Here is a 57192-nt window from a genome sequence, read left to right as displayed (position 1 = left end):
GGTGCTGACCCCCTCGATCGGCTTGTTGCTCGCCTGGGTTTCCTCGACATAGACGCCGGGTGCGAGATATTCGGGCATGTTGGTTCCTCTATGCGGTTGCGGGACGTGCGGTTGCGTGACGGAACAGGAGCGCGGCGTGCATGCGCGTCATTCGAAAGCCACCGCCAGCACCTGCTCGGCCAGCCCGTAGTCGGGCTCGATGGTCAGCAGCAGCGGTTGCGGCGGCGCGGGATGGGTGGCGCGCAGCCGGAACAGGGCCAGCCGCGCGATCCGCGGCAGGCGGAAATAGCCGTCGGCATCGGCGGTCGTGGCGTAGTGGTCGATGCGCTGGTATTCGGGCGGATTGACGCCGTCGTCGACCTGCACCAGCGACAGCGCGGCCCACGGCGCGGCCGCGGCCAGGAACGCGCAGGCATCGCCGGCGTGCGCCGCGCGCGACAGGTTGCGCGGGTCGTGCGTGGCGGGGATGCTGGCCGGCACCACCAGCGCCTGCCGCCGGTGCAGGTGCCGGAGCGGGTGGTCGAGTTCGATCCACGCCGGCTGGTCGGCGGACAGGCTGGTATCGACGGACTGGATGCCGATCACCTCGCCGCGCGCGCCATCGTCGGCGTCGATCCGCAGCGGCATGCCGGTGGCCAGCGTGTCGCGGTTGTCGAGCCGCAGCCGGCGCGTGCCGGGCGCCGCGGGCTGCAGCAGGCGCTTGGCCTGCGGCAGGTCGTCGACCACGTCGCAGCGCGACAGCGTGGCCGTGGCATGGCCGCGATAAAAGCCGGGCATCAGCGCCATCACGTCGGCCGGCGCCATCACCGCCGCGGGCATCACGTCGGGCGGCGGGAAGGTCGGCCAGAGGCCATCGATCTCGACCGTGGCACCGGCCAGCGGGAGGTTCTGCGGCGTGCCGCGCTGCACGACGCGGCCCTTGAGCGCCACGCCCGCGCGGTGCAGGAGCACGTCGCCGTGGTCCAGCGCGGTGAAATCCTCGGGAAAGCCGGCAAACGGGCCGAGCATGCCGTCGAGGTCGAGCGGCAGGTAGCCGCGCGCGGCCACATGCATCGGCATTGCCGCGCCGGCCAGTGCAAGCCCGGGGAACAGGCTCGCGGGCCGGCCGGCCAGCCCGGCCACCCCGTCGCGCCCGATGCGCGAAGCCACGTGCAGGGCCAGGCGCAGGTCGGGGGTCTCGACGACGTCCGCGACGACGGGCCGCAACGTGATCTCGTCCACCAGCCGCGCCTGCACCAGCGCGCGCAGGCGCGCGCCCGGGGCTTGCAGCAGGTCCGGGCACAGATGCCAGGTGGCGGCGCCGGCGTGTTCGGGGCGGCAGTCCATCACGCCGGCTCCCGCAGGCTGGCGATGCCGTGCTCGGACAGCACCGAGTCCACGGGCGTGACCTGCTCCGGATCGTGGCCCGATGCGATCGGCACGATGCTCATCTCGAACGACACGCACAGCTGGTAGGGCTTGTCGAGCGCGTCCCAGACCCGCGTGATCTCTTCCAGCGAGAGCGGCTCCAGCCGCAGGAAGAACTCCAGCCCGGAGCCGGCGAGCGTGCCGGCCAGGCGCGCGCCGCTGAGGCTGGGGTCGTCGTGGAACAGCTGCAGGATCTTGCCGAGGATCAGGTGCTCCAGGTCGGTCGCGTCCTCGCGCTCGTCGGCGACCTGCGGCGTGACCAGGAAATGCAGGCGCAGCGGCAGCGGACGCCGCTCGACCCGGTCGGCGGCGCTGCGGCGCGGCGGGCGGTTGAGCGTGAATTCCTCGCGCTGGACCAGGTAGAGCCACAGCGACAGGCCCTCGCGGTCGCGCTCTTCCAGTTCCTGGGGCGTGTCCAGCGAGACGATCATGGTGCCGATCGCATCCGGCATCGGGTCGGCCGGGTCGAAGTATGGCGACAGGTCGGGGTCGTCGCGCAGCGCCTGCTCGATATGGCGGCGCAGGCTCTGGCAGGCATCGCGTATCGCTGTCTTCATCGCTCAGTCCTCGTTGCGCGGCTCGCTGTCATGGCCCGGTCCGGCGGCGCTGTACAGGCATTCGCCCGACGGCAGGCGCCTGGCCTGCAGCACGCCGTCCCGCACCAGCGCCTCCAGGGCCCGCAGCACCACCGCGGGATCGGCCTGCGACCCTGGCGGCAGCCACCAGCGGGCGATGCCGATGCAGGTGTCGGCCGCCCTCGGGTAGCGGCGCACATACCCGGCGACCTGCATCGCCACGGCGGCTGCACGGGGGTCAAGGCCTGAGACCGAGGGATCGACCATAGCGGGAGCCGTCGCGGATAGGGCTGGGTTCCCGGGCTGTTGCGCAACATCCGGGCCAGGGCTGCCAGGCCTTGTGGCAGGCGGCAGTGCGCCGGGTGCAGGCGAGGGGTGGGGCGCGATGGCCCCGGTGCCGGCAACGGAAGACGGGGAAAATCAGGGACTTGCGCGTTGGCGCCGGATGGGGGGCGCCGGTCCCGGGTGCGGCAGCGTTGCCCCGGAGGGTGCGCTCAGCGCGCGAGCTGCAGCGTCAGGATGCCCGCCAGCACCAGCGCGGTGGCGGCCAGGCGGCGCCGGTCGAACGGTTCGCGCAGCAGGAAGTGGCCGAGCAGCGCGGCGAAGATCACGCTGGATTCGCGCAGCGCCGCCAGCTTGGCCACCGGCGCCAGCGTCATCGCCCACAGCATCAGCGCATACGACCCGACGCGGTTGATGCCGCCGATCCACGCGCGCTTCCATTCGGTGCGCAGCAGCGCCACCAGTGCGGTGCCGCGGCGGCTGAAGGCATAGCCGGGCATGAATACGTGCGACATCGCCTGCAGCCAGACGATGTAGGTGAAGACCTCGCCGTGGCGCTTGACCGCGGTGCCGTCGATCACGGTGCCGCCGGCCAGGCAGGCGCCGGCGAGCAGGGCAAAGCCGAGCAGGTCGGGTGACTGGCGGCGCCAGCGCACCAGGCTGGCCAGGCCGCAGCAGATCAGCGCAATGCCGGCGTAGCCGCCGGGGCCGAGCCGCTCGCTGCCGGCGAGCAGCAGCAGGATCGCGACCATCATCGGCGCCGAGCCGCGCATCAGCGGATAGGCCTGGCTGAAATCGCCGCGGTTGTAGGCGGCCACCAGCGACAGCTTGTAGACGACTTCCAATGCGACGGTGGCCAGCAGGAAGGGCCAGACCTGTGGCGCGGGCAGGGGTACAAAAAACAGGAAGGGGATCGCCACCAGCAGGCAGAAGGTGTCGATCAATGCCATCGACGACAGGCGGTCGCCGCCGATCTTGACGATGGCGTTCCAGGAGGCGTGCATCAGCGCGGACAGCATCACGGCGGCGAAGGCGAGGCCGTGGAAGTCTGGGGGGAGGGGCATGGGGGAGGATATGTCTGAACGCGTTTAGCGAGCCCGCTTGTTTGCTCCCCTCTCCCGCAAGCGGGAGAGGGGAGCCTCCTGCAAGAGCCGGTAGTCAATCGTGACTACGCCGCCTCCGCCAACTGCGCCTGCATCTTTACCCCCATCTCCTTCAGCACCTCACCCACCGCCGTCACCACATTGCGCATCTCGTTGTCATCGATCGCCCCGATGCACCCCACGCGGAACGTCTCCACCTGCGTCAGCTTGCCCGGATACAGGATGTACCCGCGCTCGCGCACCTTGCCGTAGAAGGTCTTGAAGTCATAGCGCGCATCCGCCGGCGCATGGAAGGTGACGATGATCGGCGCCTGCACCGCCGCCGGCAGGAACGGCCGGAAGCCGAGCTCGCCCATGCCCTTGACCAGCGCCTCGCAGTTCTTGCGATAGCGCGTCCCGCGCACCGGCTGCCCGCCTTCTTCCAGGAACTGGTCCAGCGCCGCGCGGAATGCCGCCACCACATGCGTGGGCGGCGTGAAGCGCCACTGCGTGGTCTTCTGCATATAGACGTACTGGTCGTACAGGTCGAGCGCCAGCGAATGGCTGTTGCCCTGGCTGGCTTCCAGCACGTCCTTCCTGACCAGCACGAAGCCCATGCCCGGCACGCCCTCGATGCACTTGCCGGTGGCGGCCACCAGTGCGTCGAACGGCATGGTGCGCGCATCGATCCCGATCGCGCCGAACGAACTCATCGCATCGACGATCAGTCCCTTGCCCAGCCGCTGGCACAGCGCGGCGATCTCCGGCAGCGGGTTCAGCACGCCGGCGCCGGTCTCGCAATGCACCTGCGCTACATGCGTGATCGCGGGGTCGCGCGCCAGCGCCTGCTCGATCAGCGCGGCCGTGGCCGGCTGGTCTTCGGGGATCGGCAATTCCACGCTGGCGCGTCCCAGCACCTTGCAGATCTTCAGGATGCGCTGGCAGTACGCGCCGTTCTGCGGCACCAGCACCTTGCCGTCGCGGGGCACCACGTTGGCGATGGCGGCTTCCACGGAAAAAGTGCCGCTGCCCTGCATCGGCACGCACACATGGGTGCCTTCGCCGTTGACGATGCGCACGAGGTCATCGCACAGGCTGCGCGTGATGCTGTTGAAGCTGGCATCCCAGGACCCCCAGTCGCGCAGCATGGCCTGCCTGGTCGCGAGCGAGGTGGTGAGAGGGCCGGGGGTCAGAAGGATCGGGTCATTGCCGCGGATCATGTTGAGCTCCTGATTGGGAAGGAGAAGGCGTATTGGGGAAACGTCAGTCACTCGACTGGCCCTGGCGCCATGCCTGGGTCTTGCAGTCGAGCACGCGTTGCAGCAGGTAATAGAGCAGGCAGGCCAGCGCGGAGGTCACCACCACCAGCGTGGCCATGGCCGCGGCCGGGCCGATGTCCCCGGACTCGTCCAGGTTGACGATCTCGACCGAGGCCAGCTTGGTGTCGGCGCCGTACAGGAACACCACTGCCGACACCGTGGTCATGGCGTTGATGAACAGGTAGCGCGAGATCTCCAGGATGGCGGGCAGGCAGGCCGGCACCGTGACCTTGAAGAAGGTCTTGTAGAAGGGCACCTTCAGCGACGCGGACACGGCCTCGAACTCGCTGTCGAGCTGCTTGAGCGCGGTCACCGCGGTCAGGTGGCACGACGCGTAGTAATGCACGATCGTCACCAGCACCAGGATGCCCAGCGTCTGGTACAGGCCATGCAGCGGGTTGGCCTGCGGCACGAAGAAGAAGATGTAGCCCAGGCCCAGCACCAGCCCGGGCACGCCCATCGGCAGCACCGCCATCAGCCGCACGAAGCCGCGCAGCCAGTCCAGCCCGCGCGTCTTTTCCAGCAGGTAGGCGGTGGCGAAGATGAACACCGGCCCGATCACCGCGGCCAGCGCGGCCATGCGCAGGCTGTTCAGGTAGGAATCGACCACGCCGCCCTCCACCAGCCCCACGCGGTAGTGGTTCAGCGACAGCGAGAAGTTGTACGGCCACAGCTTGACGAAGGACGCATAGATCGCCATGCCCATCACCGCCACCATCAGCGCCGCCATCAGCCAGCAGAACGACGCCATGGCAAGGTCGAAGCGGCGGCTGCGGCGCGGCACGTACGGCACCGAGCGCGCCGACATCAGCGCCATCTGGCGCTTCTGCACGCGCGCGTCGACGCAGTAGGTGACGGCCACCGGCACCAGCAGCATCAGCGACACCACCGCGCCCTGCGAGAAGTCCTGCATGCCGATCACCAGCTTGTAGATGTCGGTGGCCAGCATGTGGAAGTTGCCGCCGATCACCTTGGGGATGCCGAAGTCGGAGATCGCATAGGTGAACACCACCATCGCCGCGCTGACCAGGCCATAGCGCGCACCCGGCACGGTGATGGTGAAGAATTTGCGCATGGTGGAAGTGCCCAGCGCATCGGCCGCCTCGTACAGCCGCGCGTCGGTCAGCGACAGCGCCGTGACCAGGATCATCAGCGCATGCGGAAAGGTGGCGAACACCAGCGAGGCGACGATCCCAAGCGGCCCGTAGATCTGCGTGTCGCCCATCCACGGCTTGAACAGACCCTGGTTGCCGAACCAGAAGATAAAGGAAATGGCTGCCAGCAGCGACGGTGCCAGCAAGGGGATCAGCGCCAGGTTGCGCAGCAGCCCCTTGCAGGCGATGCGGCTGCGCGTGAGCGCGTAGGCAAAGGTAAAGGCCAGCGGCACGGTGATGCAGGTGGCCAGCGCCGAGACCCACAGGCTGTTCCATACCGAGCGCAGCAGCGCCGGCGATTCGAAGTAGGCGCGGAAATGTGCGATCCCCGCCAGCGTGCCGTCGCGGTTCTGCACGCTCTTGGCCAGGATCATCGCGATCGGGGCCAGCACGAAGCAGAGCAGGGCGACTGCGGCCAGTGCCAGCAGCAAGTGCGCGAGCCGGTCGGTCCAGTGCGCGCGCACCGTGGTGGCGACGAACGCGGGTGGCGCCGGCAGGGAAGGCTTCGCGCCGGGATTGGGAATCCCGGTCGGCACGGCGCCCGGGGCGGTATCGGTAGCCGGCACATTGGCCGGCGCCGTCGTGAGGCTCAGGCGCATGCGTGGCGGAAGATGCGGAGGCGGTCAGCGGGAATGGCCAGGCGCAGGCGGTCGCCGGTGTTCGGGCGCAGTTCGTGCAGGTCGTTGAGCGAGAGGTCGGCGCACAGCGTGCCCGATGCGGCATCGGGCAGCCGCAGCGTCAGGCGCGAGAACGCGCCCAGGAACTCGATCTTGTCCACGGTGGCTTCCAGCACATTGGGCCCGTGCTGCTCGATGCCGCGCACGCAGACGTCTTCCGGCCGGAAGAACACCTGCACCGCCTCGTCGGCGCAGCAGCCGGCCGGCGCGGTGCAGTCCATGCGCACGCCGCCGAGGTGCAGCGCCCCGTCGCCGCCGACGCGCGCGCCCAGCATATTGGTCTTGCCGACGAAGTCCGCGGCGAACGGCGTGGACGGGCGCTGGTAGACCTGCGCCGGCGTGCCCACCTGCTCGATCACGCCCTGGTTCATGACCACGATGCGGTCTGCCATCGACAGCGCCTCTTCCTGGTCGTGCGTGACCAGGATGGTGGTGATGTTCAGGCGCTGCTGCAGCGCGCGGATCTCGCTGCGCAGCCGCACCCGCACGCGTGCGTCGAGTGCGGACAGGGGCTCGTCCAGCAGCAGCAGGCCGGGCGAAGTCGCCAGCGCCCGCGCGATCGCGACGCGCTGCTGCTGGCCGCCGGAGAGCTGCGCGGGGTACTGGCTGCCGCGATCGGGCAGGCCCACCAGCGTCAGCAGTTCATCGACGCGCGCGCGGCGCTGGTCGCGCGGCATGCGCCGGTTGACCAGGCCGTAGGCGACGTTGTCCGCCACCGTCAGGTTGGGAAACAAGGCATACGACTGGAATACGATGCCGTAGTCGCGCTCCATCGGCGGCAGCGTGGAGATATCGCGCCCGCCCTGGTGGATGGTGCCGGCGTTCTGCGATTCCAGCCCGGCGATGATGCGCAGCAGCGTGGTCTTGCCGCAGCCCGACGGGCCGAGGAAGCACAGCAGCTCGCCCTGGCGCACGTCGAGGTCGATGTGATGCAGGGCGACGAACGGGCTGGCGCCGCCGCCGAAGCGCTTGTGGATGCCTTTCAGGCTGAGATAGGTCTCGGCCATGGAAGTGGGGGATGGCATGGCGTGGGGATCCTCGGCGGTATTGTTTCAGTCTCCACTGTCATTCCCGCGCAGGCGGGAATCCAGCGTCGTTTGAAGTCACTGGGTTCCCGCCTGCGCGGGAACGACGAGGGCTTACTGCTGCTTTTCCGACTTGCTGGCGTACCGCTTCTGCCATTCGGTCAGCACGCGCTCGCGGTTCTTGGCGATATAGCTGAAGTCGTTCTTGACCAGCATCTGCTCGTAGTTGGCCGGGATGGTCTCGACCTTCCGCGCCACGCCCGGATAGGTGACGATGGCCCAGTCCCTGGCGAACAGCTGCGCCGCTTCCTTGCTCGCCAGCCAGTCCAGGTAGCGCTGCGCGGCCTCCTGCTTCTTCGTCCCCTTGACGATGCCGGCAGCCTCGATGTCATAGCCCAGGCCTTCCTTGGGGAAGATCATCTCGATCGGCGCGCCCGAGGCCAGCGTCTTGTGCGCGCGCAGCTCGAACGAGATGCCGATCGGGAATTCGCCCGAGCCTGCCTGCTTGCACGGCTTGGAGCCGCTGTGCGTGTACTGGGCGATGTTCTCGTGCAGCGCGTCCATGTACTTCCAGCCTTCCTGCTCGCCGAACAGCTGCAGCCAGGCGGTCACGTCGAGAAAGCCGGTGCCGGACGAGGCCGGGTTGGGCATCACGATGGTGCCCTTGTAGACCGGCTTGGCCAGGTCCTTCCAGGTTTCCGGGCGCGGCAGGTTGCGCTTTTTCGCTTCGACGGTGTTGAAGCAGACGGTGGCGCCCCAGACATCCAGTCCCACCCATGACGGCGGCGTGGCCTTGTCGCTGTAGTCGCGCGTCAGTTTTTCGAAGCCCTTGGGGGTGTAGGGCGCCAGCATGCCTTCCTGCTTGAGCAGCTCGAGGCTCGATGCGGCCAGGCCGGCGATCACGTCCGCCTGCGGGTTGGCCTTTTCAGCGAGTGCCTTGGCGGTGATGACGCCGGTGGAGTCGCGCACGTACTTCAGCTCGATGTCGGGCGCGACCCTGGCGAAGCCCTCGGCGTATGGCTTCAGGGTTTCGATTTCCCACGCGGTGTAGACCGTCAGGGTGGTTTTCTGGGCCAGCGCGGCGCTGGCGGCGCCCAGTGCGAGCAGGGCGGCGGCGGTGTGCAGGGTGGATGTGAGGGACAGTTTCATGGGGGGCTCCTTTTCCGGCATTGTAGGTGGAGATATGTGTCAATTTGGTGAATATGTTGCAATGTGTGGCGATACGCTGCACAACACTGGATCACCTTGAAACCCTTCTGCTACAACACTTTCAAGACATGTTCCCGGTTTGTCATGGCCCTTGCATCACCCTGCCAGCGCCGCCGATGTCTTGATTGTTGACAATATACAAACCGCTTGCTTTAATCGCAACAAGGATTTTCGATATTGCTGAATCCGTCACAAACGGGAGTTTTCATGTCACGCCAAGCACCGCTGGCGAGCGAAATCACCATCCTGCAGAGCCAGTCACTGACCACGCTGGTCCAGCGCGAACTGGAGCTGCGGATCATGTCCGGCGAACTGCCGCCGGGCGCCAAGCTCAACGAGATCGAAGTCGCGGGCCAGCTCAACGTCTCGCGCGGCCCGGTACGCGAAGCGTTCCGCGCGCTGGAGCAGGCCGGCCTGCTGCGCACCGAAAAGAACCGCGGCGTGTTCGTGCGAGCCATCTCGGTGCAGGAAGCCGACGAGATCTACGAACTGCGCGCCGTGCTCGATGAATTCGTCGGCCGGCAACTGGCGGCCCGCATCACGGCGGAAGGCTTGCGCGAACTGCGCGCGCTGGTCGAGGCGCTGGGCACCGCCAGCGCCGCCCGCGACCTGGACGACTACACGCGCCTGAACTTCGCCTTCCACGACCGCATGGTCGAGCTGGCCGGCAACGGCAAGCTGCTCGACACCTACCGTCGCCTGGTCAAGGAACTGACGCTGTTCCGGCGCGAGGCGCTGTCCGGCAGCAACGCGGCCATGCCCGATTCCACCCGCGAGCACCGCGCCATCGTCTCGGCCATCGCCGCGCGCGACGGGGAGCTGGCGGCGCGGCTGATGCGCGAGCACGTCGAGCGCGGGCGCGCGCGCATGCATGCCGCGGTCGATCCCGATGCCGCCGGCACCGGCGCGGCCGCCTGACCACAACCACCGATTTCCCGAACAACGCAACCGGACCGCCACCATGCCCGATACCAAGGATCCCGCCCGCACCATTACCGTCAACCAGCGCAGCTACCGCTGGATGCAGCAGCCCGTCGTGGTGGTCTGTGTCGACGGCTGCGAGTTCGACTACCTCGAAGCCGCCGCCGCCAGCGGCAGTGCGCCTTACCTCAAGCAGTTGCTCGCCAGCGGCTCGTCGTTCCGCGGCGCGTGCGTGGTACCCACCTTCACCAACCCGAACAACCTGTCCATCGTCACCGGCGCGCCGCCGGCGGTGCACGGCATCTGCGGCAACTATTTCTTCGACCGCAGCGCCAACGAGGGCCGCGGCGAGGAAGTGATGATGAACGACCCCAGGTATCTGCGCGCGGGCACCATCCTGGCCGCCTTTGCCGACGCCGGCGCCAGCGTCGCGGTGGTGACCGCCAAGGACAAGCTGCGCCGCCTGCTCGGCCACGGCATGCGCGGCATCTGCTTCTCGTCCGAGAAGGCCGACCAGGCCACGGTGGCTGAGAACGGCATCGACGGCGTGCTGGAACTGGTCGGCATGCCGGTGCCCGATGTCTACAGCGCCGAGCTGTCCGAGTTTGTCTTCGCCGCCGGCGTGCGGCTGATGGAAACGCGCCGCCCCGACCTGATGTACCTGTCCACCACCGACTACATCCAGCACAAGTTCGCGCCCGGCTCGGACGGCGCCAACGCCTTCTACGCGATGATGGACAAGTACCTGGCGCGCCTGGACAAACTCGGCTGCGTGGTGGCGCTGACCGCCGACCACGGCATGAACGCCAAGCACGACGATGCCACCAAGGCGCCCAACGTGATCTACCTGCAGGACCACCTGGATGCATGGCTTGGCCGCGGCGTGGAAGCGGGCGGGGCGCGCGTGATCCTGCCGATCACCGATCCCTATGTGGTCCACCACGGCGCACTCGGCTCGTTCGCCACCATCTACCTGCCGGAAGACGCCGACCGCGGCGCGCTCAAGGCCCGGCTGTCCGGCCTGCCGGGCGTGGAGAGCGTGCTGGACAACGCCGAAGCCTGCGCGCGCTTCGAGCTGCCGTCCGACCGCGTGGGCGACCTGGTGGTGACCGGCGACAAGCACGTGGTGCTGGGCACCAGCCGCAGCCGCCATGACCTGTCCGGGCTCGATGCGCCGCTGCGCTCGCACGGCGGCGTCTCGGAGCAGACCGTGCCGCTGGTGTTCAACCGCCCGACCGCCGGCATCCCGGGCAAGCCGGTGATGCGCAATTTCGACATCTTCGACGTGGCGCTGAATCACTTGCACTGAACCCGTACCGCGGCCCCGCAGTGGGCCGTTGCACCCGTACCGACCGGAGAAATCCCATGAACGCCCCCCATTTCCCTGCAGGCACTGTCAGCCCGCATTTCCGCGCCGAGGCGCTGCGCATCGATGGCCAGAAGATCGTGCGCGAGCGCGTGATCGAGGTGCGCAACCCGTATGACGGCACGCTGGTGGGCACCGTGCCCAAGGCCACGCTCGACGACGTGCGCCGCGCCTTCGGCGTGGCGCAGGCGTACCGTTCCACGCTGACGCGCTACGAGCGCGCCGCCATCCTGAACCGCGCCGCCGCGCTGCTGCGCGAGCGCACCGAGGAAGCGTCGGACCTGATCACGCTGGAGTCCGGCCTGTCCAAGAAGGACTCGCTGTACGAGATCGGCCGCGTGGCCGACGTACTAGGCTTCGCCGCCACCGAGGCGCTGCGCGACGACGGCCTGCTGTTCTCCTGCGACCTGACCCCGCACGGCAAGAAGCGCCGCGTGCTGACGCAGCGCGAGCCGCTGCTGGGCGTGATCTGCGCCATCACGCCGTTCAACCACCCGATGAACCAGGTGGCGCACAAGGTGGCGCCGTCGATCGCCACCAACAACCGTATGGTGCTCAAGCCATCGGAGAAGGTGCCGCTGTCGGCGTACTACCTGGCCGACCTGCTGTACGAGGCCGGGCTGCCGCCGCAGATGCTGCAGGTCGTCACCGGCGACCCGCGCGAGATTGCCGACGAGCTGATCACCCATCCCGCCGTCGACCTCGTCACCTTCACCGGCGGCGTGGCGATCGGCAAGTACATCGCCAGCAAGGCCGGCTACAAGCGCGTGGTGCTGGAGCTGGGCGGCAACGACCCGCTGATCGTGCTGGCCGACGCCGACCTCGAGCGCGCCTCCGACCTCGCGGTGCAGGGCTCGTACAAGAACTCGGGCCAGCGCTGCACCGCGGTCAAGCGCATGCTGGTGCACCAGGCGGTCGCGGCGCGCTTCACCGAACTGGTGGTGGAGAAGACCCGCGCGTGGACGTACGGCAACCCGATGGACCGAGGCGTCGACATGGGCACGGTGATCGACGAAGAGGCCGCCAGGCTGTTCGAGGCGCGCGTCAACGAGGCGGTGGCGCAGGGCGCGCGGCTGCTGGCCGGCAACCAGCGCAACGGCGCCAGCTACGCGCCGACGGTGATCGACCGCGTCGACCCGGCGATGACAGTGGTGCGCGAGGAGACCTTCGGGCCGGTGTCGCCCATCATCACGTTCCGCGATGTCGAGGATGCGATCCGGATTTCCAACGGCACGGCGTTTGGCCTGTCGTCGGGGGTCTGCACCAACGACATCGAGGCGTTCACGAAGATCGCCAACTCGCTGCAGGTCGGCACGGTGAACCTGTGGGAAGTGCCGGGCTACCGCATCGAGCTGACGCCGTTCGGCGGCATCAAGGATTCGGGGCTGGGGTACAAGGAAGGCGTGCAGGAGGCGGCCAAGAGCTTTACCAATTTGAAGACGGTGACGCTGCCGTGGGCGTGAGATGAGGTGGAAATCCGCTGGGGGTTTGCTCCCCTCTCCCGCAAGCGGGAGAGGGAGCACACCAACGGTTGCTCACGGACCTCTGCGCTAGAATCGGCCAACCCCCCACGCTCCCGGAGTCCCCGTGCTCGCCGAACAACGGCAGAAATACATCCTAGACCAGCTCTCCGCCACCGGCGCACTCGCCATCAGCGAACTGGTGGCCGAGCTCGACGTCTCGCGCGAAACCATCCGGCGCGACCTCAACACGCTGGCGGCGCGCGGCCTGCTGGTGCTGACCCACGGTGGCGCGCTGGCGTCCGACCGCACCGAGCCCGACACCCAGGCCCGCGCCGCCGTCAATGCCGAAGGCAAGCGCGCCATCGGCGTGCGCGCCGCGGAACTGGTGCGCGACGGGGCATCGCTGATCCTGGATTACGGCACCACCACCCACGCGGTGGCGCAGGCGCTGCACGGCCACCACAACCTGCTGGTCTACACCAACGACCTTGCCATCGCCCAGCTGCTGGGCCGGCGCAACGGCAACCGCGTGATCGTGCTGGGCGGCGAGCTGCAGGACAACGAGGATGCGACCCACGGCTGGGACACCATCGAGCAGCTGTCGCGCTACCACACCGACTTCGCCTTTATCGGCATCGGCGGAGTCACCCCGCACGGCGAGATCTGCGACTTTTCGCGCGCAGCGGCCGAGCTGCGCAGCCGCATGCTGATGGCTGCCGATACCCCATGCGTGGTGGCCGACTACACCAAGTTCGGCCGCAACACCGGCGTGACCATCAAGCATTTCGAACTGGCCGCCTGGCTGATCACGGACATGGCACCCGAGCCGGAAATCGGGGCGGCGCTGAAGGAGCGCGGCGCCAGGCTGCTGATCGCCTAGACGCCCACCAAGTTGTTTTTCGATCGCATTTGTGCGCTGATCGAACGGAATACCCCGCTGTTCGCACCAAAATTAGGCTTTCACGCAGCAGTCAAAGGTGTTTTGACTGCCACATGCCCCATGCTGGTGCTACAGTTTCGGGTTGCCAGACAGGCGCGGCATGCCGCGGATGCCTGGGCAACCGGAGGCCACCCACCTTCCCCTCGGCGCAACGCCAGGCGGCTCCAGAGACCGGCACAGCCGGCAGGGCCGTCAGATCCAGACACAGCACCAGCACAGCAGAGACATCGTGAACGCTCCTTCCCTCGACGCATTCCTGGCGGGGGTCGCCCGCCGCGACCCCAATCAACCTGAATTCCTCCAGGCCGTGAAGGAAGTGATGATGACGCTCTGGCCGTTCGTCGAGCGCAATCCGCGCTACGCCGAGCAGGCCCTGCTCGAGCGCCTGGTCGAGCCCGAGCGCGTGATCCAGTTCCGCGTGGCCTGGACCGACGACCGCAACCAGGTGCAGGTCAACCGCGCCTTCCGCGTCCAGCACAGCTCGGCCATCGGCCCGTACAAGGGCGGCATGCGCTTTCACCCGACCGTGAATCTGTCGGTGCTGAAGTTCCTGGGCTTCGAGCAGACCTTCAAGAACGCGCTGACCACGCTGCCCATGGGCGGCGGCAAGGGCGGCTCCGACTTCGATCCCAAGGGCAAGTCCGACGCCGAAGTGATGCGCTTCTGCCAGGCGCTGGTGACCGAGCTGTACCGTCACCTGGGCCCGGACACCGATATCCCGGCCGGCGACATCGGCGTGGGCGCGCGTGAAGTGGGCTTCATGGCCGGCATGATGAAGAAGCTGTCGAACCAGTCCGCCTGCGTCTTTACCGGCAAGGGCCTGGCCTATGGCGGCAGCCTGATGCGACCGGAAGCCACCGGCTACGGCACCGTCTACTTCGCGCAGGAAATGCTGCACCGTCGCGGCCGCGCGTTCGACGGCCTGCGCGTGCTGATCTCCGGCTCGGGCAACGTGGCGCAATACGCTGCCGAGAAGGCGATCGAGCTGGGCGCCAAGGTGCTGACGCTGTCGGACTCCGGCGGCGTGCTGCACTACCCGCAAGGCATGACCACCGAGCAGCTGGCTGAAGTCATGGCCTTCAAGAACGAAGAGCGCGGCCGCCTGGTCGACTTTGCCGCCCGCACCGGCATGACCTTCGAAGCCGGCCGCACCCCGTGGCATGTGCCGGCCGACGTCGCGCTGCCGTGCGCAACGCAGAACGAGCTGGACGGCAATGATGCCGAGACGCTGCTCGGCAACGGCGTGATCTGCGTGGCCGAAGGCGCCAACATGCCATCGACGCTGGAAGCCGTCGACCGCTTCGTCGACGCGAAGATCCTCTACGCGCCGGGCAAGGCCAGCAACGCCGGCGGCGTGGCGACCTCCGGGCTGGAAATGTCGCAGAACGCGATGCGCCTGTCGTGGCACCACGCCGAGGTCGACGAGAAGCTGCACGCGATCATGAAGGACATCCACCAGAACTGCATCCACCACGGGCAGAAGGCGGGTGGGTATATCAACTACGTGGAAGGCGCCAATATCGCCGGCTTTGTCAAGGTGGCGGATGCCATGCTGGCGCAAGGGGTGATCTGACGACCTGACCCGCACGCGGCCGGTGCAATGCCGGCCGCCGGCACGATCCTCAGGCTGCTGGCCCTTGCGCCGTGGTATCCGTGCCCGTTGCCGGCGCGACATCCGCGTTGTGATGCCCCGCTTCGCAGGCTTGGTACGCCTCCAGCGCCGCCTGCTTGGATGGATAAAACCGGATCCCGGTACTCTCCGGCGCGATGCCGCGCTGGTTCAGCCATGCGGTCAGCTGCGCCATACGCCCGGCAATGACCAGCTGCGAGCCTCGCACCGCGAGCTGGGCCTGCAGGTCGCGCATCATGGTGGCACCGGTCAGGTCCACGTGTGCGATCGAGATGGCATCGATCACCACCCAGCGCGCGTGAGGCAGGGCTGCCAGCGCGAGCACGCGCTGGCGCACGAAATCCGCGTTGAAGAACGTCAGCGGCGACTCGAAGCGATAGATCAGCAGCCCCGGCACCGCCCTCGCCTCGGGGTAGTGGGCCAGTTCGTAGAAGCCATCGTGTCCACTCCAGCGGCCAAGCTGCTGCTCGCTGGGGCGCGCCATCTGCGCCAGGAAGCGCAGCAGGGCAATGGCAACCGCCAGCAGGATCCCCGACATCACGCCCAGCAGCACCACGCCCGCCACCGTGACCAGCGCAATGCCATGTTCGCTGCGGCTGTAGCGGCGCAGCGCCATCAGGCCGCCGAAGTCGAACAGGCTGAACGCCGACGCGATCAGGATGGCGCCGAGCGCCGCTGCGGGTAGCGCGGCCAGCAGGTCAGTGAGAAACAGCAATACCAGCAGCACGGTCAGTGCGCCGACCACCGACACCATGCGCGTGCGCCCGCCGGCGGCCTCGTTGATGGCGGTGCGCGAACTCGACCCGCTGACCGCGAAGCCGTGGCTGAGCGCGCTGGCGATGCTGGCCGCGCCGATGCCGATGAATTCCTGGCTGGCATCGACGCTGTAGCCGTTGCGCGCGGCGAAGCTGCGGCTGGTCAGCAGGCCGCTGCTGAGCGACACCAGCGCCAGCGCGGCAGCGGCCGGGACCAGCGTGCCGAACAACTCATGCGGCATCGATGGCGCGATCAGCGGCGGCAGGCCGGGCGGCACCGGGCCGACCACCTGGACCCCAAGCCCTTGCAGCCCCAGCATCCACGTGACAAAGGTCGCCACCGCGAGCGCGAACAATGCCCCCGGCGCGCGCGGCTGCCAGGCCCGGGCGCCGAAGTACACCGCCAGCGTCAGCGCGGCCAGCGCGGCGGTGGGCCAGTGGATGCCGCCGAGCTGCCGCAGCAGCGACTCCGCCTGGCCGATCACGTCGCGGCCGGCCAGCGCCAGTCCGGTGACCTTGCCGAGCTGGCTGAAGGCGATATTGATGGCCACGCCGTTGAGCAGGCCGGCCAGGATCGGCACCGACAGGAAATCGGCCAGGAAGCCGAGCCTGAATTTGCCGGCGAGCACGCAGAACACGCCGGTGAGCAAGGTCAGGGAAACCGACAGCGCGCGGTAGGCTTCGCTGTCGGGCAGCGCCAGCGGCGACAGGGTCGCCGCGATCATGGCGCAGGTGGCAGCGTCGGGCCCGACGATCATCTGGCGGGACGAACCGAACAGCGCATAAGCCAGCATCGGCAATACCACGCTGTACAGGCCCACCACCGGGCTGAAGCCGGCCAGCTGGGCATAGGCCACGCTGATCGGCAGGCTGACCGCGGCCACCGACACGCCGGCCTGCAGGTCCACGCCGAAATCGGCGCGGCGGTAGTGCAGCAGCTCGGCGGCGCCGGGCATCAGGCGCGCCAGCGTGGCGCGCAGCAGGTTTCGGGGTCGCTCCGGCAAGCCGTGCGATACCACGGCCGGCCGCTAGCTCTTTTTCCCCGGCTGCTGGAACAGCGCGCCCGCCTCCTTGACGTTCTGCTCGGCGCGCTTGCCGATCACTGTCAGCGCCTCGGCCTGTGCCCGCTGCGCGGTTTCGGCCAGCTCGCGCATGTTCTCGAACGCCTGGTGAAGTGCCTGCTGCACCAGCTCGCCGTGCTTGGCCATGGCCTCGGCCGGATTGCCCGCGGTGCCGTACTGCTGTGCCGCGGCCTGCAGTTGCTGCATGGTCTGCATGAAGATTTCCTGCTGCTTCTGCATCACGGCCTGCATGCCCTCGTAGGCCAGCTTGTTGGCCTCGGTCAGGGCCTCGATATCCTTGCGGCGCGCCTCGATCACGGCATTCATGTCGAGGCCCGGCACGCGGAACTGTTCCATCAGCTTGGTGAAGTCGGCAAAAGGATTGGGAGGCGTGGCCATGCTGGATCTCCTGGTGGGGAAGCGTGAGCGGGGGGGGCACGGGCCGGCGGGACCGCCCTGCGCCGGATTTCACTCCACTATAGCCGGTATCCGCACACTTCTAGCCGTCAATCGAGGAAGACCCTAAAGTTTCGGCCCCCCATGCCGTTGCCATCCATAGCCCGCGCCTGCGCTGGCCCATCGGGCCCGCCCGCGGACGACTAGAGCGGAGAACGCCGCGCCCACCGAGCGCCGGCACTTCGCCGTAACCAGTCCTAATCAGGTAGAAGACATGAAGAATCTAGGTATCGGGGTGCGCCTCGGCATCGGTTTTGGGGTGGTATTGCTGCTGTCGGCGCTCATGACGGCATTCGGCATGATGCGCCTGCAGCAGGTGGCAGAGCGCACGCATGCGATGATGCAGCAGCCGCTCACCAAGGAACGGCTGGTCAGCGACTGGTACCGGCTCATGCACACCAGCGTGCGCCGCACCACCGCGGTGGCGCGCAGCGCCGACCCGTCGCTGGGCCAGTTCTTTGCCGCCGAGACCAAGGCATCGATCGAAGGCATCGCGCAGCTGCGCGACAAGCTGCAGCCGATGCTCAGTTCCGAGCAGGAAAAGGCCGCGTTCCAGAAGATCCTGAGCGTGCGCGACCCATACAACAACGGCCGCGACAAGATCACGAAGCTCAAGCAGGAAGGCCTGACCGAAGAGGCCAACCAGGTGCTGGAGAAGGAGTTCGTTCCTGCCGGCGATGCCTACCTGGCCGAGATCCAGAAGCTGCTCGACATCCAGCGCACCAGCATCGACGCCACCGCGCGCGAGATCAACGATATCTACGCCAATGCGCGCAACAGCCTGATCGGGCTGGGCGTGGTGGTGCTGGGAATCGGCATTGCGTTCTCGGTCTGGCTGACCAGCGGCATCACGCGCCCGCTGCATCGCGCCGTGGCGGTGGCGCGCACCGTGGCTGCCGGCGACCTCACCAGCCGCATCGAGGTCGACAGCCGCGACGAGACCGGCCAGCTGCTGCAGGCGCTGGCTGACATGAACGCCAATATCCTGCGCATCGTGCGCCAGGTGCGCGCCGGCACCGAGTCGATCGTGTCGGGCACCAGCCAGATCGCGGCCGGCAATACCGACCTGTCGCAGCGCACCGAGGAACAGGCCTCGTCGCTGCAGCAGACCGCGGCCAGCATGGAAGAGCTGACCAGCATCGTGCGCCAGAACGCGGACAATGCGCGCCAGGCCAGCACGCTGGCGGTCAATGCCTCGGATATCGCCGAGAAGGGCGGCGCAGTCGCGGGCAAGGTGGCCGAGACCATGGAAGAGATCAACGGCGCGTCGAGGAAGGTGGTCGACATCATTGCCGTGATCGAGGGCATTGCCTTCCAGACCAATATCCTGGCGCTGAACGCCGCGGTGGAAGCCGCGCGTGCCGGCGAACAGGGCCGGGGCTTTGCCGTGGTGGCGGGCGAAGTGCGCAGCCTGGCGCAGCGCAGCGCGACCGCGGCCAAGGAGATCAAGGCGCTGATCGGGGATTCGGTGGATCGCGTCGAGCGGGGCTCGATGCTGGTGACGCAGTCGGGCCAGACCATGGAAGAGATCGTCGCGGCGGTCAAGCGCGTGACCGACATCATGGGCGAGATCAGCGCGGCGTCGGCCGAGCAGAGCTCGGGGATCGAGCAGGTGAACCAGGCGGTGACGCAGATGGACACGGTGACGCAGCAGAACGCGGCGCTGGTGGAAGAGGCGGCTGCGGCGGCGGGTTCGCTGGAAGAGCAGGCGCAGCGGCTGAAGGAGGCGGTGGCGACGTTCAGGCTGGCGGCCTGATCGCAAGCCGCTGGTTTTCTTCCCTCTCAGGGAGAGGGGCGGGGGAGAGGGCAGCGTTTCGACGAAGTGACGCCGCGTTGGACAGCTCTGTGATCCATGGGCCGCACCGAAAGGACGCGTCCGATTGGTGCCGCCTCGTCCCGAAATGCCAAATCAGGTGCCGAGGCGGCACCGTTCGGGTGCAACGGGCGAAACCAGGCGCCACAGGCCCGGCGCCGGGCAGATTTTTTCTACCCGATTGCCGCGCAAAACGCGCTGGTTTTCAGACTACTGAAAGCAAACTGAGGCAAAATTCTATCTTTCGCCTAGTTTGTTGCCCTGACCGTGACCCGGCAGGCAGAAGTCCCACCCACCGATAGAGGATCTGAGAGAAGCAATGAGTACCCAGCAACCCACCATCATCTACACGCTGACCGACGAAGCTCCGCTGCTGGCGACCAGTGCGTTCCTCCCGATTATCCAGACCTTCACCAAGCCGGCCGGCATCAACGTCACCACCAGCGACATCTCGGTGGCCGGCCGTATCCTGGGCGAGTTCCCCGAATTCCTGACCGAAGACCAGCGCGTGCCGGACAACCTGGCCGAGCTGGGCAAGCTGACGCAGCAGCCGGACACCAACATCATCAAGCTGCCCAACATCAGCGCCTCGGTGCACCAGCTGGTCAGCGCCATCCGCGAGCTGCAGGGCAAGGGCTACAAGGTGCCGGACTATCCGGAAGACCCCAAGACCGACGAAGAGAAGGCCATCCAGAAGCGCTATTCCAAGTGCCTGGGCTCGGCCGTGAACCCGGTCCTGCGCGAAGGCAACTCCGACCGCCGCGCCCCGGCCGCGGTCAAGAACTACGCGCGCAAGCACCCGCACAGCATGGGCGAGTGGAGCATGGCCTCGCGCACGCACGTGGCCCACATGAAGCATGGCGACTTCTACCACGGCGAAAAGTCGCTGACGCTGGACCGCGCCCGCGACGTCAAGATGGAGCTGGTCACCAAGAGCGGCAAGACCATCGTGCTCAAGCCCAAGGTCGCGCTGCTGGACGGCGAGATCATCGACAGCATGTTCATGAGCAAGAAGGCGCTGTGCGACTTCTATGAAGAGCAGTTCGAAGACGCGCGCAAGACCGGCGTGATGCTGTCGCTGCACGTCAAGGCGACCATGATGAAGGTGTCGCACCCGATCGTGTTCGGCCACGCCGTCAAGATCTTCTACAAGGAAGCCTTCGCCAAGCACGGCGCGCTGTTCGACGAACTGGGCGTCAACGTCAACAACGGCCTGGTCAACCTGTACGAGAAGATCGAGTCGCTGCCCAGCTCCAAGCGCGAAGAGATCATCCGCGACCTGCACGCCTGCCACGAGCACCGCCCGGAACTGGCGATGGTGGATTCGGCCAAGGGCATCTCGAACCTGCACGCGCCGAACGACGTGATCGTCGATGCCTCGATGCCGGCCATGATCCGCATCGGCGGCAAGATGTGGGGCGCCGACGGCCGTCCGAAGGACACCAAGGCCGTGATCCCGGAAAGCACCTTCGCCCGGATCTATCAGGAGATCATCAACTTCTGCAAGACCAACGGCAACTTCGACCCGACCACCATGGGCACGGTGCCGAACGTCGGCCTGATGGCGCAGAAGGCCGAAGAGTACGGCTCGCACGACAAGACGTTCGAGATCCAGGAAGACGGCGTCGCCAATATCGTCGACCTGGCCACCGGTGAAGTGCTGCTGACCCAGAACGTGGAGCAGGGCGACATCTGGCGCATGTGCCAGGTCAAGGACGCGCCGATCCGCGACTGGGTCAAGCTGGCCGTCACGCGCGCGCGCAACTCCGGCATGCCGGCCGTGTTCTGGCTGGACCCGTACCGTCCGCACGAGGCCGAGCTGATCAAGAAGGTCGAGACCTACCTGAAGGACTACGACACCACCGGCCTGGATATCCAGATCATGTCCCAGGTGCGCGCCATGCGCTACTCGCTGGAGCGCGTGATCCGCGGCCTGGACACCATCTCGGTGACCGGCAACATCCTGCGCGACTACCTGACCGACCTGTTCCCGATCATGGAACTGGGCACCAGCGCCAAGATGCTGTCGATCGTGCCGCTGATGGCAGGTGGCGGCATGTATGAAACCGGTGCGGGCGGCTCGGCCCCGAAGCACGTCAAGCAGCTGGTGGAAGAAAACCACCTGCGCTGGGATTCGCTGGGCGAGTTCCTGGCCCTGGCCGTGTCGCTGGAAGACGTCGGCATCAAGACCGGCAATGCCCGCGCCAAGATCCTGGCCAGGACGCTCGACGCCGCCACCGGCAAGCTGCTCGACAACAACAAGAGCCCGTCGCCGAAGACCGGCCAGCTGGACAACCGCGGCAGCCAGTTCTACCTGGCGATGTACTGGGCCCAGGAACTGGCCGCCCAGTCGGACGACGCGGAACTGGCCGCCAGGTTCGCGCCGCTGGCCAAGACGCTGACCGACAACGAGCAGAACATCGTGGCCGAGCTGGCCGCGGTGCAAGGCAAGCCGGTCGACATCGGCGGCTACTACCAGCCGGACGCGGCCAAGCTCAGCGCCGCGATGCGGCCGAGCCAGACGCTGAACGCCGCGCTGGCGTCGGTCGCAGCCTGATAGATGCCGGCCCGCATGCGGGCCGGTGACGTCAAAACCCCGGGTAATCCCCGTAATACCGTTCAGTTAACCACCGTCGTTCCCGCGCAGGCGGGAACCCAGTGACTTCAAAAGACGCTGGATTCCCGCCTGCGCGGGAATGACAGTAGTGTTTGATGCCTTAACTGAACGGCATTACGGGTAATCCCCGGGGTTTTTCTTTTCCGGGCCGGGCTAAGTGTCCTGCTGTACTTCCCAGCCTTGTTCCGGGCCCCGTTTCTGGTCCCGGTAGGTCCAGAGCGCGCCGCAGTCCTGGCACACAAAGGTGCTGATGGTCACCGCGGCTGACCCGGGCGGCTTGATGCGTTGGGTATCGGTAATGCGCAGCGCGGCGTGCCCGGGGGCGCCGCGGCGGTGGCGTTCGATGGCCTGGCAGGCAGTGCAGAGTGTCATCCGGTCTTGTCCGTTCGATGCGGCACTGTAGCACGCATGGACAGCGCGGCCCGCAGCCAGCGCATGCGGCGCTTATTGCCGCAATTTCCTGCCGAACTGCCGAAGTGCATTGACGCGGCGCAGGGGCACCTGTATAAAAGTGGATGCAGGATCTTTCAAGCAGCAATCTCGAAGTCCAGGTGCTTGCCCACACGGCGCCACTTTTTCTCCAAGTTACTTCCTTGATCGTCATGCCTTGCCGGCGTTTTTGCCAGGCAGGAAATACTTTTTTGAGGAATCCAACATGGAAACCGGTACCGTCAAGTGGTTCAACGATTCGAAGGGTTTTGGCTTCATTACCCCTGATGCAGGCGGCAACGATCTGTTCGCGCACTTCTCCGAAATCCAGGGCAGCGGTTTCAAGTCGCTGCAAGAAGGCCAGAAGGTTCGCTACGTCGCTGGCGTTGGCCAAAAGGGTCCGGCCGCGACCAAGATCGAGCCGATCTGAGTCTGACCGACTGGCATTGCACTGAGCGCCTCGGCGCCGGTTCAGTCAAAAAGCTCCGCCAGCGCGGAGCTTTTTTGTTTTGTGCGGCGCCATCGTCTGGCGGCATGAAATAAAGCCACTCCTGACGCTGCAACAGGCGTAGAGTGAGGGCAACACCACCAACCTGCGGAGGCCGACATGGATGTTTATCCAGCTGCGACTTACAAGGGATATGATGTCTATCCCCTGGTGTACAAGCATGCCGTTGCGCGTGTGTGGCCAGAGCCCCGGCCCGACCGCTCGTTCGATGCTGCCGTGGTGATCTGCCTGGCCGGCGAATCGCCCGAAAGCGCGCAGGCACGCACGTTCCGCCTGGATGCCGCACCCTGGGACAACGTAGGCGGCGCGCGCCGCGGCGCACTGCGCTATGCCGAAGACATCATCAACGGTACGGTGCCGGGAGTGTCGCTGGTCACGGCGCAATAGGCGCAATCGGAATACTCCTCCCCATCAACGCGGCACGATGCCGCCTGGCGCCAGCGTGCGCGACAGCATCCGTCAGCCAGCAGGGAATTCGTTCATGGACATGCGTTCGGGATCATCCGGTTTTCTGTGCACGTTGCCCGGCGAGGGCAAGGGCATCACCTACCACGTCGCCGTATGCTTCATCGATGCACAGCGGCCCACCGGCGTGCTTTTCACCAGCTTTGTCGGGGCCGGGCGGCGCGCATTCGCGGTGCTGGCCGAAGCCGATGCATTGCCGGACCAGCTGGCCGCCAGCGGCGAAGCGCTGTGCCGGCTGGCCATCGGCCAGGTGGTGCGCGACCATCTGCATGACAAGGCCCGCGAGGGCGACTATGTGCTGGACCTCGGCGCCGCGCCGTGGGACGGCGAACTGAGGCCGGTCGGCAGCGGCGTCCGGACGGGACGGCCGCATGTGCGCGTGGTGGGCTGAGGCGGCGCTCGGGGACGCTTAGGGGCGCTCAGGGGCGCTCACGCCGTTCGTGCCGGCACGCGGCAGGACTTCGGTATCAGATCTTGAACACCGGGGCGCCGTGGCGCTCCAGCAGTGCTTCGATCAGTGCCATATCGGTGATTTCGGGGGTGCGGTCTTCCACCGCGCGCGACGGGCCGCAATAGGTGGCCGTGACGTGGCGCCTGACGGTCAGCACGCCGGCCGCCGGCGGCTCGATCTTTACCTCCTGCCACGGGGTATGCCGGTAGGTGCCTGCCTGCCAGCCATCCGGCGTCAGGTGCAGCAATTCCCATTCTTCGATGGTCGACATGGTCGGTTCTCCTTTGCGGTGAGATGGATCATTGGGGGACGGCATGCCCCGCTGCGGCGCATGCCGTGGCGAAGCATGCCGGCTACGACTTGTGTCGGTAGTTGATACGGCCCTTGGTCAGGTCGTACGGCGACATTTCCAGCGTGACGCGGTCGCCCGCCAGCACGCGGATGCGGTTTTTCTTCAGGCGGCCGGACGAATAGGCCCAGACCTCGAACCCGTTTTCCAGGATTACGCGGAAACGGTTGTCCGGCAGCACTTCCGATACCTTGCCGCCAAATTCCACCAGTTCTTCTTTAGCCAAGGAGGCTCCTTGCGTGAGCGGCGCCGGCACGGCGCACGCTGTTGTGACGGCCCTGCGGCCGGGGAATAGGCGTTACTGCAGGCGCAGCCGCGCCGCGGCGCGCTCGCCGGCACGGCGGGCTGACTGGCGCGCGCGGGCTTCGGAGCGGTGCGTGTCGTGGCGCATGGCCACGTTGGCGACGATGCGCTCGGCCCCGTTGCGGTATTCGGCGATCATGTAGGTCGCGAACCAGAGGCCGGGCTCCTGCTGGATCGGGTAGACCGAAACGGTGTACGGGTTGTGGATGTGGCTGTTGTCCTGGCGTTGATGATGGTTGTGGTTGCTTTGCTTCAATGTGTGCCTGTTCATGAGGCGCGGCCGCGGGCGGCGCGGTGCATCGGTGCGATGCAGGCAGCGCGGGGTGGCGACCGTTCGCCGTTGCTGTAGGCCAGCGTCGGGGCTCGCGTTCGGCGCAAGCGGGAATCTGGCGGGATGTGGACCATGCCTGCGCAAGCCGGTGCGCTACAAGGGGCGCGGTGGTTGCGGAGCGGACGTGCCGCCGGTCGGGTAGGGTGATGGGCGATGCCGCCCAGGGAACTCCGGGATCAAGCCCGGGCCGCCGCCGATGTGCTTCTTGTGGGATTGTCTTGCGGCGGGCGCACTGGCGTCGGGCGTGGCCCGATCCATGCGTAAGAACCCGGATGATACCACTTCTGCGCCGGTCCTGCCCGCATGCCGGGCACAGCACCCCGTGATGGCCGCATCAGACGCTCAGGTTTCGCTGATCTGCGCGAAGCGCTGCGACAGGTAATCGATCAGCTCCCGCACCGACGGAAGCAGCCCCCGCCGCGACGGAAACACCGCGTGGATCATGCCGCCCTTGATCGACCAGCCGGGCAGCACCCTGACCAGGCGGCCTTCGCGCAGTTCGTCGCTGACCATCATCACTGGGAGTTGCACCAGCCCGGCGCCGGCCACCGCGGCGGCGCGCAGCATGATCATGTCGTCGGTGACCAGCCGGGGCTTGTGGTGCAGTTCGGCACTGGCGCCTTCGGGGCCGTGCAGCGCCCACACATGCGTGGGACGCGGCGGGCCAAGGTCCAGCGTCGGCAGCGGGTTGAGGTCGGCCGGCGTCAACAGCGGGGGGCGGCCCGCCACCAGCCTGGGGCTGGCCACGATGCACCACGCACGCTCGGCCAGCACGCGCATCACCAGGTCGCTGTCTTCCAGCGGCGGCACGCGCACGCGGATGGCCAGGTCCACGCCTTCGGCGACCACGTCCACGCGGCGGTTGGTGGCCTCCAGTTGCACCGTGACCTTGGGGTTGGCAGCCATGAAATCCGCAATCATTTCGCCCGCGCGGGTATGCAGCAGCGCCACCGGGCAAGTCATGCGCACCAGGCCGCTGGGTTCGGCGCGGGTGCGCTCGATCGCGCTCTCGGCGGCCTCCGCCTCGACCAGCATCGCCTTGCAGTGCGCGTAGTAGGTCTGGCCGAGTTCAGTGACGGAAAAGCGGCGCGTCGAGCGCTGGATAAGGCGCACGCCCAGCCGCTCTTCCAGCATGCCCACGCGCCGGCTGAGCTTGGACTTGGGGATGCCGAGCACGCGCCCCGCCGGCGCGAAGCCCTGGTGGTCGACTACCTGCGCAAAGTAATACAGGTCGTTGAGGTCTGGATGCAACGGCGGCTCCTGTCGTCCTGCCAGTAGGACGCTGAGGGCAATTTTCGAGCCTAGCGGGGCCATCTGCCAAGACCTATGCTTCTGCCACACGGTCGGTTCCGCGGCGTCGGCGCCGCGGCCACCGCATCCCCGCCCACTGTGCAAGGAGAAAGCGAGATGTCCACCCCCGCCAATTTCAATGGCAAGCGCCCCGCCATCGATCCCGCCGATACGGCCATGCTGCTGATCGACCACCAGAGCGGCCTGTTCCAGACCGTGGGCGACATGCCGATGCCCGAACTGCGCCTGCGCGCCGCCGCGCTGGCCAGGATGGCAACGCTGTGCAAGCTGCCCGTCATCACCACGGCCTCGGTGCCGCAGGGCCCTAACGGCCCGCTGATCCCCGAGATCCACGAGAACGCCCCGCATGCCAAATATGTCGCGCGCAAGGGCGAGATCAACGCGTGGGACAACCCCGACTTCGTCGCCGCGGTGAAGGAAACCGGCAAGAAGACGCTGATCATCGCCGGCACCATCACCAGCGTCTGCATGGCGTTCCCGTCGATCAGCGCGGTCGCCGATGGCTACAGGGTGTTCGCGGTGGTTGATGCCTCCGGCACCTACTCCAAGATGGCACAGGAAATCACGCTGGCACGCATCGTCCAGGCCGGCGTGGTGCCGATGGACACCGCCGCGGTCGCCTCCGAGCTGCAGCAGAGCTGGAACCGCCCCGACGCGCAGCAATGGGCCGAGGTCTATACCAAGATCTTCCCCGCCTACCAGTTGCTGATCGAGAGCTACATGAAGGCCCAGGAAGTCGAGAAGAAGCACGAGGTGCTGGACTCGCAGCGCTGACGCTTCGCGGCAGGCGAAGTATTTCACCCAGGGCGCGGCCGGCGAAACCAAGCTGGCCGTGCCCGCTTTCACAGGAGCACGCCATGAGCAAGACCTACAAGCGCCTGGACAAGACCCAGGCGGCCGTCCTGATGGTCGACCACCAGGCTGGCCTGCTGTCGCTGGTCCGGGATATCGAGCCCGACAAGTTCAAGAACAACGTGCTGGCATTGGCCGACCTGGCCAAGTACTTCAAGCTGCCGACCATCCTGACCACGAGCTTCGAAGACGGCCCCAATGGTCCGCTGGTGCCCGAGCTGAAGCAGATGTTCCCCCAGGCGCCGTTCATTCCGCGGCCGGGCCAGATCAATGCCTGGGACAATGAAGACTTTGTTGCCGCGGTGCGCGCCACCGGCAAGAAGCAGTTGCTGATCGCCGGTGTGGTCACCGAAGTCTGCGTGGCATTCCCGGCGCTGTCGGCGATCGAGGAAGGCTTCGAAGTCTTTGTCGTAACCGATGCTTCCGGCACCTTCAACGAGATCACGCGCGATTCCGCGTGGCGCCGCATGTCAGAGGCCGGCGCGCAACTGATGACGTGGTTCGGCGTGGCCTGCGAACTGCACCGCGACTGGCGCAACGATATCGAAGGGCTGGGGACGCTGTTCTCGAACCATATCCCGGACTACCGCAACCTGATCACGGCCTATACGACGGTGAAGGGCGGGAAGTAATCCGCAATGCCGGCAGGCGTACCGGCGGTTTGCTCCCCTCTCCCGCTTGCGGGAGAGGGGCCGGGGGAGAGGGCAGGCGGTGGTTATGCCGGGACTGAGCGAGACCAGGCTCAAGCCTGCTTCACCGCAGCCCCCACAGCCGCCCGCTCAACCTCCGCCTGCGCCGAAGCCGACCGGCGGTGGTCGATCAGCGACACCGCCAGCACCGCGATCACCGCCGGAATTGCGATCGCCATGAAGTTCTGCTGCAGCGGCAGCGACATTCCCACCAGCACGCCGATCACGATCGGCGCCAGGATCGCGCCGCTGCGGCCCACGCCCGAGGCCCAGCCGATGCCGGTGCCGCGCACCGCCATCGGGTAGAACTGGCCGGCATAGGCATAAGTGACGATCTGCGTGCCGATGGTCGAGGCACCGGCCAGTCCCACCACCACGAACAGCGCAGCGGTCGGCATCGGGTAGCCCAGCAGCGTGATCGAGATCGCGGCCAGCGCGTACATGCCGATCAGCACGTGCTTGATCGGCAGGCGGTCGGCCAGCCAGCCGCCGCCGACGGCGCCGATCATCGCGCCGAAGTTCAGCACCAGCACAAAGGTCAGCGCCGAGCCCAGGCTGTAGCCGGCGGCGGCCATCAGCTTGGTCAGCCACGAGCTGAGCGCGTACACCATGAACAGGCACATGAAGAACGCCACCCAGAACATGGCCGTGCTGAAGCCGCGGCCATCCTGGAACAGGCGGCGGATCGGGGCGCTGCCTGACTTGTCGTCGGCGGGCAGCGTGAAGACGTCGCCGGCCTGCGGCCGGTGCGACGGCACCAGCCGCGCTACCACGGCCTGCAGCGTGGCGGTCTGCCTGGTGCGGATCAGGTAGGGCATCGATTCCGGCAGCGCGCGCAGCACCAGCGGGATCAGCAGCACCGGCAGCCCGGCGGCCAGGAACACCGACTGCCAGCCGTAGCTCTCGATCAGGCCCTTGCCCAGCAGCGCAGCCAGCATGCCGCCGACCGAATAGCCGCTGAACATCAGCGTCACCAGCGTGCCGCGCAGCCTGCGCGGCGAGTACTCGGTCATCTGCGCCACCACGTTGGGCATCACGCCGCCGATCCCCAGCCCCGCCAGGAAGCGCGTGATGCTGAACGTGACCGGATCGCTGGCAAAGCCCGCGGCCGCGGTGAACACGCTGAACAGCGCGATGCAGATGGCGATGGCGCGCCTGCGGCCGATGCGGTCGGCCACGGTGCCGAGGAAGATCGCGCCGAACATCATGCCGAACAGGGCCGAGCTGACCATGAAGCCCGCGCTGGTCGCGGTAACGCCCATCTCCTTCATGATCGACGGCAGCGCGATGCCCGCGACCGCCAGGTCATAGCCGTCGAAGATGATGATCAGCGCGCACCAGAACAGGATCTGCGCATGGAAGCGGTTGAAGCGGGCCTCGTCGGCCAGCTGGTGGACATCGATCTGACGCATGGTTGTCTCCGGTAGGGTGGGATGGCGCGTGGTCAGGCCATCGCGACGGCGCGCTCTGCGGCGGCCTTCAGTTCGCGCTCGCGCAGCACGAAGCGCTGGATCTTGCCCGTGGCGGTCTTGGGCAGCGTGTCGACGAACTCGATCGCACGCGGGTATTTGTACGCGGCCAGCCGCTCCTTGACGAAAGCCTTCAGCTCGGCGTCGCCCAGTTGCGCGCCGGCCTTCAGCACCACGAAGGCCTTGGTCTTGACCAGCCCATCCTGGTCCGGCACGCCGACCACCGCGGCCTCCAGCACGGCGGGGTGCTGCACCAGCGTGGCCTCGACCTCGAACGGCGAGACGTAGATGCCGCTGACCTTGAGCATGTCGTCGCTGCGCCCGGCATAGCTGTAGCTGCCGTCCGCGTTGCGCAGGTACTTGTCGCCGCTCTTGGTCCAGCCGCCGCGGAAGGTCTCACGCGATTTGTCGCGGTCGGCCCAGTACATCATCGCGGCGCTGGGGCCCTGGATATAGAGGTCGCCGATCTCGCCGTCGGCAACGGGCTGGCCGGATTCGTCGCGCAGCTCGATGGCATAGCCCGGTACCGGCCAGCCCGTGGTGCCGTAGCGCACCTGGCCGGGGCGGTTGGACAGAAAGATATGCAGCATCTCGGTGGAGCCGATGCCGTCGATGATCTCGCAGCCGAAATGCGCGGTGAAACGCTGGCCGATCTCGGCGGGCAGCGCTTCGCCGGCCGACGAGCACAGCCGCAGCGCCACCTCCGCGCGCGCGGGCAGTGCGGGATTGGCGAGCATGCCGGCGTATCCCGTGGGCGCGCCGAAGAACACCGTGGGTTGGTGTTCCAGCCAGCGGCGGAAGGTGGCCTCGGGCGTGGGCCGCTCGGCCATCAGCACCACCGTTGCGCCGACGCTCAACGGAAAGCTCAGGCCATTGCCGAGCCCGTAGGCGAAATACAGCTTGGCCGCGGAGAAACAGATGTCGTCCTCGCGCAGGCCTAGCACCGGAGCGGCGTAGAGCGCGGCGGTCCAGTACGGGTTGCCGTGGCTGTGCACCACGCCCTTGGGGCGTCCGGTCGAGCCTGACGAATACAGCCAGAAGCCCGGATCGTCGCAACTGGTCGCGGCCGGCACCGGCAGCGGGGTTTGCGCGGCGAGCACGGTGTCGAGCGATTCCATGCCCTCAGGCAACTGCCCTTGCGCGCGCGACACGAACACCTTGCCCACCTCATGCCCGGGCCGCGCCAGCGCGTCCTGCAGCACCGGCAGCAATGCCGCCGACACCAGCACCGCCTGCGCGCGGCTGTGCTGCAGCATGTAGACGTAGTCATCCGCGGTCAGCAGCGTGTTGACCGCCACCGGCACGATGCCGGCGTACATCGCGCCCAGGAAGCTCACCGGCCAGTCGGTGCAGTCGTGCATCAGCAGCAGCACGCGTTCCTCGCGGCGCACGCCGGCGCCGAGCAGCGCGGCGGCCACGCGCCGCGCCTGCTGCGCCAGCTCGCCGTAGGTGAGCCGGCCATCGTCATCGATATAAGCGATCTTGTCCGGGCGCCCGGCATTGCACGCCAGCAGGTGCGCGGCAAAGTTGAAGGACGCGCCCGGCGGCTGCACCGGGACGTCTGCGGTGGTGGCGGTCATGCTTGTCTCCCCGTTACTGATGTACGGTGTGCTGCGCGCCGCCATGCGAGGGCGGCGCGGCAAGGACGAGTGGAGCGCGCTCAGGCGAGCGTGCCGAGTACCCCGGCGCTGGCCTGGATCGCGCTGCGGCGGTGATAGAAATGCAGCGCGCGCAGGCCGCCCAGTTCCTCGCCGCCGCCGGCGCGGCCGGGACCGCCATGCAGCGATTGCGGCATCACGTTGCCGTGGCCGGTGTGCAGCTGCGCGACATCGGGAGAGATCACATGCACGCGGCCGTGGCTGTCGGCCAGCTCGACCGCGGCCGCGCCGAGCGCAGCGGGATCGCTGCCGTAGAGCGAGGCGACCAGTGAACCCTGGCCGCGGCGCACCAGCGCGAGCGCATGTGGGGTATCGCGATAGGGCAGAAGCGTGGCGACCGGGCCAAAGACTTCGGTGTCATGCACTGCCGCCGCCGCATCGGCATCGGTGACGCCGAGCAGCGTCGGCCCGATGCAGCAGGCCACGGCCGGATCGGCGTCGACCAGTGGTTGCTGCGTGCCGTCATGCAGCACCTGCGCGTGCCGGCGCAATGCCGCCAGCCCTGCGGCGACCGCATCGAACTGTGCGCGGCTGACCAGCGCGCCCATGCGCACCGCATCGTTGCGCGGATTGCCGACGGTGACTTTTGCCAGGCGCGCGCCGATCGCTTCGGCGGCCTGCCCGTAGAGCGCTTCGGGCACGAACACGCGGCGGATCGCGGTGCACTTCTGCCCGGACTTGACCGTCATCTCGCGCACCACTTCCTTCACCAGCAGGTCGAACGCGGCGGTATCCGGCCCCGCCTGCGGCAGCAGCACCGCGCTGTTGATGCTGTCCGCCTCGATATTCACGCGCACCGAGCGCTGCGCGATGGCCGGATGCGAGCGGATCACCGCCGCGGTATCTGCCGAGCCGGTGAACGACACCACATCGAACGGCTGCAACTGGTCGAGCAAACCTGCCGAGCTGCCGCAGATCACCGACAGCGCGCCCGCCGGCAGCACGCCGGCCTCGACCACGTCGCGCACCATGCGCTGGGTCAGCCAGGCCGTGGCGGTGGCGGGTTTGACGATCACCGGCACGCCGGCCAGCAGCGCGGGCGCGGCCTTTTCCCACAGGCCCCAGCTCGGGAAGTTGAAGGCATTGATAAATAGCGCCACGCCGCGCGTCGGCACCAGCACGTGCTGCGACTGGAACAGCGGATCCTTGCCCAGCCGCGCGGCCTCGCCGTCGGGCAGGTAATGGCGATCGCCGAGCGTATCGCACAGCTTCGCATACGTGCCGAGCGTAAAGATGCCGCCATCGATATCGACCGCGGAATCGTTCTTCACGGTGCCGCTGTTCGCGGTGGCGATCTCGTAATAGGCATCGCGGTTGGCCTGCAGCACCTTGACGAGGTCGGCCAGCAGCGCGGCGCGCTGGCGATAGGTCAGCGCGCGCAGCGCGGCGCCACCCTGCTCGCGCGCGAAGGCAAAGCCGGCGGCGAGGTCCAGGCCGGCCGCATCGACCCGCACCAGTTCATCGCCCAGCACGGGATCGAACAGCGGCGTGCCGGCACCGCTGCCGGCCTGCCATTTGCCGCCGAGATAGTTGGAAAGCAGTTCGGTCATGGCAGTCCTTAGCGGGTGGAGTCGCGGGTGAAGTCGCGGGTGAAGTCGATACTGCCTTCCGGCAGCAGGTAGAGCACCAGCGCGCGGCCGTTGCTGACGGTGGGGCGGTGTGCGCTGCCCGCCGGGCAGACCAGCCAGCCGGCGGGGCGGCCGTCGAACTGCGCGTTGCCGTCCAGCGGCATGATCAGGTCGATCTCGCCGTTGGGATGCGCATGGTGCGGACCGGCAATGTCCTGCATGTCGACCACGTCGACCGAGAACCCGTGCAGGTCGTCGGCGGGCTTGAAGATGCGGCCGTAGCGGATGCCGCCGCCTTCGCGGTCGCACAGCCAGCCTTCGGCCACGCCGGCCTCGCAGCTCGCCTTCAGTTGTTGGTAGGTAGCGCTGCCGGCGCCGTGCTCGGCATTGAGCCAGGCGTCCAGCGCGGCATCGAGCGGCCGGCCGGCAAGCTGCGCGGTAAGTTGCGCAATCTGCTCGCGGAACTGCTTTGGGGACAGGGTGGAAGACATCCAGGAGGCTCCGTCTGATTCAGCCATTGCTATCGCAGGCTTCATGCATTATTGTGCATGTATGAAAAGTAGAACCTCCGAGGAATCATGTCAAGCACTATATTGCATGAATCTGGGTTAACCCGGGATGCGCACCTGCAAGATGATTCAGGCGTGGACGCTGCCAACGGCGCGGAGAAGAACCCCTTCCTGGTCGCGCTGGGCGAGCGCGTGCGCGACCTGCGCGCGCGCCGCGGCCTGACGCGCAAGGCCGCGGCGCAGGCCGCCGGGGTGTCGGAACGGCACCTGGCCAACCTGGAATACGGCAGCGGCAACGCGTCGATCCTGGTGCTGCAGCACATTGCCGACGCGCTGCAGTGTTCGCTGGCCGGGCTGCTGGGCGACGTGACCACGTCTTCGCCGGAGTGGATCCTGCTGCGCGAGTTGCTGGAGCACCGCGACGAAGCCACGCTGCGGCGCGTGCGCATTGCCGTGGGCGAGATGCTCGGCACTGGCGGCGAGAATGCCGTGCAGGCGGCGCGCAGCCCGCGCGTGGCGCTGATCGGCCTGCGCGGCGCCGGCAAGACCACGCTGGGCGGCATGCTGGCCGAGGACCTGGATTTCCCGTTCGTCGAGCTGAGCCGCGAAATCGAGAAGTTCGCCGGCTGCAGCATTGCCGAGATCCAGGGGCTGTACGGCATGAACGCCTACCGCCGCTACGAGCGCCGGGCGGTGGAAGAGGCCATCCAGATCTATCCCGAAGCCGTCATCGCCACGCCTGGCGGCCTGGTGTCCGACCCCGCTACCTTCAACCTGCTGCTGGCCCACTGCACCACGGTCTGGCTGCAGGCCGATGCGCAAGACCATATGGAGCGGGTGCGGGCGCAGGGCGACTTCCGCCCGATGGCCGCGAGCAAGGAGGCGATGGAAGACCTGCGCCATATCCTGGCCGGCCGCGCCGCGTTCTATTCCAAGGCGGAGTTCTCGCTGGATACCAGCGCGCAGCCGCTGGAGCCAACCTTCGCGGCGCTGCGCGAACTGGTGCGCACGGCGTTGCAGATGCCGGGCTGAGCCAGATCTACCCCGGGCGGCGGCACTTTGGTGCCGCCGCTTTTTGCTTGCCGGGCGGCGCGAAAGCCGCTGCATGAACTGGAAAGGCGTCGCATTCGCCATCCCCTCGAAAATCTGCACAATAGTGCTTGCATGAAATCCGTTTGATGAACTATAGTTCGTATCAACAGATTCCAGCTAATGCACTATGGTGCAGTTTCACCGAGGAGACACCGCCGTGACCACCGCCCCCCGCGTCGAATACCAGACCACCCCCGCCCAGTACAAGCACCTGAAGCTGAAGTTCGAAGGCCCTGTCGCCACGCTGGCGGTGGATATCGACGAGAACGCCGGCCTGCGTCCCGGCTACAAGCTCAAGCTGAACAGCTACGACCTCGGCGTCGATATCGAGCTGAACGATGCGCTCAACCGCATCCGCTTCGAACACCCCGAAGTGCGCACCGTGGTCGTCACCAGCGGCAAGGACAAGGTGTTCTGCTCGGGCGCCAATATCTTCATGCTCGGCGTCAGCAGCCATGCGTGGAAGGTCAACTTCTGCAAGTTCACCAACGAGACCCGCAACGGCATCGAGGACTCGTCGCAATACAGCGGCCTGAAGTTCCTGGCCGCGGTCAACGGCGCCTGCGCCGGCGGCGGCTATGAGCTGGCGCTGGCCTGCGACGAGATCCTGCTGGTGGACGACCGCTCCTCCGCGGTGAGCCTGCCGGAAGTGCCGCTGCTGGGCGTGCTGCCGGGCACCGGCGGCCTGACCCGCGTGACCGACAAGCGCCATGTGCGCCACGACCTGGCCGATATCTTCTGCACCACCACCGAAGGCGTGCGCGGCCAGCGCGCCAAGGACTGGCGCCTGGTCGACGATATCGCCAAGCCGGCGGTGTTCGCGCAGAAGGTGCAGGAGCGCGCGCTGGCGCTGGCCGCGCAGAGCGACCGCCCGGCCGATGCGCAGGGCGTCGCGCTCACGCCGATCGAGCGGACCATCGAAGCCGATGCACTGCGCTACACGCATGTGACGGTCGAGATCGACCGCGCCGGCCGCACCGCCACCTTCACGGTGAAGGCGCCCACCGGTGCGCAGCCGCAGGATATTGAAGCGATTGTCGCCGCCGGCGCCAGCTGGTACCCGCTGCAACTGGCGCGCGAACTGGAAGACGCCATCCTGTCGATGCGCACCAACGAGCTGGACATCGGCACCTGGCTGATCAAGACCGGCGGCGACGCCGCCGCGGTGCTGGCCACCGACGCCACGCTGCTGGCGCACAAGGACCACTGGTTCGTGCGCGAGACCATCGGCCTGCTGCGCCGCACGCTGAGCCGCCTGGACGTGTCGTCGCGCAGCCTGTTCGCGCTGATCGAGCCGGACTCCTGCTTTGCCGGCACCTTCCTGGAACTGGCGCTGGCCTGCGACCGCAGCTACCACCTGGCGCTGCCCGACGACGAGGCGCGCGCGCCAAAGATCACCGTGGCGGAGGTCAACTTCGGCCTGTACCCGATGGCGACCGGCCAGAGCCGCCTGGGACGGCGCTTCTACGACGAACAGCCCGCGCTGGACGCGGTGCGCGCGAAGGCCGGCCAGCCGCTCGATGCCGATGCTGCCTACGCGCTCGGGCTGGTCACCGCCAACCCGGACGACATCGACTGGACCGACGAAGTGCGCATCGCGCTGGAAGAGCGCGTGGCGATGTCGCCCGATGCGCTCACCGGCATGGAAGCCAACCTGCGCTTCAACGGCCAGGAAAACATGTTCACCCGCATCTTCGGCCGCCTGACCGCGTGGCAGAACTGGATCTTCCAGCGCCCCAACGCCGTCGGCGACAAGGGCGCGCTCAAGGTCTACGGCAAGGGCGACAAGGCCGCCTTCGACTGGAACCGCGTCTGATCCCGCACCCACCGCGAACCCAACGACAACCGAATCGTCCTCCCCAGGAGACCACCATGTCCGGCATCAACTACAGCGACAAGATCCCCAACAACGTCAACCTGAGCGAAGACCGCACCTTGCAGCGCGCGCTCGAGCAGTGGCAGCCCAACTACCTGAGCTGGTGGAACGACATGGGCCCGGAAGGCTCGCACACCCATGACATCTACCTGCGCACCGCGATCAGCGTCGATCCGCAGGGCTGGGCCCACTTCGGCCACGTCAAGATGCCGGACTACCGCTGGGGCATCTTCCTGAACCCGGCCGAGGCCAACCGCAAGATCCACTTCGGCGACCACAAGGGCGAAGACGCGTGGCAGGACATCCCCGGCGAATATCGCGCCAACCTGCGCCGCATCATCGTGACGCAGGGCGATACCGAGCCGGCCTCGGTTGAGCAGCAGCGCCACCTGGGCCTGACCGCGCCCAGCATGTACGACCTGCGCAACCTGTTCCAGGTGAACGTGGAAGAGGGTCGCCACCTGTGGGCCATGGTGTACCTGCTGCACAAGTACTTCGGCCGCGACGGCCGCGAAGAAGGCGAAGCGCTGCTGGAGCGCCGCAGCGGCCAGCAGGACAACCCACGCATCCTGCAGGCATTCAACGAACAGACGCCCGACTGGCTATCGTTCTTCATGTTCACCTACTTCACCGACCGCGACGGCAAGTTCCAGCTGTGCGCGCTGGCCGAGAGCGCCTTCGACCCGCTGGCACGCACCACCAAGTTCATGCTGACCGAGGAAGCGCACCACATGTTCGTCGGCGAGAGCGGCGTGTCGCGCGTGATCCAGCGCACCTGCCAGGTAATGAATGAGCTGAAGACCGACGATCCCGCCAAGCTGCGCGCCGCAGGGGTGATCGACCTGCCGACCATCCAGCGCTACCTGAACTTCCACTACAGCGTCACCATCGACCTGTTCGGCGCCGATGAGTCGAGCAACGCCGCCACCTTCTACAGCACCGGCCTGAAGGGCCGCTACGAAGAAGGCAAGCGCATGGACGACCACGTGCTCAAGGGCCAGACCTACCGCATCCTGCAGGCGCAGAACGGACAGCTGACCGAGAAGGAAGTGCCGATGCTCAACGCGCTCAACGAAGTGCTGCGCGACGACTACATCAAGGACAGCATGGCCGGCGTCGAGCGCTGGAACAAGGTGATCGAGAAGGCCGGCATCCCGTTCCGCCTGAAGGTGCCGCACAAGGCCTTCCACCGCAATATCGGCGCGCTGGCCGGCGTCAAGGTGTCGCCGGACGGCCGCGTGATCTCCGACGCCGAATGGCGCGATTTCCGCGACCAGTGGCTGCCCACCGAAGGCGATCGCGCCTTTGTCGCCAGCCTGATGGGCCGCGTGGTCGAGCCGGGCAAGTTCGCCAACTGGATCGCGCCGCCGGTCATGGGCATCAACCGCCAGCCGGTGGATTTCGAGTACGTGCGCTTCAACTAAGCCACGCACTGTTTCAACTGCTCCCTGTTTGCTCCCCTCTCCCGCTCGCGGGAGAGGGGCCGGGGGAGAGGGCAGGTGCTCCAACGAAGCGCCGATGCTTAAACGACCCTTACCCCGGGGCCCCTCATCCTGTGGAGACCGCCATGGACATGGCCGAAATTCAAGTCATCAAGCAGCACCTGATCGATCCCGAGATCTGCATCCGCTGCAACACCTGCGAAGCCACCTGCCCGGTGGGCGCGATCACCCATGACTCGCGCAACTACGTGGTCGACGCCGACAAGTGCAACCTGTGCATGGCCTGCATTTCCCCGTGTCCGACCGGCTCGATCGACAACTGGCGCGCCATGCCGAAACTGCGCGCCTACAGCATCGAAGAGCAGCTGACCTGGGACACGCTGCCTGAAGAACTGTCGCCCGAGCAGCTGGCCGACCTGGCGCCCGGCGCCGACCTGCAGACCGTCGCGCCGGAGCTCCCCGCCGCATCGCCGCTGTCCGGCACCGCCGAGGAAGGCTTCAACAGCGCCCGCTACGGCGCCACCGTGCCACCGTGGTCCGCCGCGCATGCCTACACCAACCTCTATGGCGCCAAGTCCGCGCACAAGACCATCACCGCCACGGTGACCGGCAACGTGCGCGTGACCGAAGTCGGCCGCGAATACGACACGCACCACATCGTGCTGGATTTCGGCGCGACGCCGTTCCCGGTGCTCGAAGGGCAGTCGATCGGCATCGTGCCCCCGGGCACCGACGCCAGCCGCCGCCCGCACCACGCGCGCCAGTACTCCATCGCCAGCGCGCGCAACGGCGAGCGGCCGGGCTACAACAACCTGTCGCTGACCATCAAGCGCGTGCTGCAGGACCACGACGGCAATCCCGTGCGCGGTGTCGGCTCGAACTACATGTGCGACCTGAAGGTGGGCGACAAGGTGGAAGTGATCGGCCCGTTCGGCGCCAGCTTCCTGATGCCCAACCATCCGCGCTCGAACATTGTGATGATCTGCACGGGCACCGGCAGCGCGCCGATGCGGGCGATGACCGAATGGCGCCGGCGGCTGCGCAAGGCCGGCAAGTTCGATGGCGGCAAGCTGATGTTGTTCTTCGGCGCACGCAGCAAGGAAGAGCTGCCGTACTTCGGGCCGCTGCAGAACCTGCCCAAGGATTTCATCGACATCAACCTGGCGTTCTCGCGCACGCCGGGGCAGCCCAAGCGGTACGTGCAGGACCTGATGCGCGAACGCGCGGCCGATCTCGCAGCGCTGCTGGCTTTACCGGATACGTACTTCTATGTCTGCGGGCTGAAGAGCATGGAGGAGGGGGTGGTGCTGGCCTTGCGTGATGTGGCGCAGCAGGCGGGGCTGCATTGGGAGTCGCTGGCGGAAGGGCTGAAGCGAGAAGGGCGGTTGCATCTGGAGACGTACTAGCCATTCATCAGCCAATGGTGTGCTCCCTCTCCCGCTTGCGGGAGAGGGTTGGGGTGAGGGCCGGCATGTGCAGATGCGATGGCCGGCCAATTTGACATTGCCATCGTAGATTTCGCCCTGCGTCGCCATTGCGCGCGCCTGCCCTCACCCCCGGCCCCTCTCCCGCGCCGCGGGAGAGGGGAGCAAACCAGCGGGCTGCGGGGAGGTCAGGTGTGTGAAGCGCATGCGCAATGCAGGCCTGGCGTCCAGCAACCCGCCCTCCGCCACCTCCACCACCCCATGCAGGTACTTCTCGCTCGCTTCCAGCAACGCCCCATACATCCCGCTGCACATCCCCCGTGCCGTCCGCCCCGGCCAGTCCTGCGGCAGCAGCGCCTCCGGCAGGTTCGGATCGCGCAGCAGCACGCGCCGGTATTCATGCACCAGCAGCGTCCGGACAAAGAAGGCATCCACCGGCGCCAAGTCTGCCGCTTCATCCACCAGCGGTGAAAGCCGCCGCAACAACGCCAGCCACGCGTCAGCCACATCCCCCAGCTTGAAGGTCTGGTGCATCAGCACCTGCAGTGGCCGGATCGAGAACGCCTCCAGGCCGCTTGCCTCCATCACCGCCACATAATCCTGCGCACGTGCCGACTGGATGATCTCGCGCAGAGAGCCCAGGTCCGCACTGGGATGCGCCATCACCCCCGGTGCGATCGCGCCGAAGCCCTCCCACAGTAATTCCCGCTTCAGCTTCTGCCGCACGGTGGCGCGCACGTCACCGCGCACCATCACCAGCGTCCAGCGGCCATCCCATTCCTGCGCTTCGCCCGCATAGATGCGCTTGCCGGCGTGCAGTACCCGTTGCAGGCCGGCTTCCGACAGGCCGTAGTAGCTGCGCCGTCCGATCCTGGTGGCGGCGAGCCAGTCGTCCGCAGCCAGCCGGAACGTGGCCGTGCGCACCAGCCGGTCGTTGATGCCGAACGGTGCCGCGAGGCGGATCAGGCTCCCCAGCCACACCGATTGCGGCCGTGGCGCCACCACGTCGCCGTACAGCGTCACCAGCAGGGAATTGGCGCCCAGCTTGAGGCCGCGTGCCAGCCGGGCAATGCGCGGGGAGGGCTGTTCCGGGTCTGGGGAGATCGCCATGGTGGTCCTGGAAAGTGATACACATTCGTCGATTGCTTGAATCAAATTGTATCACTACCATGCATTGCAACTAACGCAGTTGACGTAAATCAAGACCCCGAGCGGGACCCAACAAAAGCGGAGCATGCATGTACGCACAGCTGGTGGAGACAGGAGCAACAAGGCTCCGCGCGATGGAAGAGATGGACCCGCAGGAGCGCGCGTTCCAGTCCCGTGTGGATGACGGCATCAAGATCGAGGCCAAGGACTGGATGCCCGAGGCCTACCGCAAGACCCTGGTCCGCCAGATCTCGCAGCATGCGCACTCGGAAATCGTCGGCCAGCTGCCGGAAGGCAACTGGGTGACCCGTGCCCCCACGCTGGAGCGCAAGGCGGTGCTGCTGGCCAAGATCCAGGATGAAGCCGGGCATGGCCTGTACCTGTACAGCGCCGCCGAGACGCTGGGCGTGTCGCGCGACCAGATGCTGGGCGACCTGCATTCGGGCAAGGCCAAGTATTCCAGCATCTTCAACTACCCCACGCTGTCCTGGGCCGACATCGGCATGATCGGCTGGCTGGTCGACGGCTCCGCCATCATCAACCAAGTGCCGCTGTGCCGCTGCTCGTACGGCCCGTATGCGCGCGCCATGGTGCGCGTGTGCAAGGAAGAGTCGTTCCACCAGCGCCAGGGCTACGACATCCTGCTGAAGCTGTGCAACGGCACGCCCGAGCAGAAGCAGATGGCGCAGGATGCGCTCAATCGCTGGTGGTGGCCCGCGCTGATGATGTTCGGCCCGTCCGATGGCGATTCGCCCAACAGCGCGCAGTCGATGCAATGGCGCATCAAGCTGTTCTCCAACGACGAGCTGCGCCAGAAGATGGTCGACCAGACCGTGCCGCAGGCCGAGTACCTGGGACTGACCATTCCCGACCCGAAGCTGAAGTGGAACGAGGAACGTGGCCACTATGACTTCGGCGAGATCGACTGGTCCGAGTTCTACAACGTGATCCAGGGCAACGGCCCGTGCAACCGCGACCGCCTGCGCACCCGCGTCAAGGCCTGGGACGATGGCGCATGGTTCCGCAACGCGCTGGTGGCCCACGCGGACAAGCAGGCCGACAAGCAGGCGCAGCAAGCCGCCGCCTGACCCATGCGGCGCAGCGCGCCGCTCCCCACATCGCATCGCTTTACACAGGAGGTTGCCATGAAAGAGTGGCCGCTTTGGGAGATCTTTATCCGCAGCCAGCACGGCCTGGCCCACAAGCACGTGGGCAGCCTGCACGCGCCGGACGGCGAAATGGCGATCAACAACGCCCGCGACGTCTACACGCGCCGCAACGAAGGCGTCAGCGTCTGGGTGGTCAAGGCCAGCGACGTGATGGCCAGCAGCCCCGGCGACAAGGGCCCGCTGTTCGAGCCCGCCAACAGCAAGGTCTACCGCCACCCGACGTTCTTCCCGATGCCGGAAGCGGTCAAGCACATCTGATACGGCCAGCATCATGACCAACCACAAGCTCGAATATCTGCTGCGCCTCGGCGATTCCACGCTGGTGCTCGGCCAGCGCCTGTCGGAATGGTGCGGCCGCGGCCCGGCGCTGGAAGAGGACATCGCGTTGACCAACGTCGCGCTCGACCTGGTCGGCCAGACCCGCCTGTGGCTGGGCTACGCCGCCGAAGTGGAGGGCGCCGGCCGCAGCGCCGACCAGCTGGCCTTCCTGCGCGACGCGCACCAGTTCCGCAACCTGCTGCTGGTGGAACAGCCCAACGGCAGCTATGCCGATACGCTGGCGCGCCAGTTCCTGTTCGATACGTGGCACTACTTCCAGCTTGAAGCGCTGCAGCGCTCGACCGATGCGCGCATCGCCGAAATCGCCGCCAAGTCGCTCAAGGAAGTGACCTACCACGTGCGCCGCAGCGCCGACCTCGTGGTGCGCCTGGGCGATGGCAACGAGGAAAGCCACCGCCGCATGCAGGATGCGTTCGACGACCTGTGGATGTTCACCGGCGAGCTGTTCGAAGCCGATGCGGCCGAGGCCGCGCTGGCGAACGAAGGCGTGATCCCCGATCCCGCCACGCTGGCCGAGCCCTGGCAGCGCCATGTCGGCGAGGTACTGGAAGAAGCCACGCTGCGCGTGCCCGCCAGCCAGTGGGCGCAAAGCGGCGGCCGCCACGGCCGCCATACCGAACACCTCGGCTACCTGCTGGCCGAGATGCAGTTCCTGCAGCGCGCCTATCCCGGCGCGCAGTGGTGAGCATCATGACCGCGCAAGCGCTGACCCGTCCCGCCGTGGAGCAGGTCTGGACCTGGCTCGACACGGTGCCGGACCCTGAAATCCCTGTGATTTCCGTGGTGGACCTTGGCATCGTGCGGGACGTGGCGTGGGAAGGCGATGCCTGCGTCGTCACCATCACGCCGACGTATTCAGGCTGCCCGGCCATGACCGTGATCCGCGCAGGCATCGAAAGCGCGCTCGCCGCGCAGGGCGTGGACAAGGTGCGCGTGCAGACGCAACTGGCGCCGGCGTGGACCACCGACTGGATGACGCCGCGTGGCAAGGCCAGCCTCACCGGTTATGGCATCGCGCCGCCGGCGCAGCAGGTGATCGATATCAGCAGCATCAGCCGGAAAGCAGCGCCGGCCCTGGTGGTGGCCTGCCCGCACTGCGGCTCGCACCATACGCGGCTGGTCAGCCAGTTTGGCTCGACCGCGTGCAAGGCGCTGTACCGCTGCGGCGACTGCAAAGAGCCGTTCGACTACTTCAAGGCTCACTGAGAAGGAAAGGTGGGGAGATGAGCAAATTCCATACACTGACGGTGGCCTCGGTCACGCGCGAAACGCGCGACGCTGTCGCCGTGACCTTTGCCGTGCCGGACGAGCTGGCCGATGCCTACCGCTACGTGCAGGGCCAGCACCTGACGCTGCGCACCGGCATCGATGGCGAAGACGTGCGCCGCTCGTACTCGATCTGCTCGGCGGTGCAGGATGCACAGCTGCGGGTGGCGATCAAGCGCGTCGACGGCGGGCTGTTCTCCAACTGGGCCAACGAGCAGCTGCAGCCGGGCATGAAGCTGGAAGTGATGCCACCGTCCGGCCATTTCCACGTGCCGCTGTCCGCCACGCACGCGAAGCACTACGTCGCCTTTGCCGCTGGCAGCGGCATCACGCCGATGCTGTCGATCATCAAGACCACGCTGCAGGCGGAGCCGGACAGCCGCTTCACGCTGTTCTACGGCAACCGCGCGTCGTCGTCGGTGCTGTTCAAGGAAGCGCTGGAAGACCTGAAGGACACCTACCTGCAGCGCTTCAACCTGGTATTCGTGCTCAGCCGCGAGCAGCTCGACATCGACCTGTTCAACGGCCGCATCGACGGCGACAAGGTCAACGCGCTGCTCAAGCACTGGGTCAGGCCGCAGGATATCGACGTCGCCTTTATCTGCGGCCCGCATTCGATGATGGAAGAGGTCTCGCAGGCGCTGCTCGACAACGGCGTCGACAAGGCCCGCATCAAGCGCGAACTGTTCGCCACCAGCATCCCGTCAGCAAGGCCCGCCGCGCATGCGCACAAGCAGATCGGCCAGCAGCAGTGCGAGGTGACGGTGATCCAGGATGGCCGTACCCGTTCCTTCACGCTGGAAAAGAACAAGGAAACCGTGCTCGACGCCGCGCTGGCGCAGGGGATCGAGCTGCCGTACTCCTGCAAGGGCGGCGTCTGCTCGACCTGCCGCTGCAAGCGCATCGAAGGCGAGGTCGACATGGACGCCAACTTCGCGCTGGAAGACTACGAAGTCGCGCGCGGCTTCATCCTGAGCTGCCAGAGCTACGCCGTCAGCGACAAGCTGGTGATCGATTTCGACCAGGAAACCTGAAGCGTTCTCCTGCCATTCCAATACCCAGATTCACTTTCGCCCCCGGAGCAAGCCGTGTCCCATCCGTTTTTCGAACGCCATCAGGCGCTGTTGGAACAAGCCACCCAAGCCATCGCCACGCGCGGCTACTGGAGCCCGTTCGCTGAGATGCCGAGCCCCAAGGTCTATGGCGAGACCGCCAATGCCGACGGCAAGGCTGCTTTTGACGCCCGCCTGAACCAGCCGTTCGCGCTGTCGCAGCCGGGCACCGTCGGCCAGGCCGGCAAGGAAGTGTCGCCGTACGGCCCGGAACTGGGCATCACATACCCCAGGCCCGACCTCGACCAGCTCTTTGCCGGCGTTGCCAAGGGCATGCCCGCATGGCGCAAGGCCGGTCCGGAAGCGTGGGTCGGCGTATCGCTGGAAATCCTGCAGCGCCTGAACCGCCGCAGCTTCGAGATCGCCTATGCCGTCATGCACACCACCGGCCAGGCCTTCATGATGGCCTTCCAGGCCGGCGGCCCGCACGCGCAGGACCGCGGCCTGGAAGCCGTGGCCTACGCCTGGGACGAACTGCGCCGCATCCCGAAGCAAGCCACGTGGGAGAAGCCGCAAGGCAAGAACGAGCCGCTGCGCATGGAAAAGCGCTACACCGTGGTGCCGCGCGGCGTGGGCCTGGTGATCGGCTGCTGCACGTTCCCGACCTGGAACGGCTATCCCGGCCTGTTCGCCAGCCTGGCGACCGGCAATGCGGTGGTGGTCAAGCCGCACCCGGGTGCGATCCTGCCGCTGGCGATCACCGTCGAGGTGGCGCGTGAAGTGCTGGAAGAAGCCGGCTTCGATCCGAACATCGTCACGCTGGTGGCCAACGACCCGAGCGAGCGCATGGCATCGAAGCTGGCGCTGCGCCCGGAAGTGCGCCTGATCGACTTTACCGGCAGCACCGCCAACGGCGACTGGCTGGAGCGCAACGCGCACCAGGCGCAGGTGTACACCGAGAAGGCCGGCGTCAACCAGATCGTCATTGACTCCACCGCCGACTTCAAGGGCATGGTGCGCAATATCGCCTTCTCGCTGTCGCTGTACTCGGGCCAGATGTGCACGGCGCCGCAGAACATCTACGTGCCGAAGGACGGCATCGATACGCCGGAAGGGCGCGTCAGCTTCGACCAGGTTGCCGCGGCGATCGGCGAAGCCGTCAACAAGCTGACGGGCGATCCGGCCAAGGCGGTGGAACTGATCGGTGCGATCCAGAACGACGGCGTGGTGGAACGGATCGAAGCGTCGCGCGCGCTGGGCGAGATCGTTGCCGACAGCCGCGTGCTGGCGCATCCCGAGTTTCCGGGCGCACGCATCCGCACGCCGCTGGTGCTGAAGGTCGATGCCAGCGACGAGGCGAAGATCATGCAGGAACTGTTTGGCCCGATCTCCTTCGTCGTGGCGACCGACAGCACCGCGCACAGCATCGAGCTGGCGCACCGCGGCGCGAAGACGCACGGCGCGCTGACGCTGTCCGCATACACCACCGACGCGGGCGTGACCGACAGCATCCGCGATGCCGCGGAAGACGCCGGCGTGGCGCTGTCGCTCAACCTGACCGGCGGCGTGTTCGTCAACCAGTCGGCCGCGTTCAGCGATTTCCACGCCACCGGTGCCAACCCCGCGGCCAATGCGTCGCTGTCGGATGCGGCCTTCGTCGCCAACCGCTTCCGCGTGGTCCAGAGCTGCTCGCATATCTGAGCGCAAGGCCTGCAGTACCCCGGCGCCGGCCCCCCTCGCACGCGGCGCCATCATAACGAGATGGAGTAGACAATGGTGCAACGCAACCCCAACCCCAACGAGCTGGAGCCGATCGAGCGCGCCAGCCGCGACGAACTGCAGGCGCTGCAGCTGCAACGGCTCAAATGGAGCGTGCGCCATGCCTATGACAACGTGCCGCATTACCGCAAGGCGTTCCAGGCGGCCGGGGTGCACCCGGACGATTTGAAGTCGCTGTCCGACCTGTCGAAGTTCCCGTTCCTGACCAAGCAGGACCTGCGCGACAACTATCCGTTCGGCATGTTCGCGGTGCCGCGCGAGCAGGTGGCGCGCGTGCATGCGTCGAGCGGCACCACCGGCAAGCCGACCGTGGTCGGCTATACCGCGAAGGACATCGACACGTGGGCAAGCGTGGTGGCGCGCTCGATCCGCGCCGCGGGGGGCCGCGCCGGCGACCTGGTCCATGTCAGCTATGGCTATGGCCTGTTCACCGGCGGCCTGGGCGCGCACTACGGCGCGGAGAAGGCTGGCTGCACGGTGATCCCGATGTCGGGCGGACAGACCGAGAAACAGGTACAGCTGATCCGCGAGTTCCAGCCCAACATCATCATGGTGACGCCGTCGTACATGCTCAACCTGATCGAGGAGATGGAGCGGCAGGGCATGGATCCGTCGGAAAGCTCGCTGAAGGTCGGCATCTTCGGCGCCGAGCCCTGGACCGACGCGATGCGCGCGGAGATCGAGGCGCGTGCCGGCATCGACGCGGTGGACATCTACGGCCTGTCCGAGGTGATGGGGCCGGGCGTGGCTTGCGAATGCATCGAGAGCAAGGACGGTCCGGTGATCTGGGAAGACCATTTCTATGCCGAGATCATCGACCCGGTGACCGGCGAGGTGTTGCCCGATGGCTCCGAAGGCGAGCTGGTGTTCACCTCGCTGACCAAGGAAGCGCTGCCGGTGATCCGCTACCGCACGCGCGACCTGACGCGCCTGTTGCCGCCGACGTCGCGGTCGATGCGCCGCATCGGCAAGATCACCGGGCGCTCGGACGACATGCTGATCATCCGGGGTGTCAACGTGTTCCCGTCGCAGATCGAGGAACTGATCCTGAAGGCACCGGCGCTGGCGCCGCAGTACCAGCTGGTGGTGACGCGCGACGGGCACCTCGACAAGCTGGAGGTGCGGGTCGAGGCGCGGCCGGAGCGCTTCGCGTCGCTGTCGGCGGATGACCGGGCCGCGCTGGAGCGGGATTTGAAGGACCAGATCAAGACCTATGTCGGGGTGACCACGCGCGTGCAGGTGGTGGCGGCCGAGGGGATCGAGCGCACCACGGTCGGCAAGGCACGGCGCGTGCTGGATATGCGGCCGAAGGTGACACACGAGCAGCCCGTCGGCGCGATCTGAGGCGCTGCTTTTCACCCACACCGCTGGCATAGGCTCCCCTCTCCCGCTTGCGGGAGAGGGGAGCAAACCGCAGGCATATCGACACCTCATCCACGAACCCGACCGATGGCAGCCACCCAGAGCCGCCACACCACCCCCTGCGCCAAAGGAGACACCATGGACGCGCGACAACTCGAATCCATCCAGAACCACCCCGACTTCATCCGCCTGATCCACGGCCGCACGCGCCTGGGCTGGTCGCTGACGCTGGTCATGCTGGCGATCTACTTCGGCTTCATCCTGCTGCTGGCCTTTTCGCCCGCCACGCTCGGCACGCCGTTCGCCGGGGGCGTCATGACGGTTGGCATCCCTGTAGGCGTCGCGGTGATCTTTGCCGCCGTGTTCCTGACCGCTATCTACGTGCACCGCGCCAACCGCGACCTGGACCCGCTCAACGATCGTGTGCGCAAGGAGTGCGAAGCATGAAGCCGCTACACCGTTTCCTCGCCGCGGCGCTGATGGGGCTTGCCAGTACGGCCGCCTCCGCTGCTCCCGCAATCCAGGGCGATGCCGCGCAGCGGCCGCTGAACTGGAGCGCGATCGTGATGTTCCTGCTGTTCGTGGTGTTCACGCTCGGCATCACGCGCTGGGCCGCGCGGCGCACGCGCTCGGCGTCGGATTTCTATGCGGCCGGCGGTGGCCTGACCGGATTCCAGAACGGGCTGGCGATCGCCGGCGACATGGTCTCGGCCGCGTCCTTCCTGGGCATTTCCGCGATGATGTTCGACAAGGGCTATGACGGGCTCATCTACGCGCTCGGCGTGGTGGCCGGCTGGCCGATCATCCTGTTCATCGTCGCCGAACGCCTGCGCAACCTCGGCCGCTACACCTTCGCCGACGTGGTCTCCTACCGCCTGGCGCAGAAGCCCGTGCGCATCACCGCCGCGTGCGGCACGCTGACCGTGGTCATCATGTACCTCGTCGCGCAGATGGTCGGTGCCGGCAAGCTGATCGAGCTGCTGTTCGGCATCCGCTATGAGTCGGCGGTGGTCATCGTCGGCGCGCTGATGGTGATGTACGTGATGTTCGGCGGCATGCTGGCCACCACCTGGGTGCAGATCATCAAGGCCGCGCTGCTGCTGGGCGGCGTGACCTTCATGGCGGTGATGGTGCTGGCGTATTTCGGCTTCAGCCCCGAAGCCATGTTCGCCGGCGCGGCGAACGTGCATGACAAGGGCGCGGCGATCCTGTCTCCAGGCGGGCTGGTGTCCAATCCGATCGACGCGATCTCGCTCGGCGTGGGGATGATGTTCGGCACCGCCGGCCTGCCGCATATCCTGATGCGCTTCTTCACCGTGGCTGACGCGAAAGAGGCGCGCAAGTCCGTGCTCTATGCCACCGGCTTTATCGGCTACTTCTACCTGCTGATCCTGGTAGTCGGCTTTGGCGCGATCGTGATGGTCGGCGCGGACCCGGCCTACCGCGATGCCGCCGGCAAGATCATCGGCGGCAGCAATATGGTGGCGGTGCACCTGTCGCATGCGATCGGCGGCGACCTCTTCCTCGGCTTCATCTCGGCGGTGGCGTTCGCGACCATTCTTGCGGTGGTGGCCGGGCTGGCGCTGTCGGGCGCGTCGGCGGTCTCGCATGACCTGTACGCCAACGTGTTCCGCCGCGGACAGGCCAGTGAGCAGGACGAGATCCGCGTGTCGAAGATCGCCACGCTGGTGCTCGGCGCGCTGGCGATGGTGCTCGGCATGATGTTCGAGAAGCAGAACATCGCGTTCCTGTCCGGGCTGGTGCTGGCGATCGCGGCCTCGGTCAACTTCCCGGTGCTGTTCCTGTCGATGTTCTGGAAGGGCCTGACCACGCGCGGCGCAGTGGCGGGCAGCCTGGCCGGGCTGGTGTCGGCGGTGGCGCTGCTGGTGCTGGGCCCGACCGTGTGGGTCGGCATCCTCAAGCATGACCAGGCAATCTTCCCGTATGCCAACCCGGCGCTGTTCTCGATGACGCTGGCCTTTGCCGCCGCCTGGCTGGTGTCGGTGCTGGACCGCTCGGCGCAGGCGAGCGCCGAACGCCAGCGCTACAGCGCGCAGTTCGTGCGCGCCATGACCGGCATCGGCGCGGCCGGCGCCAGCCAGCACTGACCGCGACTTGCGCTCAGTCGGTGTCCTGCTGCGCCTTGTGGCGGGACGCCATCTTCTCCTGCTGCCCCGGCGGCACGTTGTCGTAATGGCTGAACTGGATGGTGTAGCTGCCGTGGCCGCCCGTCATGCTGTTCAGCCGTGACTGGTAGTCGTTCAGCTCCGACAGCGGCACCTGCCCGGCCACGATCACGCTGTTGGCGGCGCCGGTCCGGGTGCCATGCACCTGGCCGCGCTTGGCGGACAGGTCGCCGATGACGTCGCCCATCGCGGTGCCCGGCACCGTGACCTCGATCTCGACGATCGGCTCCAGCACGCTGGGGCGCGCCTTCATCACCGCATCGATAAAGGCCTTGCGCCCGGCAGTGGCGAACGCCACTTCCTTGGAATCGACCGGATGGCTCTTGCCGTCGTACACGGTCACGCGCACGTCCTGCATCGCGAAGCCGGCCAGCGGACCGTTTTCCAGCACCTGGCGGATGCCTTTTTCCACTGCGGGGATGAACTGGCCGGGAATCGCGCCGCCCTTGACCGCATCGATGAACTCGAAGCCTTCGCCGCGCGGCAGCGGCTCCACGCGCAGCATCACTTCGCCGAACTGGCCGGCGCCGCCGGTCTGCTTCTTGTGGCGGTGGTGGCCCTCGGCCTTGCCGGCAATGGTTTCGCGATACGCGATCTTCGGCGGACGGGTGGCGACTTCCAGCTTGTACTGCTCGGTCAGCCGCTCCAGCGCGCAGCGCAGGTGGAACTCGCCCAGCCCGAACACCACGGTCTCGTTGGTGCCGGCGGGATGCTCGACGCGCAGGCAGGGGTCTTCGGCGCTGAGCTTGTGCAGCACCTCGGCCAGGCGCTGCTCGTTGCCGCGGCGCGCCGGCTCGATCGCCAGGCCGTAGATCGGCGTGGGAAACTCCAGCGGGGTCAGGTGGATGTCGCCATCCTCGGTGGCGTCGTGCAGCACGGCGTCGAAGCCGAGTTCATCCACCTTGGCCACCGCGCAGATATTGCCCGGGCCGGCGCGCGGCACTTCCTGTGTCTCCTTGCCCTGCAGCAGGAGCAGGTGCGCCACCTTGAACGGCTGGCGGCCCTCGCCGATATAGAGCTGGCTGTCGCGCGTGACCGTGCCCTGGTGGATGCGGAATACCGCCAGCTTGCCGACATAGGGATCGATCACCACCTTGAACACATGTGCCAGCACGTGCTTGTCCGGCACCGGCTCGGCCCGCACCGCCTTGCGTTTCTCGGTACCGTCGTCGGCAGTGCCGGTCGAGCGGTAGAACAGCGGCGGGTTGCCTTCGGTGGGATTGGGCAGCAGCCGCACGAAGACATCGAGCAGTTCCGCGATACCGGCGCCGGTGGCGGCAGAGGTAAAGCAGATCGGCACCAGGTGGCCTTCGCGCAGCGCACGCTCGAACGGCGCGTGCAGTTGCTCCGGCGTGATGGCCTCGCCTTGCTCCAGATACACCTCCATCAGCTCCGGATCGATCTCGATCACCTGGTCGATCAGCGCTTCATGCGCCGACGCCACCGATAAAAAATCCGACTCGCCGGCCGGATTGAAGAAGCAGTCCACCACCTTGCCGCCGTTGCCCGCCGGCAGGTTGATGGGCAGGCACTCCTTGCCGAACGCCTCCTGGATCTCGGCCAGCAGCCCCGGCAGGTCGACCTTCTCGCCGTCGATGCCGTTGATGACGATCATCCGGCACAGTTGACGCGACTGCGCCCAGGCCATGGCGCGGCGCGTGGTCATCTCGATCCCGGTCTGCGCATTGATGACGATGGCCGCGGTCTCGACCGCCGCCAGCGCACTGATCGCGAGGCCCGAGAAATCGGGGTAGCCCGGTGTGTCGAGCAGGTAGATGCGGGTGTCGCGGAAGTCGACGTGGGTGATGGCGGAACTGAGCGAGCGCTTGTACTTGCGCTCCAGCGGATCGCTGTCGCTGACCGTCGAGCCGCGCTCCACGCTGCCGGGGGTGTGCAGCGCACCCCCCTTGTGCAGCAGCGCTTCGACCAGCGAGGTCTTGCCGCATCCCGCATGCCCGAGCAGGGCAACGGTGCGGATGGCATCGGGACTGTCGTGCATGGTGGCTCTCTCGTCCGGCAATGGCTGTCAGGCAATTATTGGCGAAATTCGCCGGAAACGACATATGCCGATTGCAGGAAGGGTGTATTGCCGACATTTCGTGCTGTCGCAAGTGTTGAAGGCGTCGCATTGTGCGGGGGAGGGGGGATGGAATGTTGCAGTGCGTCGTAATGGCGCGGGCAGGCGCAGGCAGCCGGCCGGCTCATAACAATTAAGCATCGAGCCGAAAAGAAAATGCGAATGGACGCCTTGTTGCACGGCTTTTTAGAATTCCCCTCACGCTGAAACCACGCGTAAATCTGCCTCACTCAATAAGCGTTACCCGGAACTGACCGAATACCGATGCCGAAAGCCCTGGCAGGGAGGCGTCTTGCCTGTTCTGCACGGCCAAGGCCAGCGGCAGCTGAAACAAGGCTGGATCCGGCAGGCGCAAAAAAGACATGGAGACAACATGAAACACCCACTGGCGGGGGCCACGTTCGTGGCGCTCGCAGCCTGCTGCACGGCCGCCGCGGCCCAGAGCCACGTCACGCTCTACGGCAGGCTGAATACGTCGCTCGAGTACTCGGATGCCACCACCGCCACCGATGGCACCCAGCTTGGCGGCGCCGGCCGGCTGACCAACAACCGCTCGGTATTCGGCATGCGCGGTGAAGAAGGGCTGTACGGCAGCCTGAAGGCGATCTGGCAGATCGAGAGTTCGATTGCGCTGGATAACGGCAGCGGCCAGCTTGCGGGGCGCAATACGCGCGTCGGGCTGGCGGGCTCGGCGGGCAGCTTCTTCATGGGCAACTGGACCACGCCCTACCTCGAAGCCACCTCGTCCTACGACCCGTTCTATCCGACCACCGCCGGTTACATGGCGATCATGGGCAACGGCTCCACGCCCACCTCGAACAATATCGAGGACACCAGTGCGTTCGACCGGCGCCAGAAGAACAGTGTGCATTTCCGCAGTGCCAGCTGGAACGGCTTTCGCGGCGGCGTCACGTGGGGCATCAATGAAGAGCGCGTGACGGTGCCGCGCAATCCCAGCCTCTGGTCATTCTCGGCGGCCTATGACAACGGCCCGCTGAATGTGGTGCTGGCCTATGAACGGCACAACAACTACCAGGTCGCCGGCCGCGATGACGACGGCATGAAGATCGGCGTCTCTTACCAGTTCCCGACCACCAGGGTGTCGGCGATCTATGAGCGCTTGCACTACCGGACAGCCACCGGCGACCTGAAGCGCGATGCGTACTACGCCTCGGTGGTGCAGAAGCTCTGGACCGGCAGCCTGCGGGCTGGTGTCGGCGTAGCCGGCAACGGCCGCGGCGATGCCACCGAGACCATCGGCTTCTTCCGCAGCGGGCCGGACACCGGCGCGGTGCAGGCGACCGTTGGCTACGAGTATCCGCTGTCCAAACGCACTTCCGTATTTGGCTTCTACAGCCGTATCTTCAACAAGAAGAACGCGACCTACGATTTTGCGATCAACGAGCTGGGCATTTCAGCCGGTGCCGATCCGCAGACCTTTGCGTTGGGCATGCGCCACACCTTCTGAGCGCGCGTAGCGCGCGTCAACCGTAGCTTCCAGGAGTATTGAAATGCGCTTCAAGACCACCCGCCGGGCCGCCCTTGCCATGGTGCTTTGCCTGCCCTCCCTGACCCTGCTCCATGCCACGGCCCATGCCGAGGCCTACCCCTCCAAGCCGATCCGGATGGTGGTGCCGTTTGCCGCGGGCAGCGCCACCGATTTGCTGGCACGCATCGTCAGCGCGGAAATGAGCAACGGCTCGAACATGCAGATCGTGGTGGACAACCGTCCCGGCGCAGGGGGCACGATCGGCACCGCGGCGGTTGCCAAGGCGGTGCCGGATGGCTATACGCTGCTGCTGACATCGGCGGGTCATGCGGTCAATCCGACGCTCTACCCAAAGCTGCCGTACGACACGACGCGCGACCTGATGGGCGTTTCCACGGTGGCAACCATGCCCTACCTGCTGGTGGTCAGCGCCTCCAGCCCGTACCGCACGCTGAAGGACCTGATCGGGGCGGCACGTGCGCAGCCTGACGCGGTGACCTACAGCTCGGCAGGCAGCGGCAGTTCGTCGCACATCAGCGGCGAGCTGTTCAACGTCAAGGCGGGGGTGAAAACGCGGCACATTCCGTACAAGGGCGCGCCGGCGGCAATCACCGACGTGATGAGCGGGCGGGTCGACATGTTCTTTGCGCCCTCCATTACCGTGATGCAGTTCGTCAAGGAGGGCAAGCTGCGCATCCTCGGCGTGGCGACCCCGGAGCGGCTGCCGTCGATGCCTGACGTTCCCACCATTGCCGAAGCCGGCGCGCCGGGCTATGTCTTCGATGCGTGGTTCGGTGTGCTGGCGCCGGCCGGGACGCCAAAGGACATCGTCGCGCGGCTGAACACGTCCATGCAGCAGGCGCTCGGCACCGCGGCCACCAGGGAAAAGCTCAAGGCCCAGGGCGCCGATGCCAAGGCCTCCACGCCGGCTGCCTTTGACAAGCTGATCGCGGCTGACATTGCCAAGCTGGAGCCGATCGTCAGGCAGTCGGGGGCACAGCCGGGGCAGTAATGCCCTCGCGGTGCCCTTTCAGCGCCCGGATCCGCGGGCGCTTTTCTTCTTCCAAAGGAAGCCTCGATATGGTTGAGATCGCACAGGTCCGGGCCTGGGCCGTTGTCTTCTGCTGGCTTGCGCTCGCCGCCGGGGCAGCGTTGGCGGCACCGGCGCAAGGGGCGGCGCAAGGGGCGGCGCACGGGGCGGGAGGCGCAGACCGGATCCTGGTCAACGGCACCGTGCTGACCATGGATGCCGCGGACGGCATCGCGCAGGCGATTGCCCTGCGCGGCGACAGGATTGCCGCGGTGGGGACCGATCGCGAGATCCGGCGGCTGGCCGGGCCGCACGCCGAGGTGATCGACCTGGGCGGCCGCACGGTGATCCCCGGGCTGATCGACACCCATATCCACGCCATCCGCGGCGGCCAGAGCTATGCCTTCGAGACCTATTGGCATGAAGGCGAGACCACCAGCCTGGCCGCCGGGCTGGAGCAGTTGCGCCAGACGGCACTGGCTCGCGGCCCGGGAAAATGGGTGGCCGTGACCGGTTCCTGGCACCCCGACCAGTTCGTCGAGAAGCGCGCGCCGACCTCCGCCGAACTGACCGCGTTGCTGCCGGACAACCCGGCCTACGTGCAATACCTGTACGACTATGCGGTGGTCAATGCCAGGGCGATCGAAGTACTGGGGCTGGAGCGCGCGGATACGCTGCCGGCCGGCGTGCGCGCGGAGCGCGATGCGCAAGGGCGTCTCACCGGCCGCATCGTTGGCGCGATCCGTCCGCTGTCCGCGCTGTTTGGCCGCATCCTGGCGCAGAGCAACGTCGACGCCAAGGCCAGCCTTGCCACGTTCTTCGGCAGGCTCAACAGCCTGGGTGTCACGGCGCTGATCGATCCCACCGCGGGGCCCGGCCCGGCCTACGATCCGCTGTTCGCATTGTGGCGGGAGAACCGTCTTTCACTGCGGGTCGGCTACCGCATCCCCACCATGGTCGCCGGCAATGAGGCGGAATGGTTCCGCAACACGCTGGCCTACCTGCCGCCGTTTCTCGGCGACGGCAAGCTGCGCTTTCTCGGGCCGGGCGAAATGCTGGTGTTCGGCATGGATGACGGCGTGAAGATGGGGCCGGGCTTCCAGCCCGATGCGAAGGATCGCGCCGAACTGCTCAAGGTTGCCTCGTTCGCCGCCAGCCGCGGCTATCCGGTGGAAATCCATGCCTATACCGATGACGCGGCCAGTGCGATTCTCGATGTCTTCGAGGAGGTGGCCAGGACGCATGACCTGGGCAAGCTGCGCTGGGCCATGGCGCATCTCAACACCGGCAAGCCCGAGACCTTCCGGCGCATGAAGGCGCTCGGCCTCGCCTACACCGTGCAGATGGGGCCGTACTTCGAGGCGGGCGCGATCGGCCATGCCAACGACCACCATGTCGCCGAGTCGGCGCCGCCGGTGCGCCTGGCCTTGCGGCAAGGGCTGAAGGTGGCCGGCGGCACGGATGCGACGCGCATCGGCATCCCCGGCGTGTGGCGCGCGCTGGAGTTCCACGTGGGTGGCTACGCCATCGGCAAGGCGGTACGGCGCCGCGAGGATTTCCGCCTGACGCGCCTGGAAGCGCTGCGGCTGTACACGGCCAACGCGGCCTGGATTTCCTTTGACGAGAACGCGCGCGGCACGCTCGAGGCCGGCAAGCTGGCCGACCTCGCCGTGCTCGACAAGCCCTATCTGTCGGTGCCGGTCGAAGAGATCCATCGGATCCGCTCGGTGCTGACGATGGTCGATGGCAAGGTGGTCCATGCCGAAGGCGGATTCGCCGGGCTCAAAGGGCGGTAGATGCCGCATCTGACCGTGGAATACACGCGCAACCTCGGTGAGCACGCGCGCATCGGGGCATTGCTCGACACGCTGTGCGGCATCCTGGCCGCGCAGCACGGCGCGTTTCCCGTGGGCGGCATCCGTGCGCGCGCCGTGCGCCTGGATACGTACCGTGTGGCCGACGGCGGTGCCGACGATGCCTTCGTGCATGTGACGCTGGCGGTCGCGTCCGGCCGCTCGCCTGACGTCCTCGGGCACACGGTCAATGCGCTGTTCGATGCCATCACCGCGCATTTCGATGCGCTCTACCGGCGCCGCTATCTTGCGCTGTCGCTGGAACTGCGGGAGTTCGCCGGTCCGGGCGCGTACCGGAGTCTGAACAATATCCACCAGCGTTTCAGCGGCACCGCTGCCTTCCACTGAATTTCAGCGATTCAGTGGACTGGCGCGGCGTACGACAACGACGAGAAAAGCAAGATATTGGAGGAGGCGGAGCATGAAGATCGGACCTATGGGGGCGGTGCTGCTTGCGGCCGTCCCGACACTGGCAGCAGCACAGTCGGTGACGATGTACGGCGTGATCGATACCGGCGTGGAGTACGTTAGCAATGTCGGTGCCGCCGGTGACGGGCTGGTGCGCATGCCTACGCTCACCGGCACCGTGCCCTCGCGCTGGGGGTTGCGCGGGACGGAAGACCTGGGCGGTGGACTCAAGAGTGTGTTCGTGCTGGAGTCCGGCTTCGCCCCCGACACGGGCGGCGCCAACCAGGGCGGTCGGCTGTTCGGACGGCAGGCGCTCGTGGGGCTGAGCGGCAAATGGGGCCAGCTGTCGCTCGGGCGGCAGTACACCATGCTGTTCTGGGCCAATCTGGATTCGGATATTCTCGGCCCCAATGTCTACAGCGCTGCGTCGCTCGACAGCTACCTGCCAAATACGCGTGCTGACAATGCGGTGGTGTACAAAGGGACCTTTGGGGGGCTGACCGTCGGTGCCACTTACAGTTTTGGTCGCGACGCGGTCAACGCCGGACCCAGTCCGGCCGGCACCAACTGCGCCGGTGAAAACCCGGCCAGCAAGTCGGCCTGCCGGGAATGGTCGGCGCTGCTCCAGTACGAGGACAAGGGGTGGGGCGTGACCGCGGCCTATGATTCGCTGCGCGGTGGGCCGGGGGCGTTCGGCGGGCTTGGCAACAAGTCACTGACCGACGACCGGCTGTCGCTGAGTGGGTACGTGCTGTTGTCGCGCGCGAAGCTCGGGCTGGGTGTGATCCGGCGTGACAACGAAGGCAGCCCGACGCCGCGCAGCGATCTCTGGTACGGCGGCGTGGCCTACGACATCACCCCGGCATTCACGCTTGCCGGCCAGGTCTACTACCTCAGGTTCCACGACAGCGCCAACAAGGCAATGCTGTACGCGCTGCGTGGCGCCTATGCGTTCTCGAAGCGGACGTCGGCCTACGCCACTGCGGGGTACATCGACAACGGCGGCCAGCTTGCGCTGTCGGTCAGCGCCGGTGCCGCCGGTTCCAGCCCAAAGCCGGGAGGCTCGCAGTTTGGCACGATGATCGGTATCAAGCACGTGTTCTAGCGCCTTGCCTGCAACTCAGCCGGCCGCATCCAGCAGGCTGCTGTGCGGCCACTGGTCGGTGCCGGCAAGGTCGCGGGCAACCTGCTTCAGCGTTTCGATGACGGCCAGCGTAGCCCGCGACGGCGGGCGTGCCGCCGCATAGCCGATCAGGCGGTGAAGCTTCAGGCCGCGGATCGGCTGCGCCCGCAGTCGTCCGGCCTGCAGGTCTTCGCGTATCGCTGCGGCGAAGTGCACGGTCCAGCCGAAGCCGCGCGCCACCAGCCGCCTGGCGACCTCGATCGATTCGACCTCCATCGTCACTTGCAACGCCACGTCCTGTTGCGCGGCCAGTGCCTCCAGTGCGAGCCGGACCCCCGACTTGGGCACGCCGGCCAGCACGATCGGCACCTGCTGGAGCTGCCCGATGTCCACGGGACCCTCCCCAAGCGACATATCGCCGTACGGGCCGAT

At 66.9% G+C, this 57192-nt stretch carries 53 protein-coding genes (2 of these 53 running past the window's edge); 30 read left to right on the top strand and 23 right to left on the bottom strand.

Going from position 1 to position 57192, the window contains the following annotated elements:
- From JTE92_RS09415 to JTE92_RS09375, 9 genes are all read right to left on the bottom strand, one after another.
- On the bottom strand, positions 1 to 78 hold the start of the coding sequence (locus JTE92_RS09415; protein ID WP_063239723.1) for a phage tail sheath C-terminal domain-containing protein. The gene continues 3723 nt to the left of window position 1, outside the view; only the first 78 of its 3801 coding nucleotides appear in the window; it begins with the start codon at positions 76 to 78; its stop codon lies off the left edge, out of view.
- Positions 79 to 147: 69 nt separating this feature from the next.
- Positions 148 to 1326 carry a hypothetical protein gene (locus JTE92_RS09410; RefSeq protein WP_063239724.1) on the bottom strand — a complete coding sequence of 393 codons (1179 nt, stop codon included), beginning with the start codon at positions 1324 to 1326 and terminating at the stop codon, positions 148 to 150.
- Positions 1326 to 1964 (bottom strand): Pvc16 family protein, encoded by a 639-nt coding sequence (locus JTE92_RS09405; protein ID WP_063239725.1) that lies wholly within the window; start codon positions 1962 to 1964, stop codon positions 1326 to 1328. The genes JTE92_RS09410 and JTE92_RS09405 overlap by 1 nt, the downstream gene beginning before the upstream one ends.
- A gap of 3 nt (positions 1965 to 1967) precedes the next feature.
- Complete coding sequence (locus JTE92_RS09400) at positions 1968 to 2204, bottom strand: hypothetical protein (protein WP_147318604.1); 237 nt, start codon at positions 2202 to 2204, stop codon at positions 1968 to 1970.
- Between the two features lie 272 nt (positions 2205 to 2476).
- The gene (locus JTE92_RS09395; protein ID WP_063239727.1) at positions 2477 to 3328 is read right to left on the bottom strand and encodes an EamA family transporter; all 852 of its coding nucleotides are present in this window, start codon (positions 3326 to 3328) and stop codon (positions 2477 to 2479) included.
- Between the two features lie 104 nt (positions 3329 to 3432).
- Positions 3433 to 4566 (bottom strand): 2-aminoethylphosphonate--pyruvate transaminase, encoded by a 1134-nt coding sequence (locus tag JTE92_RS09390; RefSeq protein WP_063239728.1) that lies wholly within the window; start codon positions 4564 to 4566, stop codon positions 3433 to 3435.
- Between the two features lie 43 nt (positions 4567 to 4609).
- A complete protein-coding gene (locus JTE92_RS09385) occupies positions 4610 to 6418 on the bottom strand; it encodes a putative 2-aminoethylphosphonate ABC transporter permease subunit (protein WP_084254658.1) in 1809 nt (602 codons plus the stop codon).
- A complete protein-coding gene (locus tag JTE92_RS09380; protein WP_063239729.1) occupies positions 6409 to 7521 on the bottom strand; it encodes a putative 2-aminoethylphosphonate ABC transporter ATP-binding protein in 1113 nt (370 codons plus the stop codon). The genes JTE92_RS09385 and JTE92_RS09380 overlap by 10 nt, the downstream gene beginning before the upstream one ends.
- A 114-nt stretch (positions 7522 to 7635) precedes the next feature.
- Entirely contained in the window at positions 7636 to 8670 is a 1035-nt protein-coding gene (locus tag JTE92_RS09375; RefSeq protein WP_063239730.1) for a putative 2-aminoethylphosphonate ABC transporter substrate-binding protein, read from the bottom strand.
- A gap of 267 nt (positions 8671 to 8937) precedes the next feature.
- Here JTE92_RS09375 and JTE92_RS09370 point away from each other — a divergent pair, with 267 nt between their 5' ends.
- The 5 genes from JTE92_RS09370 to gdhA all read left to right on the top strand — a co-directional run bounded on the left by JTE92_RS09370 (position 8938) and on the right by gdhA (position 14993).
- A complete protein-coding gene (locus JTE92_RS09370; RefSeq protein ID WP_063239731.1) occupies positions 8938 to 9648 on the top strand; it encodes a phosphonate utilization associated transcriptional regulator in 711 nt (236 codons plus the stop codon).
- Positions 9649 to 9691: 43 nt separating this feature from the next.
- Complete coding sequence (phnA, locus tag JTE92_RS09365; RefSeq protein ID WP_063239859.1) at positions 9692 to 10960, top strand: phosphonoacetate hydrolase; 1269 nt, start codon at positions 9692 to 9694, stop codon at positions 10958 to 10960.
- Between the two features lie 56 nt (positions 10961 to 11016).
- Positions 11017 to 12480: a phosphonoacetaldehyde dehydrogenase gene (gene phnY, locus JTE92_RS09360; protein WP_063239732.1), complete on the top strand. Its 1464-nt coding sequence runs from the start codon at positions 11017 to 11019 to the stop codon at positions 12478 to 12480.
- A 124-nt stretch (positions 12481 to 12604) separates the two neighbouring features.
- Entirely contained in the window at positions 12605 to 13360 is a 756-nt protein-coding gene (locus tag JTE92_RS09355; RefSeq protein WP_063239733.1) for a DeoR/GlpR family DNA-binding transcription regulator, read from the top strand.
- A 289-nt stretch (positions 13361 to 13649) separates the two neighbouring features.
- Positions 13650 to 14993 (top strand): NADP-specific glutamate dehydrogenase, encoded by a 1344-nt coding sequence (gene gdhA, locus JTE92_RS09350; protein ID WP_063239734.1) that lies wholly within the window; start codon positions 13650 to 13652, stop codon positions 14991 to 14993.
- A 49-nt stretch (positions 14994 to 15042) separates the two neighbouring features.
- Here gdhA and JTE92_RS09345 read toward each other — a convergent pair whose 3' ends face one another.
- Entirely contained in the window at positions 15043 to 16809 is a 1767-nt protein-coding gene (locus JTE92_RS09345) for a SulP family inorganic anion transporter (protein ID WP_147318605.1), read from the bottom strand.
- Between the two features lie 24 nt (positions 16810 to 16833).
- Positions 16834 to 17265 (bottom strand): phasin family protein, encoded by a 432-nt coding sequence (locus JTE92_RS09340; RefSeq protein ID WP_063239736.1) that lies wholly within the window; start codon positions 17263 to 17265, stop codon positions 16834 to 16836.
- A gap of 271 nt (positions 17266 to 17536) precedes the next feature.
- On the opposite strand from JTE92_RS09340, the gene JTE92_RS09335 reads away from it, so the two are divergent.
- Complete coding sequence (locus tag JTE92_RS09335; RefSeq protein ID WP_063239737.1) at positions 17537 to 19078, top strand: methyl-accepting chemotaxis protein; 1542 nt, start codon at positions 17537 to 17539, stop codon at positions 19076 to 19078.
- A 376-nt stretch (positions 19079 to 19454) separates the two neighbouring features.
- Positions 19455 to 21692 (top strand): NADP-dependent isocitrate dehydrogenase, encoded by a 2238-nt coding sequence (locus tag JTE92_RS09330; RefSeq protein ID WP_063239738.1) that lies wholly within the window; start codon positions 19455 to 19457, stop codon positions 21690 to 21692.
- Positions 21693 to 21905: 213 nt separating this feature from the next.
- Here JTE92_RS09330 and JTE92_RS09325 read toward each other — a convergent pair whose 3' ends face one another.
- Positions 21906 to 22124, bottom strand: coding sequence for a hypothetical protein (locus JTE92_RS09325; protein ID WP_063239739.1), 219 nt, complete (start codon positions 22122 to 22124; stop codon positions 21906 to 21908).
- Between the two features lie 283 nt (positions 22125 to 22407).
- Between JTE92_RS09325 and JTE92_RS09320 the strand changes: the two genes are divergently transcribed.
- The 3 genes from JTE92_RS09320 to JTE92_RS09310 all read left to right on the top strand — a co-directional run bounded on the left by JTE92_RS09320 (position 22408) and on the right by JTE92_RS09310 (position 23545).
- Complete coding sequence (locus JTE92_RS09320; protein ID WP_020202065.1) at positions 22408 to 22611, top strand: cold-shock protein; 204 nt, start codon at positions 22408 to 22410, stop codon at positions 22609 to 22611.
- Between the two features lie 177 nt (positions 22612 to 22788).
- Positions 22789 to 23076, top strand: a complete 288-nt coding sequence (locus tag JTE92_RS09315) for a hypothetical protein (RefSeq protein ID WP_063239740.1) — start codon at positions 22789 to 22791, stop codon at positions 23074 to 23076.
- A gap of 94 nt (positions 23077 to 23170) precedes the next feature.
- Positions 23171 to 23545 carry a hypothetical protein gene (locus JTE92_RS09310; RefSeq protein ID WP_063239860.1) on the top strand — a complete coding sequence of 125 codons (375 nt, stop codon included), beginning with the start codon at positions 23171 to 23173 and terminating at the stop codon, positions 23543 to 23545.
- A gap of 76 nt (positions 23546 to 23621) precedes the next feature.
- Here JTE92_RS09310 and JTE92_RS09305 read toward each other — a convergent pair whose 3' ends face one another.
- From JTE92_RS09305 to JTE92_RS09290, 4 genes are all read right to left on the bottom strand, one after another.
- On the bottom strand, positions 23622 to 23876 hold the full coding sequence (locus JTE92_RS09305; protein WP_063239741.1) for a hypothetical protein: 255 nt from the start codon (positions 23874 to 23876) through the stop codon (positions 23622 to 23624).
- An 82-nt stretch (positions 23877 to 23958) separates the two neighbouring features.
- Complete coding sequence (infA, locus tag JTE92_RS09300) at positions 23959 to 24180, bottom strand: translation initiation factor IF-1 (protein ID WP_008646230.1); 222 nt, start codon at positions 24178 to 24180, stop codon at positions 23959 to 23961.
- A 72-nt stretch (positions 24181 to 24252) separates the two neighbouring features.
- On the bottom strand, positions 24253 to 24513 hold the full coding sequence (locus JTE92_RS09295) for an isochorismatase (protein ID WP_232353427.1): 261 nt from the start codon (positions 24511 to 24513) through the stop codon (positions 24253 to 24255).
- A gap of 417 nt (positions 24514 to 24930) precedes the next feature.
- Positions 24931 to 25839, bottom strand: a complete 909-nt coding sequence (locus JTE92_RS09290) for a LysR family transcriptional regulator (protein WP_063239743.1) — start codon at positions 25837 to 25839, stop codon at positions 24931 to 24933.
- A 156-nt stretch (positions 25840 to 25995) separates the two neighbouring features.
- Here JTE92_RS09290 and JTE92_RS09285 point away from each other — a divergent pair, with 156 nt between their 5' ends.
- Positions 25996 to 26673: an isochorismatase family protein gene (locus JTE92_RS09285; protein WP_063239744.1), complete on the top strand. Its 678-nt coding sequence runs from the start codon at positions 25996 to 25998 to the stop codon at positions 26671 to 26673.
- A gap of 83 nt (positions 26674 to 26756) precedes the next feature.
- Complete coding sequence (gene ycaC, locus JTE92_RS09280) at positions 26757 to 27383, top strand: isochorismate family cysteine hydrolase YcaC (protein ID WP_063239745.1); 627 nt, start codon at positions 26757 to 26759, stop codon at positions 27381 to 27383.
- A gap of 110 nt (positions 27384 to 27493) precedes the next feature.
- Here ycaC and JTE92_RS09275 read toward each other — a convergent pair whose 3' ends face one another.
- The 4 genes from JTE92_RS09275 to JTE92_RS09260 all read right to left on the bottom strand — a co-directional run bounded on the left by JTE92_RS09275 (position 27494) and on the right by JTE92_RS09260 (position 32614).
- Positions 27494 to 28852, bottom strand: coding sequence for an MFS transporter (locus tag JTE92_RS09275; RefSeq protein WP_063239746.1), 1359 nt, complete (start codon positions 28850 to 28852; stop codon positions 27494 to 27496).
- 32 nt (positions 28853 to 28884) lie between these two features.
- The gene (locus JTE92_RS09270) at positions 28885 to 30489 is read right to left on the bottom strand and encodes a benzoate-CoA ligase family protein (RefSeq protein WP_063239747.1); all 1605 of its coding nucleotides are present in this window, start codon (positions 30487 to 30489) and stop codon (positions 28885 to 28887) included.
- An 80-nt stretch (positions 30490 to 30569) separates the two neighbouring features.
- Positions 30570 to 32117, bottom strand: a complete 1548-nt coding sequence (locus JTE92_RS09265) for a 3,4-dehydroadipyl-CoA semialdehyde dehydrogenase (protein WP_063239748.1) — start codon at positions 32115 to 32117, stop codon at positions 30570 to 30572.
- Between the two features lie 8 nt (positions 32118 to 32125).
- Positions 32126 to 32614 carry a DUF4863 family protein gene (locus tag JTE92_RS09260; protein WP_063239861.1) on the bottom strand — a complete coding sequence of 163 codons (489 nt, stop codon included), beginning with the start codon at positions 32612 to 32614 and terminating at the stop codon, positions 32126 to 32128.
- 99 nt (positions 32615 to 32713) lie between these two features.
- On the opposite strand from JTE92_RS09260, the gene JTE92_RS09255 reads away from it, so the two are divergent.
- The 4 genes from JTE92_RS09255 to boxA all read left to right on the top strand — a co-directional run bounded on the left by JTE92_RS09255 (position 32714) and on the right by boxA (position 38460).
- Positions 32714 to 33676, top strand: a complete 963-nt coding sequence (locus tag JTE92_RS09255) for a helix-turn-helix transcriptional regulator (RefSeq protein WP_063239749.1) — start codon at positions 32714 to 32716, stop codon at positions 33674 to 33676.
- 217 nt (positions 33677 to 33893) lie between these two features.
- Positions 33894 to 35552 (top strand): 2,3-epoxybenzoyl-CoA dihydrolase, encoded by a 1659-nt coding sequence (gene boxC, locus JTE92_RS09250; protein WP_063239750.1) that lies wholly within the window; start codon positions 33894 to 33896, stop codon positions 35550 to 35552.
- A 56-nt stretch (positions 35553 to 35608) separates the two neighbouring features.
- Positions 35609 to 37036, top strand: a complete 1428-nt coding sequence (boxB, locus tag JTE92_RS09245; protein ID WP_063239751.1) for a benzoyl-CoA 2,3-epoxidase subunit BoxB — start codon at positions 35609 to 35611, stop codon at positions 37034 to 37036.
- Positions 37037 to 37179: 143 nt separating this feature from the next.
- Positions 37180 to 38460: a benzoyl-CoA 2,3-epoxidase subunit BoxA gene (gene boxA, locus JTE92_RS09240; RefSeq protein ID WP_063239752.1), complete on the top strand. Its 1281-nt coding sequence runs from the start codon at positions 37180 to 37182 to the stop codon at positions 38458 to 38460.
- 144 nt (positions 38461 to 38604) lie between these two features.
- Here boxA and paaX read toward each other — a convergent pair whose 3' ends face one another.
- Positions 38605 to 39588: a phenylacetic acid degradation operon negative regulatory protein PaaX gene (gene paaX, locus JTE92_RS09235; RefSeq protein ID WP_063239753.1), complete on the bottom strand. Its 984-nt coding sequence runs from the start codon at positions 39586 to 39588 to the stop codon at positions 38605 to 38607.
- Positions 39589 to 39716: 128 nt separating this feature from the next.
- Here paaX and paaA point away from each other — a divergent pair, with 128 nt between their 5' ends.
- The 9 genes from paaA (at position 39717) to JTE92_RS09190 (ending at position 48702) form a co-directional block, all read left to right on the top strand.
- Positions 39717 to 40715 (top strand): 1,2-phenylacetyl-CoA epoxidase subunit PaaA, encoded by a 999-nt coding sequence (paaA, locus tag JTE92_RS09230; RefSeq protein ID WP_063239754.1) that lies wholly within the window; start codon positions 39717 to 39719, stop codon positions 40713 to 40715.
- A gap of 57 nt (positions 40716 to 40772) precedes the next feature.
- Positions 40773 to 41054 carry a 1,2-phenylacetyl-CoA epoxidase subunit PaaB gene (gene paaB, locus JTE92_RS09225; RefSeq protein WP_029044895.1) on the top strand — a complete coding sequence of 94 codons (282 nt, stop codon included), beginning with the start codon at positions 40773 to 40775 and terminating at the stop codon, positions 41052 to 41054.
- 13 nt (positions 41055 to 41067) lie between these two features.
- The gene (paaC, locus tag JTE92_RS09220) at positions 41068 to 41820 is read left to right on the top strand and encodes a 1,2-phenylacetyl-CoA epoxidase subunit PaaC (RefSeq protein ID WP_063239755.1); all 753 of its coding nucleotides are present in this window, start codon (positions 41068 to 41070) and stop codon (positions 41818 to 41820) included.
- A gap of 5 nt (positions 41821 to 41825) precedes the next feature.
- Positions 41826 to 42341, top strand: a complete 516-nt coding sequence (gene paaD, locus JTE92_RS09215) for a 1,2-phenylacetyl-CoA epoxidase subunit PaaD (protein WP_063239862.1) — start codon at positions 41826 to 41828, stop codon at positions 42339 to 42341.
- Positions 42342 to 42358: 17 nt separating this feature from the next.
- Complete coding sequence (gene paaE / locus JTE92_RS09210; RefSeq protein WP_063239756.1) at positions 42359 to 43435, top strand: 1,2-phenylacetyl-CoA epoxidase subunit PaaE; 1077 nt, start codon at positions 42359 to 42361, stop codon at positions 43433 to 43435.
- Positions 43436 to 43489: 54 nt separating this feature from the next.
- Positions 43490 to 45154, top strand: coding sequence for a phenylacetic acid degradation protein PaaN (paaN, locus tag JTE92_RS09205; protein WP_063239757.1), 1665 nt, complete (start codon positions 43490 to 43492; stop codon positions 45152 to 45154).
- A gap of 72 nt (positions 45155 to 45226) precedes the next feature.
- Positions 45227 to 46576, top strand: a complete 1350-nt coding sequence (paaK, locus tag JTE92_RS09200) for a phenylacetate--CoA ligase PaaK (protein WP_063239758.1) — start codon at positions 45227 to 45229, stop codon at positions 46574 to 46576.
- A 156-nt stretch (positions 46577 to 46732) separates the two neighbouring features.
- Entirely contained in the window at positions 46733 to 47041 is a 309-nt protein-coding gene (locus tag JTE92_RS09195; RefSeq protein ID WP_063239759.1) for a DUF485 domain-containing protein, read from the top strand.
- Positions 47038 to 48702, top strand: a complete 1665-nt coding sequence (locus JTE92_RS09190) for a cation acetate symporter (protein WP_063239760.1) — start codon at positions 47038 to 47040, stop codon at positions 48700 to 48702. Before JTE92_RS09195 ends, JTE92_RS09190 begins: the two co-directional genes overlap by 4 nt.
- 13 nt (positions 48703 to 48715) lie before the next feature.
- On the opposite strand, the gene fusA is transcribed toward JTE92_RS09190, so the two are convergent.
- A complete protein-coding gene (gene fusA / locus JTE92_RS09185; RefSeq protein ID WP_063239761.1) occupies positions 48716 to 50779 on the bottom strand; it encodes an elongation factor G in 2064 nt (687 codons plus the stop codon).
- Between the two features lie 451 nt (positions 50780 to 51230).
- Here fusA and JTE92_RS09180 point away from each other — a divergent pair, with 451 nt between their 5' ends.
- From JTE92_RS09180 to JTE92_RS09160, 5 genes are all read left to right on the top strand, one after another.
- On the top strand, positions 51231 to 52325 hold the full coding sequence (locus tag JTE92_RS09180; RefSeq protein WP_063239762.1) for a porin: 1095 nt from the start codon (positions 51231 to 51233) through the stop codon (positions 52323 to 52325).
- 43 nt (positions 52326 to 52368) lie between these two features.
- On the top strand, positions 52369 to 53358 hold the full coding sequence (locus tag JTE92_RS09175) for a Bug family tripartite tricarboxylate transporter substrate binding protein (RefSeq protein ID WP_063239763.1): 990 nt from the start codon (positions 52369 to 52371) through the stop codon (positions 53356 to 53358).
- Positions 53359 to 53426: 68 nt separating this feature from the next.
- The gene (locus JTE92_RS09170; RefSeq protein WP_063239764.1) at positions 53427 to 55172 is read left to right on the top strand and encodes an amidohydrolase; all 1746 of its coding nucleotides are present in this window, start codon (positions 53427 to 53429) and stop codon (positions 55170 to 55172) included.
- Positions 55173 to 55577: a 5-carboxymethyl-2-hydroxymuconate Delta-isomerase gene (locus JTE92_RS09165; RefSeq protein WP_063239765.1), complete on the top strand. Its 405-nt coding sequence runs from the start codon at positions 55173 to 55175 to the stop codon at positions 55575 to 55577.
- A gap of 73 nt (positions 55578 to 55650) precedes the next feature.
- Complete coding sequence (locus tag JTE92_RS09160) at positions 55651 to 56742, top strand: porin (RefSeq protein ID WP_063239766.1); 1092 nt, start codon at positions 55651 to 55653, stop codon at positions 56740 to 56742.
- 15 nt (positions 56743 to 56757) lie between these two features.
- Here the strand turns inward: JTE92_RS09160 and JTE92_RS09155 are convergent, their stop codons facing one another.
- Positions 56758 to 57192 carry the 3' end of a LysR substrate-binding domain-containing protein gene (locus JTE92_RS09155; protein WP_063239863.1) on the bottom strand. Its footprint extends 501 nt past the window's final position, so only the last 435 of its 936 coding nucleotides appear in the window; its start codon lies beyond the right edge, outside the window; its stop codon occupies positions 56758 to 56760.

The organism is Cupriavidus oxalaticus (assembly GCF_016894385.1).
Taxonomy (GTDB): domain Bacteria; phylum Pseudomonadota; class Gammaproteobacteria; order Burkholderiales; family Burkholderiaceae; genus Cupriavidus; species Cupriavidus oxalaticus.
The sequence above is the reverse complement of the archived record's forward strand: the minus strand, read 5'-3'. Positions and strand labels throughout refer to the sequence as shown.

Bases quoted from the DNA above. Each gene is read 5' to 3' on its own strand.
- JTE92_RS09175 (WP_063239763.1), top strand. From the start codon at position 52,369: ATGCGCTTCAAGACCACCCGCCGGGCCGCCCTTGCCATGGTGCTTTGC.
- JTE92_RS09180 (WP_063239762.1), top strand. From the start codon at position 51,231: ATGAAACACCCACTGGCGGGGGCCACGTTCGTGGCGCTCGCAGCCTGC.
- JTE92_RS09385 (WP_084254658.1), bottom strand. From the start codon at position 6,418: ATGCGCCTGAGCCTCACGACGGCGCCGGCCAATGTGCCGGCTACCGAT.
- JTE92_RS09195 (WP_063239759.1), top strand. From the start codon at position 46,733: ATGGACGCGCGACAACTCGAATCCATCCAGAACCACCCCGACTTCATC.
- JTE92_RS09170 (WP_063239764.1), top strand. From the start codon at position 53,427: ATGGTTGAGATCGCACAGGTCCGGGCCTGGGCCGTTGTCTTCTGCTGG.
- paaA (WP_063239754.1), top strand. From the start codon at position 39,717: ATGTACGCACAGCTGGTGGAGACAGGAGCAACAAGGCTCCGCGCGATG.
- JTE92_RS09390 (WP_063239728.1), bottom strand. From the start codon at position 4,566: ATGATCCGCGGCAATGACCCGATCCTTCTGACCCCCGGCCCTCTCACC.
- JTE92_RS09410 (WP_063239724.1), bottom strand. From the start codon at position 1,326: ATGGACTGCCGCCCCGAACACGCCGGCGCCGCCACCTGGCATCTGTGC.
- JTE92_RS09340 (WP_063239736.1), bottom strand. From the start codon at position 17,265: ATGGCCACGCCTCCCAATCCTTTTGCCGACTTCACCAAGCTGATGGAA.
- fusA (WP_063239761.1), bottom strand. From the start codon at position 50,779: ATGCACGACAGTCCCGATGCCATCCGCACCGTTGCCCTGCTCGGGCAT.
- paaD (WP_063239862.1), top strand. From the start codon at position 41,826: ATGACCGCGCAAGCGCTGACCCGTCCCGCCGTGGAGCAGGTCTGGACC.
- JTE92_RS09310 (WP_063239860.1), top strand. From the start codon at position 23,171: ATGGACATGCGTTCGGGATCATCCGGTTTTCTGTGCACGTTGCCCGGC.
- JTE92_RS09275 (WP_063239746.1), bottom strand. From the start codon at position 28,852: ATGCGTCAGATCGATGTCCACCAGCTGGCCGACGAGGCCCGCTTCAAC.
- JTE92_RS09160 (WP_063239766.1), top strand. From the start codon at position 55,651: ATGAAGATCGGACCTATGGGGGCGGTGCTGCTTGCGGCCGTCCCGACA.
- JTE92_RS09330 (WP_063239738.1), top strand. From the start codon at position 19,455: ATGAGTACCCAGCAACCCACCATCATCTACACGCTGACCGACGAAGCT.
- phnA (WP_063239859.1), top strand. From the start codon at position 9,692: ATGCCCGATACCAAGGATCCCGCCCGCACCATTACCGTCAACCAGCGC.
- JTE92_RS09315 (WP_063239740.1), top strand. From the start codon at position 22,789: ATGGATGTTTATCCAGCTGCGACTTACAAGGGATATGATGTCTATCCC.
- paaB (WP_029044895.1), top strand. From the start codon at position 40,773: ATGAAAGAGTGGCCGCTTTGGGAGATCTTTATCCGCAGCCAGCACGGC.
- paaE (WP_063239756.1), top strand. From the start codon at position 42,359: ATGAGCAAATTCCATACACTGACGGTGGCCTCGGTCACGCGCGAAACG.
- JTE92_RS09375 (WP_063239730.1), bottom strand. From the start codon at position 8,670: ATGAAACTGTCCCTCACATCCACCCTGCACACCGCCGCCGCCCTGCTC.
- paaK (WP_063239758.1), top strand. From the start codon at position 45,227: ATGGTGCAACGCAACCCCAACCCCAACGAGCTGGAGCCGATCGAGCGC.
- JTE92_RS09325 (WP_063239739.1), bottom strand. From the start codon at position 22,124: ATGACACTCTGCACTGCCTGCCAGGCCATCGAACGCCACCGCCGCGGC.
- JTE92_RS09165 (WP_063239765.1), top strand. From the start codon at position 55,173: ATGCCGCATCTGACCGTGGAATACACGCGCAACCTCGGTGAGCACGCG.
- phnY (WP_063239732.1), top strand. From the start codon at position 11,017: ATGAACGCCCCCCATTTCCCTGCAGGCACTGTCAGCCCGCATTTCCGC.
- JTE92_RS09190 (WP_063239760.1), top strand. From the start codon at position 47,038: ATGAAGCCGCTACACCGTTTCCTCGCCGCGGCGCTGATGGGGCTTGCC.
- JTE92_RS09285 (WP_063239744.1), top strand. From the start codon at position 25,996: ATGTCCACCCCCGCCAATTTCAATGGCAAGCGCCCCGCCATCGATCCC.
- ycaC (WP_063239745.1), top strand. From the start codon at position 26,757: ATGAGCAAGACCTACAAGCGCCTGGACAAGACCCAGGCGGCCGTCCTG.
- JTE92_RS09370 (WP_063239731.1), top strand. From the start codon at position 8,938: ATGTCACGCCAAGCACCGCTGGCGAGCGAAATCACCATCCTGCAGAGC.
- JTE92_RS09395 (WP_063239727.1), bottom strand. From the start codon at position 3,328: ATGCCCCTCCCCCCAGACTTCCACGGCCTCGCCTTCGCCGCCGTGATG.
- boxA (WP_063239752.1), top strand. From the start codon at position 37,180: ATGGACATGGCCGAAATTCAAGTCATCAAGCAGCACCTGATCGATCCC.
- JTE92_RS09255 (WP_063239749.1), top strand. From the start codon at position 32,714: ATGTCAAGCACTATATTGCATGAATCTGGGTTAACCCGGGATGCGCAC.
- JTE92_RS09265 (WP_063239748.1), bottom strand. From the start codon at position 32,117: ATGACCGAACTGCTTTCCAACTATCTCGGCGGCAAATGGCAGGCCGGC.
- JTE92_RS09380 (WP_063239729.1), bottom strand. From the start codon at position 7,521: ATGCCATCCCCCACTTCCATGGCCGAGACCTATCTCAGCCTGAAAGGC.
- boxB (WP_063239751.1), top strand. From the start codon at position 35,609: ATGTCCGGCATCAACTACAGCGACAAGATCCCCAACAACGTCAACCTG.
- JTE92_RS09305 (WP_063239741.1), bottom strand. From the start codon at position 23,876: ATGTCGACCATCGAAGAATGGGAATTGCTGCACCTGACGCCGGATGGC.
- JTE92_RS09270 (WP_063239747.1), bottom strand. From the start codon at position 30,489: ATGACCGCCACCACCGCAGACGTCCCGGTGCAGCCGCCGGGCGCGTCC.
- paaX (WP_063239753.1), bottom strand. From the start codon at position 39,588: ATGGCGATCTCCCCAGACCCGGAACAGCCCTCCCCGCGCATTGCCCGG.
- JTE92_RS09405 (WP_063239725.1), bottom strand. From the start codon at position 1,964: ATGAAGACAGCGATACGCGATGCCTGCCAGAGCCTGCGCCGCCATATC.
- paaC (WP_063239755.1), top strand. From the start codon at position 41,068: ATGACCAACCACAAGCTCGAATATCTGCTGCGCCTCGGCGATTCCACG.
- JTE92_RS09335 (WP_063239737.1), top strand. From the start codon at position 17,537: ATGAAGAATCTAGGTATCGGGGTGCGCCTCGGCATCGGTTTTGGGGTG.
- JTE92_RS09320 (WP_020202065.1), top strand. From the start codon at position 22,408: ATGGAAACCGGTACCGTCAAGTGGTTCAACGATTCGAAGGGTTTTGGC.